This is a genomic window from Methylobacterium sp. A49B (assembly GCF_053346215.1).
In genome coordinates this window covers 1-56,953 of sequence record NZ_JBKFBO010000098.1, presented here as the reverse complement: position 1 = coordinate 56,953, position 56,953 = coordinate 1, and the positions used below count along the sequence as shown (strand labels likewise).

The following is a 56,953-nucleotide window of genomic DNA, read 5'->3' as shown; positions in this document are numbered from 1 at the left end:
GGTTGGTGCTGTTCCGCTTCGCCGTCGCTGCCACGTTGACCGGTGCGTTCAGCCTCGGCGCGGCGGTCAGTAGCTTCGCGGTGCTGGTCGGTGGCGGCCTCCTCGTCGGCGGTGCGATCGGCGCGGTCTGGGTTCTGCTGCTGCGCCGTCTCGGCGACGACCACCTGATGATCGCCGCGTCTGTGCTGGTCTGCTGGGCGAGCTACCTCGCGGGCGAGGCGTTGCACGTGTCCGGCGTCATCGCGACGGTGACGGCGGGCCTCGTGTGCGGCTGGTACCAGCACGTCATCTTCACCGCGAGCGTTCGCCTCCGCGGCGTCGGGTTCTGGCAGGTGCTGATCTTCCTGCTCGAGGCCGCGGTGTTCCTGCTGATCGGCTTGTCGCTACGGGGTGTGCTAGATCGCGTCGGCGGGATCGGGGTGATCATGACCGACATGGCGCTGCCGGTCGTGGCGGTGATCCTTGCGATGACGCTCGCGCGCTTTGCCTGGGTATTCGGCGCGGACGCGATCCTCGGAGCATTCAGGCGCCGGGGTTGGGGTCGAGCCGAGCCGCTAGGCGCGCCAGCGGCCACGGTCATGAGTTGGGCGGGCATGCGCGGCGTTGTCACGCTCGCGGTGGCGCTGAGCCTACCGGACACGATGCCGGGGCGCGACCTGATGCTGGTGACGGCCTTCGCCGCGATCCTCGCGACGGTGCTCGTCCAGGGCACGACGCTCGGCCTAGTGATCCGCTGGGCGGGCTTGCGAGAGGACGAGCATGCGAAGCCGCCGCTCGATCTCTTCGCCGCCGAGGCGGCGATGTTGCGGGCGCAGCTTGCCGCCGTCGAGCGCCAAGCCTACGCATCGAACGGCGCGCTGCTGCACCCGCGCCTGCTCGACACCTATCAGCGCCGGGCGACAATCTCGACGGCTTTCACGGGCAGCGACGAGGAACGTGACCGGGACATTGCCGCACACTTCGATGTCGTGCTCGCCGCCGTCGCGGCAGGCCGGACCGAACTCGTTCGCCTGCACCGTGCCCATCAGATCGACGACGAGACGCTTCACGACCTCGAACGCGACCTCGACCTGGAGGAACTCGGCGCTATCGCTGCGAAGGGCTGAAGCGGCGGGCGTTCGGTCTCACGACACAGCAGAAGAGGGTGGCCTATTCGGACGGTCGCATAGCGAGGCACGACGTCCGCTTTTCCAGCCGGCATACTCCGAAACAGTCATTCCGCTTTCGGCCATTTCCAGTCCCGTCCACCCGGATCAATAAACGGCCGAGTTGGGTGGATAGCTGAATTTGAGTTGTCACCGGAAAGCCGATATTAGCTGCGCGCCGTAGCGGCTTACGACTGCGATTCGATGATGAATATCTGCTTGCTTGCGTCGATTTACCGAAGTAAAACTCAGAGAAATACATTGTATGTGCTGGGAATGCCTTGCCGAGAGTTTCGCAAGCTGATGTAGACTGGCTGAGGCCCAGCCCATCAAATTGTCACCGATAGCCTTGCGATCTCATTGGAGCCATTCTAATGAGCTGAGAGCATCGCAGATGGCCTGCTTCGTATGGTCGATCAGGAAGGCTTGTTCTGGCTCAGCGACGCGCAGTGGGCTGTCATCGCGCCCTATATGCCTGACTCGGTCGCCGACCATCTCGACGACCGTCGCATCGTGTCGGGCATCATCCATGTATCGCTGACAGGGTGCCGGTGGCCGGATTGCCACGCGGCGTACGGTCCACGCGGCTCCGTCTATCGGCGCTTCAGTCAATGGCGCCATCGACCGTTCTGGTCGGCCATGTTGAAGAAGCTGTCCGATGCCGGGTGGACCGAGGAAGCCCGCGCCCTCGATCCCGTGGCGATGGCGCGATCACGTCCGCGTCGACGTGGCCTGAGGATCGACCGCAAATGGCGGCCGCCGGGCCGACCATCCGACAACCGACGCACCACCGATTGAGCGGTGCGCCTCAGGCTCGACGCGCTGCAGGCGAACTGCAGGCGTGACTCCTCACCACTTATAGCTGATGCTGGCCAACACTTGTCTCGCCTGACCGTAGAAGCAGGCGTTGACCGTCTGACAGGACGAGACGAAGCGCCGATCAGCGATGTTGGTCGCGTTCACTTGGAAGCGCCAGCGATCCCAGTTGTAGTGAACCTGCGCGTCGAACAGCACGTATTCAGGCACGTGAAAAAGATTGGCTTGATCCGCGAAGGACCGACCGATGTAACGCGCACCGCCGCCGAACCCGAAGCCGCGCAGCTCGCCTGTCGGGAAGGTGTAGTCGAAGAACACGTTGGCGAAGTTCTCCGGGGTGTTCACCGGAACCTTGCCGATAAGGGTGGGATCACCGTTCTTCTCGTTGGTCAGCCCGTAAATCGTGTACGAGGCGGACACGTTGAGGCCGCTGAACACGGTGGCGGTGAGCTGGGCCTCGAAGCCGGTCGAGCGCACCTCGCCGAGCTGCGACTGGAACTGCGGGTTGGTCGGGTTCGCCGTCAGCACGTTCTGGCGGTGGATGTCGAAGCCGGCCACGGTGACGAAGTAGCCTTGGCCCGGCGGCTCGAACTTGACGCCGCCCTCGATCTGATCGCCCGTCTCTGGCCTGAAGGTCCGGTTGTTGATGTCGGTGCCGATCAGCGGCTGGAACGAGGTCGAGTAGCTGACGTACGGCGCGAGCCCGAAGTCGAAGTTGTAGATCAGCGCCGTGCGGTAGGTGGTAGCGGTATCATTGCGACCGTCGTTCCGAGCGCCATTGGTGAGCTTGTCGTTGATCCGGTTTTCGGCGAAGTCCTGCCGGACACCGACCAGCAGGGTCAATTGATCGGTGAGCTTGATCTGATCCTGCCCGTAGAGGCCGAGCTGCTTGAAGGTATCGAAGTTGACTTGGTAGGGACCCGGCGTACCGGCGGGGCCACCGTACGCAGGGGCTAGGATGTTGAGGTCCGGCGCGGAGTAGAACGGGTTCGCGCCGAAGTTCGTGCCCTGATTGTCGCTCAGGCGGTAGTCCTTGTAGTCCAGGCCCATGAGCAGATCGTGGCGGAAGTAGCCGTCGAAGAAGCGCGCCTCCGCCTGGTTGTCGACCTGGAAGATGTTGACCCGGTCCTTCACGAGGAACTGGTAGCGGGCGAGCTGGGTCTGCGTCGCGTCGCCGAAGGCGTAGCCGTTGCCGATGTACGAGTTCTGGTAGCTGTCGCCGAACGAGTAGCGCAGGTTCTGACGGAACGACCACGTGTCGTTGAAGACGTGCTCGAACTGGTAGCCGAGGAACGCCTGATCGCGCTGGAAGGTGTTGAAGTCGCGATCTCCGACGTTGGTCGAGCGCAGGATGCGCAGGCCGAGCGCCTGGGGGCGCACGGTGCCGGCGTAGGGCAGGAAGTTCGCCGACACGCCCGTGTTGTCGTGCTGGAACGCGGTCAGGACGGTGAAGGTCGTCGCCCCATCCGGCTTGTAGGTGAAGGCGGGCGCGATGAAGTAGCTGTCGTCCGGGAGGCCGTCGATCTGCGTGCCGCCGTTGCGGCCGTAGCCGGTCAGGCGATAGAAGTAGTGCCCCTCCTTGTCGACTGGGCCGCCGAAGTCGAAGGCGGCGTACTTCTGGCCATACGAGCCGCCGCCGACCTCGACGTAGCCGAACGGATCCTCGGTCGGACGCTTGCTCACCTGGTTGATGATGCCGCCGATCGGGCCGGCGCCGAACAGCACCGCTGCGGGCCCGCGCAGCACCTCGACCCGCTCCAGTCCGAAGGTGTCGTAGCGGAAGTAGCCGAAACCGTAGTTCAGCGTCTGCAGGCCGTTCAAGTAGAGGCCGTAATCACTCGCCACGAAGCCGCGTAGGAGGAAGTAGTCCAAGCGCGTGTCGTAGCCGAACGGACTGGCGTAGGTGCCGGCCACGTACTGCGTCGCCTGGGATAGGTTCTGCGCGTTCTGGGCGTCGAGCTGCTGGCGTCCCACGACGGTGATCGACTGCGGCGTCTCGATCAGCGGAGTGTTGGTCTTCAGGGCGGTCACGGAGCGCTTGGCCACGAAGCCGTCGATCGGCCCGTTCGGGTTCTCAGGTCGACCGGGACCTGGCTGACCGGATGGGACCGGGCCATAGCGCTCACCGGCGCCGCGGCTCTCGACGCTCAATTCGTCAAGTTGCACGCTGCCTGCGTTCGCTGAGACGCCCCGTCGGGGCGTGTTCGCCTCCTGCGCGGAGGCTTGGTCCATCGCGACGCCGAGAACCGCGAGCGAAACGCCAGCGAGGGCGATTGCGCGCACCATGGTGCGGTGAAAGCTGATGATCTTCATAGCCCCGAGCCCATTCAGGCAGCCGCCCGCGCTCGCCGCGGAGACCTGCGACGTGGCTGCCGTGTTGTTTAAAACTGTTATAAACTGCTGTTTTGCTTTGCTTTTCTGCTCGATGGATACGGTTGAGATGCAGGATGGACAAGGCGGCTGGAGCGCGACTTCGGTGGATATGGCGGACCAGTGGCAGCGAGGTCACAGCCGCAGACTAGCCACCGCACGCCTTGCATCGGCAGACTCAACGCACCAGCGTGCGAGCCTCGGTTGTGGACTGCAAGCATCGCGGGTTGAAGCCTCCGGCAATCCTATGCGGAGACTGTAGGATCGTCGGAAGCCTGCACGTTCATTGTAAATACAAGGTGCAATCTTCGACTGCGTTTGATCACGCAGGGCTACTCAGACCGGCGACGAGCGGACCTATCCAAGGCCGGCAAAGGGTCGGTAGGAGACTGTCTGCTTTTGCGGCAGAGCTACTCCGAAGCGGACCTGCCGCTTTCGGCCAAGGGCAGCCACCCGGGCCGAGGAAAAATCGCAACGAATATGTCGAGCTAGTCGCTACTAATAAACCGAAGTTCGCGACCAGTGACCCCCTTCGTTAGCGATCAGAGGAACTCGCTCGATCGGCTGCGGTTGGCATGCCATGTTCATAGGCGCCCCGCAAACCAGTCGTCGGGTCAGCGGAGACTTCGACATCAGCCAAGCTCACGTCCGGTGCTGCTATACGGACTCTAGGCACGTCCGCGTCGAGGGACGTGAGGCCCTCTTCTACGATCCCGTCCGCGCCGCGTCTCAAGCCGAAATCGAGCGTGCTCGCGTCGCGTGCACGGTTCTGGCAATCCGGGTCGAGAGCTACAGCTGTGAGGGCATCCGCGATGGGATCTAACTCGCCCGTACGTGCCATCGTGGTGGTCGGAGCAGGCCTCGCGGCCCTGCGTGGGGCCGAGGCTATGCGCCAAGCCGGCTACACGGGTTCGCTCACGATCGTCGGGGACGAGCCCTACCGCCCTTACGATCGACCGCCGCTCTCCAAGCACGTCCTGACCGGTGAAATCTCCGCAGATGCGACGACCCTGCCGAGCAGTCTTGATGGTGATGTCGACTGGCGCCTCGGGAGTCCGGCTGCGCGCCTCGATCGTGCGGCTCAGGTGGTTCACCTCGCCGACGGATCAGCGCTGCCCTACGACCGCCTGCTGATCGCCACTGGCACCCGCGCCCGGCCTTGGCCGAACCCGCACGAGGGCAAGCTCGCCGGTGTCCATTCCCTGCGGGGCCGGGACGATGCGGTCGCCTTGCGCGCAGCGCTCGTCGCCAGGCCGAAGCGCGTGCTGGTGATCGGCGGTGGCCTGATCGGCTGTGAGGTCGCGAGCGCCTGCCGGCAACTCGGATTGCCGGTGACCCTGGTTCAACCCGGCCCGGCACCGCTCGGGCGCGCGCTCGGCCGGTATATCGGCGAGATCATCGGCGCCATGCACAAGGTTCGTGGTGTCGACCTGCGACTCGGCGCCGAGGTCGAATGGTTGGAGGATGCGGACGGCCGGCTCGTGCGCGCGCACCTCGCCGACGGCACCGCGATCGAGGCCGACGTCGCGGTGACGGCGCTCGGCGCGGTGCGCAACACTGGGTGGCTGGCTGGATCCGGCCTGTCGTTCGACGCGGGGGGCGTCGACTGTGACGCGGACGGTCATGCGCTGAACGTGGATGGACGGCCCGATCTCGCGATCGCAGCGGCGGGCGACGTCGCCCGCTTCCCGCACCTGCTCTACGGCGGGCGCCGCATCGCCGTGGAGCATTGGGGGCACGCGGTCGCGCAGGGCATGCATGCCGGACGTGTGCTCGCCGGGGACAAGCCCGAACGGGGCTACGCCGCATTGCCCGCCTTCTGGTCCGGGCAAGCGAGCGTGACGATCAAGTCGGTCGGACTGACCGACGGTGCCGACGCCATTACGATAGCGCACGGCGATCCGGCTGCAGGACGCTTCCTCGCCCTCTACGGCCGGGCGGGACGGTGCATCGCCGCCGTGTCGGTGGATTGTGGGCGCTGGCTGCCGGCCTACGCCGCACTCATCGCCGAGAACGCGCCGTTTCCACCAAAGGGGGCCGCGACCGATCGGGCCGGCCCACTCAAGATCCTCGCGTCGGGCCTGACCTGACGCCCGTTCGCGGACACAACATGGCCGACGCCAACCTCCTCGGGCAGATCAAAGACTACGCCAACCGCGCCAACCCATACCCACTCTACGCTCGCCTGCGTCAGAGCCCGGTCTCGAGGCAGGATGACGTGAGCGAGGGGAGCCCGGCTTCGAGCGAGGTGGCGCGCAGCGTTTGGGTGGCGGCAAGCCACGCCGCCATCACGCGACTGCAGAACGATCCCCGCCTGAGCGTCGAGACCCAGCCGCCGACCAAGCGCCCGTCCACCGGCAACCCGGTGACCGACTACTTCGTCAACCCGATCAAGGACCGGATCACCGACCGACACCAGCCATTCCTGTTCCGCGACCCGCCCGCGCACGATCTCCTGCGCGCCGCCACCGTGCGCCAGTTCACCCCTGAGCGGATCCACGCGATGCGAGCCCGCTCGGAGCGGCTCGTCGGCGAGATGCTCGACAGCAAAGTCGGTGCGCGCGCGATCGACGTCGTCCACGACGTCGCCTACCCGCTGCCGGTCGCGGTGATCTGCGAACTGTTCGGGGTGCCGGACGGGGACGAGGCCCGGTTTAGCGATTGGTCGAGCCAGCTCGCCACGGCGGTCGAACCCGGTGTCGTGGTCAGCGACGAGGCCCGCATGGACAACGCCCGGGCCTTCGATGGCATCTCGGACTACTTCTCCGATCTCATCGCCGAGAAACGCAAGCGACCGCGCGATGACCTGCTCTCGGGGTTGGCCAACCAGGTCACTCAGGATGGCTATCGGATGGGCGACTTCGATCTGATCTCCACGGCGATCCTGATCCTGGTCGCCGGCCACGAAACCGCGGTGAACCTGATCGCCAACGCTTGGCTCACGCTGCTGCGCCACCCGGACGAGCTGGCGCGCCTGCGCGCCGATCCGAGTCGCGCCCCGCGCGTGGTCGAGGAGGTGATGCGCTACGATCCTCCGGTGCAACTCGTCACCCGCAAGACGCTCAGCGCCATCGACATCGCCGGTATCACGATCCCCGCCGATGAGACGCTCATCCTGATGATGGCCGCCGGCAACCGTGATCCGGCCTCGTTCCCTGACCCGGATCGGTTCGATCCCGATCGCACCGGCACGCGCCATCTCGGTTTCGGCGGCGGCCTGCACTACTGCGTCGGCGCGCCCCTCGGCCGGTTCGAGGCGGAGGCCGCGCTGACTGCGCTGGCGCGCCGGCTGAAGGCCCCGCACCTGATCGAGGATCCGCCGCCCTATCGTCGCCCGGCGACCCTGCGCGGACCGGAGCGTCTGCGGGTGGCTGTCGAGGGGATCCTCTAGCCTGCTTCAGCGCCTGACAGCACGAGTCTCAACCGGGTGCCTCGCACCCACGCCGACCATGGGTCTAGATGCGACGAGGTCTTGCAGGCTCTCTTGCGGGATCATCGAAGTAGAGGCTTTGGCTCGAAACCAGGGCTCGCGCTTCAGGTGTGAACCCGGCTACGAGTTGCTCAAGCTCGATCGTGGCGGGCGTAGGTAGCTGGCATGCCCGACACCCATCCCCTGATCCAGCGTCCAGGTCTGCGGGGCGCGCGTCCGCTCGCCGGGCTGCCCAGTTCGCCGCTCGCTTACGCCCTGCTCGCCGTAGCCTTGACGGCGGTCGGGTGGAACTTCGTGGCCGGCGACGCCGCACGTCGCGAAGGGCTGCACCGCAGGGAGTTGATCAGCCACAGCGAGCGCTTGCTCTCGACGATGAAGGATCTGGAGACCGGCATGCGCGGCTACGCGCTCACCGGCAAGCCCGAGTACCTCGAGCCCTATGCCGATGCGCTGGGTCGCATCCCCAGTGAGGGCGCCTTCCTCGACACCCTCGACGGTGGCTCTTCCGATCCTGCGATCGCAGCACTCGCCCCCGTGCGCAAGCTGATCGGCGATGAGACGGTGTTCTCCGACAGGGTCGTCACTGCACGGCGTGACCAGGGGTTCGACAGCGCAGAAGCCCTGATCGAGACTGGCGCGGGCAAGCGCCTGATGGACGCGATCCGTGCCGCCACCGCGACGGCCAACCGATCCGCCGGAGAGGCGTTGGCGGAGAACGACCGTCGCGACAGCCTGCGCTACACCGCCCTGACGGCGTTCAGCTTGCTGTGCGCGACCCTCGCGATCGTGCTTCTGGGCCGCCTCGCGATGGTTCGGCGCCGCGAAAGCCAGCGCAGCAGCGGACTGTTCGAGGGCGTGCTCGCCAATGCCCCGGTCGGGCTCGGCTTCCTCGACGGCGGGTTCAACATCCGCCACATGAACCGCGCGCTGGCGACGATGAGCGAGCGCGGCTTCGGCGCAGATCTCGGCGCACCGATCTGGACGCTTCTCCCGAGGCTGGAAGACCAGCTCACCCCGCTACTGGAGGCGGCGCGCGACCACGGCCTCGTCAGCGCCGACGTGCCGGTGAGTGTACCGAGCGAGAGCGCGCCGGGCGGGACGCGCCATTTCCGCATGAGCTTCTATCCGCTGAGCCAGGATGAAGGGTCGGCGGTGGCCACCGGCGTCGGCCTCGTGGTGGCGGACGTGACCATGGCCGTCCAGTCCGAAGCCCAAGTCCGCGCGGGCGAGGCGCTACTCCGGACTGTTCTCGACACACTGCCGGTGGGCGTGCTCATCGCCGAGGCACGATCCGGACGGATCACCGGCCACAACGCCCGCGCCGAGACGATCCTCGGGCACGGGGTACTGCCCGCGCAACCCGGCGACGAGCCTGAGCGTTGGGTCGGCTTCCACGAGGATGGCCGGCCGGTCGAGCCGAGCGAGTGGCCGCTGATCCAAGTGGTGCGCGCCGGCGAGCCGCAGTCCGAGCTGGAAGTCGACTATCAGCGCGGCGATGGTGCCCGCGCCTGGATCGGCTTCGCCGGCGCGCCGATGCGGGCGGCCGACGGCGCGCTCGTCGGTGCTGTCGTGGTGGTGTCCGACATCGACGCGCGCAAGCGCTCGGAGCACGTCCTCGCGGCGGCGAAGGACGCCGCCGAGGAGGCCAATCGCGCCAAGTCCGAGTTCCTGGCCAACATGAGCCATGAGCTCCGCACCCCGCTGTCGGCGGTGATCGGCTACTCGGAGATGCTGCAGGAGGAGATGGAGGACGCCGGCCAGGCGGACCTGCTGCCCGACATGAAGAAGATCGAGGCGAACGCGCGCCACCTGCTCGGGTTAATCAATGACGTGCTCGATCTGTCGAAGATCGAGGCCGAGCGCATGGAGGTGTACCCGGAGAGCCTCGACGTCGCCGCGACCGTGCGCGACGTCGCCGCCACGGTGGAAGCCTTGGTGGAGAAGAAGGGCAACGCCCTGGTCCTCGACATCGCGGACGGGCTCGGCAGCGCGTACACGGACGCGACCAAGCTGCGCCAGTGCCTGATCAACCTGCTGAGCAACGCGGCAAAGTTCACGGACGGCGGGCAAATTACGCTGACGGCACGCCGGCAGACCGACGCCGAGGGCGATCGGCTGGTGTTCGCGGTAACCGACACCGGCATCGGCATGAGCGAAGAGCAGGCGTCACGCTTGTTTCAGCGCTTCAGCCAGGCCGACGCCTCGACCACACGGCGCTTCGGCGGCACGGGGCTGGGCTTGGCGATCACCCGGGCGTTCGCGCACATGCTCGGCGGCGACATTGCGGTCGAGAGCCGCGAGGGCGCCGGCACGACCTTCACCCTGACGCTGCTGGCGAGCGTGGCCGAGGGCGAGGAGAGACAGGCGCAGGCGAGATCCCCGCGGGCGCCGCAACCCTCGGCCGAGTCGATAGCGGGCAGTGAGGTCTTGGTCATCGACGACGATCAGGCCACCCGCGACCTGCTCGCGCGTTTCCTGGCTAGGGAAGGCTTCCACGTCGCGACGGCGGGTGACGGACTGGCCGGGCTCGAACAGGCGCGCACGCGGCGTCCGCGCGCGATCCTGCTCGACGTGACCATGCCGCGCATGGACGGATGGACCGTGCTGCGCATCCTGCGCGCCGACCCGGAGCTGGGCGATCTGCCGGTGATCATGGTCACAGTGCTCGACGAGCAGAACCTGGCGTTCTCGCTCGGGGCGACCGACTACCTGCAAAAGCCGGTCGACTGGACGCAGTTGAAGGAAGCGATGGAACGGTTCCGGCCAAAACCCCACGCCGGGCCGGTGCTGATCGTGGACGACGACGCCGACCTGCGCGCATTGATGGCCTCGCAGCTGACCCGGGACGGCTGGCAGGTGGCCGCGGCGGCGGACGGTCGGGCCGGCCTGACGGCGGTCGGCGAGCACCGGCCGCGGTTGATCCTGCTCGATCTGATGATGCCGGAACTGGATGGCTTCGGCTTCCTGCGCCTGCTGCGTACCCGCCCGGAGTGGTACGACATCCCCGTCGTCGTGCTGACGGCCAAGGACGTCACGGCGGACGACTTCCGCCAGTTGGCCGGGCAGGCCGACCGCGTGGTCCAGAAGGCCGGATTGTCCTTCTCCGACCTCTCGGCGCTGCTGAAAACGCTCTACGGAGCCGATCCCACCGAGCATCAGCTCGGTGGGCCGGGGTCGGATCAGGCCGATGGGACCGAAATGACCACGACGTCCGAGTGATCGGCTTGTCGGCGCATCCACCGGATCAAAGATGCGGATCGTCGGCCGCCCGGAGCTTGCCCGCGGCGATGGCCGTCCGGAACGCCTTATAGTCCGCCTCGTTCCGATCACCGTAGGCCATCGCCCAATCGGCCAGGGCCACCCGCAGGTCGGCGCGGCCGTCATGACCGAAATAGCCTGCGATCGCCGCCGCATCCCCGGTCCGCGCGTGGGCCTTGGCCAGCAGCGCGCCGTAGGCGTGCGAGAAGTACAACAGCGACCGGCCCGTCATGCGCGCGACCGGGATCTCGCCCTTCATGTTCTTCATCTGCCGCACGTAGAACGGCCGACCCTCGATCTTCGTCCAGCCCAGCAACGGATCGCCTACCGCCTGTAGCAGGCGCTGGCCGTAGATCACGCGCTCGCCCTCGTGATCGGCATAGGGCTTGGGCATGCCACGCACGTACGGCGCGTGGGCCGGTCGCACGGCTTCCTTGACCTGGAGGAAGAGCGCGTCCTGATCCGAGTTGCCGCACAACAGCGCGACGTAGGCGCGGGTGCCGACGCTGCCGACGCCGACGACGCGGTGCGCGACGTCGACCACGTGATAGCGGCTGAGCATGAACCGCCGCTCGCGCGGCAGCGTCTCGGCGTAACGCTCCAGGCCGGTGGTAACGGCCTCGCGCGTGGCCTCGTCGACGCGGACGAGGATCGGCGATTCCTCGCGGAAGCGCCAGCCGCCGTCCGTGCGCCGCTCGCCCACCCGATCGAGCAAGCTGGTGTTGTTCTTCCGCCGCGCCTTCTCGACGGCCTTGCGCACCACGGCTCGCGAACGCGCGTCGATCTCGATGCCGGCGAACGCGAGGTCCTCGGCGCGCGCCGCGCGCTGCCAGACGTCGAGCGAACCGCGCGGGGCGAGGTCGTCCATCGTGTGCTGATAACCCGCCACCGCGCTCAGCGCGGCCTGGCGCCGTTCGGCCAGCGGGACATCGGCATCCCGCGCGGCGACCTCGATGCTCGCGCACAGGCGCTTCAGGTCCCACTCCCACGGCCCGACCGTAACCTCGTCGAAGTCGTTGAGGTCGAGCACCACCTCGCCCTGGGGTGAGCCAAACAGGCCGAAGTTCGAGATATGGGCATCGCCGTTCATCACCACGTCGATGGCGCCGCGCGGTCCCTGTGCGAGATCCCAGGCCATGACCTGTGCGGCCCCACGCAGGAAGGCGAACGGCGAGGATGCCATGCGGGCGACCCGCAGCGGGATCAGGTGCGACTGCCGCCCCTGGTGGGCCGCCTCGATGAGCGCGACCGGGTCGGGACGGTCGCGGGCGAGATCAAACGCGGCATGAGTTGAGTGCGGCAGTTCCAAGCGCAGGATCTTACCGCTGGCGCGGCGCTTCTCCCACGGTTCCACGCCCGAGCGCAGGTCGATGTGTGGGAAGTCCGCCAGGGGTTCGAGGACCGCCTCTTCGGCAGCTTCGATCACCGCCTCATGCTCATCGACCGCCGCCGAGGTATCCGTGGGATGCGCTGACCGTTCCATCGACCTCGTCCGACCGCCTCAGACCACACCAACGGTTCGACCAGGGAATAAACCCTTCGGCTCAACGTGGACTTAACCGCACACCCCGGCCGAGCGGCGATCCGGCCGTGACAAGGCCCACTGCCTGCTCCAAGCCTCCTCGCGCGACCGTTCGAGGTAGCCGATTTGGTGTCGAAGCGATCATTCTCGACCGCAGCCACTAAGACTATCGCCCGAGGGAGATCAGCTTATCGGTCGACCTCTCACCACAAACCTGGAGCGCTTACATAGTCGCCGTATGTGCGCGTCAGCTCAGGTTCCCTCGTAAGCAGGTGTATCGCCATGGAGAAGACGTTCACCGCCCAACGAGAGGACCGCCCCGGCACAACATGGCTCGAACGCTTCCGGGCGGGGCGGGACGAAGCCGAGCGATGGTATCTCGGAGATGGGAACGCCGAACGCCCATCGGCTTCCGAGTGCCGTGCCGCCCTGCTGCGCCACATGCCGGAACTTGTTCCGCAGTACGATCACGTGTGCGGGCTGGTCGGAGACGACGACCTGGCTCACCGCATGCTCAGCCACTATCGCCCAGCACCTCACCCCCAGGGTTGCAGCCAAGCCGTGTGGCTGGGCGACGATGGCCCAGCTCTGGTTCGCAACTACGATTATCCCCTCCCCATCATCACCGGGCGCATCGAACTCACCGCGTGGTCCCAGCGGCGCGTGATCGCGATGGCGCAACGACCCTGGGGCGGCTGCCTGGATGGGATGAACGACGATGGACTGGTCGCCAGCTGTACGCTCGGCGGTATGGCCAGGCGCGGGCTGGGCTTCGCCATCATCCTGATGCTTCGCTACGTGCTGGAGACGTGCGGGTCGGTCGGCGAGGCCGTCGCCGCCTTGTGCCGCATCCCGGTCACCCAACTCCACAACGTCACGCTACTCGACTGGACGGGCGAGCATGCCACGCTCTTCCTCGGACCCCGGCGTGAGCCCACTGTGACGCGGCTGAGGACATGCACGAACCATCAAGAGCGGGCGTCACCTGCGTCAGGGTCGTTCCTACGCCAGAGCGTGCTTGACGATGCTCTGGGTGATCCTTCCAGCACGTTAACGGGGCTGACGGCACTCTTCTTCGAGCCGCCGCTGTACTCGCGGAAAGCCGCGTTCACCACAGCCTACACAGCCGTGTACCGACCTGCAGAAAAGCGCGTCGATTATCTCTGGCCCGGGCAGCGTTGGAGCCAGACATTCGAGTGTTTCGTGCCTGGGGCGTACAAGCACGACTATGGCGATCTCGAGCGGTGACCGCGGGTGAGGCGTACGTAGTTGCTCGCTTCTTGCAGGTAGTCGCATTGAAACGGATCGCGGCTTCTCCTCGATCCAGGCGGCGAGCTTCACGTGCAAGGCCGTTAGTCCGCTTCGTCAGCCGTTCTGCCCGGAAGCAGACTTGCTGCTTTCGGCCAGGTTCGGTCATTCAGCGCCGCTCAAACAGCCGGTAAGCGGACCTTCCGACCTTCAGCAACAAGTGCCCAGGCTCTCGTGGCCGGCGATCCAACGCTCAGCGCGTATGTCGCTGCGTCGATCTCGCGGCGCGGTTTCCATTGGCTGCCACGGTGCGTCGATCACGGAAGCCTCACCGGTCTGCTCCGCCATCGCTGGCCTCCGCGCTCGTCAGATCGGCCAGCCAGCGCTCGGCCTCCCGCCGGATCTCAAGAGCCTTGACGACATGGCGCTGCCGATCGCGGTAGCGCGCCAGCGTCTCACGGCAGGTGGCCAGGACTTCGCTGATCTCCGGTAGGAACACGCTATCACGACGGATCCGCTGGCAGGCAGCGGCCACAACGGCAGGCGGAAAGCCCTCGTCCTTGAGGTCGTAGATCAGTGCTTCGAGGTAGACCGATAGATTGTGAGGCAGCTTCACCCGGGTATCAATTAGGGCAGCCAAGCAAGCCTCGATCACACCCTCATCGGGCTCGGCGGCAAGTGCGTCGTCCACCGCCTCGATGGTCTCTCGCAAAGTTGGTACAGACGCGGCGCCAGCGAGCATGTCGGTGAGTGCTTCGCGGCAAGCCTGGTCGCACAAGGCTCGCATCTCTGGCGAAGCATCTGCCGGCGTAGCCCTTAAACAGGGCATGTACGTGCGGGCGATTGCCAACCCGTTCTGACGCAGTACACGCTCGACCTTCAGCAGGTCCGGCAGGCTCGAACGATCTATGGCGCGCCTTTCCAAAGGCACGATATCGCTGGTCTGGCGCTTGCGGTCACCCATGGCCCAATCTCCGAGCTCGGCGCGCCATGAGGTAGGCTGTGGCGCTTGGCCGGTCGTTTGCTGGTGGAGGAGTGCGGCCTGGCTGGTATCCGCTTGGCATTGCCGGCTCGTCGGCCCAATGGCCGCCGTTGAGCCAGGTCGTCGGGACCTTCGTGAACTTCGGATCCTGGCCAGCCCGGGCCGCGGCGTAGCGGCGAGCTCCGGCGATCAACTCCTCGACCGTTGCAGCCCGCTTCTTCAGCGCTCGATCGAAGGCTTTCCGGGCGGCGATCTTTCCATCGCGCCGGGGGTACGCCTCCCACCACACGTCGAAGGCTGAGGGGGTAGGGGGAGACTCTTCCCTGTTTCCTTTCCCTGTATTTTTCCCTGAGTTGGGTGTCTCACCGGACACTGGGGGGAGTGCCTCGCCAGACACTCCAGGGGTGCCTTGCGGGACACTGGGGGGAGTTTCTGGTGAGACACCGGGGGGAGTGTCTTCCGGTGCACCGGGGGGGAGTGTCTCGCCGTGCACCAGGAGTGACTCGTCCAAACGGTCGAAATTGATCTGAAATCCGTTGGTCACGAACCCCTGAGCCGCCGCCGGATCTCCACCCTTAACACGGCTTACAATCAGCCAACCGCGAGCCTCTAAATCCTGCACAGCCCTAATTACGGCCCTGCGTTGTAGCGCGATGCCATCGGCGACGGTTTGATACGAGGGCGAGCAGCGGCCGGTCTGCGAGCTGTGATGGTAGAGCAGCCGTGCGGCTACCAGCTTCGCCGTCGCCGGCAACTCAGCGTCGACGAGGATCGCCTGCAATAGCTGCCATTTCTGCAGGAGCGTGACGGCTGCCATGGATCAGATCCCGCGCGTCATGCAGTCAAAGGCATGCAGCTCGTCGGCGAACTCGATGGCCCGCAGAGCTTCCTCTACCGAGCACCCTGGCCATGTGCACTGGACCCACAGCACGGTGCCGCTGGTGCTCATCATCGCTGGCGGATGTTCAACCAAGACGCGGGCAACGATGGGCGCGAGGTCGCGCGTTGCCGCTTGGCGCCGGCTGTGCCTATGCTCTCTTCTGGCTGGTTCTCCCGTGCCAACCTTATGCGCGCCGTTCCGGGCTCCGACCCCCGGGACGGCGTTCGTCTTTCCAGACCGCTTCGGAGGTGGTTTCGCGGTCGGATTTCTACTCGTAACCCTTTGATACTTCACTAGCGCCTTTTCCCACGGTCGGAGAAAAAGCTGAGCATTCACAATGCGGCAGGCTGGACTCTGACTCCTCTAGTCCTGGTTCGAATCCAGGTCCCCCAGCCACCGGACATGGCCCGCTCAGTCTCTGACTCGGCGGGTTTTTCATTGCCTGTGCCGTTTAGACACGGCGGCTGCCGATCCGGGCCGGCACGGCGTACTCATCTCGCGATGTAGGTCCGCGCGTTCGTCAGACCATCACTCGGCGTTTTCGAGGCCTCTCACGGCGAGGGTCGCGGCTCGGCGACACCATCGCCCGCGAACGCCCCCTCCCCGCCGCATGAAAATGGCCTAAGCTCGACATTGACGGGCGTAGCGCCCGAGCCGAACCGGCATGAAGACCGGTCGCCAGCAGAATTGATCACTTGAGGAATGCGCCATGATCGGCCTGATGCAGGACTGGCCGCTGCTCATCCACCGCATCATCGACTATGCCCGGGTCCAGCACCCGAACCGGGCGGTGATCTCCCGCTCCGTCGAGGGGCCGATGCATCGCACGACCTACGCGCAGATCCACGCCCGGGCGCGGCAACTCGCGAAGCGGCTGGACCGCGACGGCATCCGGCCGGGTGACAGGGTCGCGACGCTGGCCTGGAACACGTGGCGCCACCTGGAGGCGTGGTACGGGATCACCGGCATCGGCGCGATCTACCACACGGTCAATCCGCGCCTGAGCGAACAGCAGATCACCTACATCATCAACCACGCGGAAGATCGGATACTCCTCCTCGACCTCACCTTCCTGCCACTGATCGAGCGGATGGCGCCGGCCCTGCCGAGCATCGAGCGCTTCGTCATCCTGACCGACGCCGCGCATATGCCCGCGACGCCCCTGCGCAACGCCGTGCCGTACGAGGAGTGGATCGCCGAGGCGGATGCGGACTTCACCTGGGCACGCCTCGACGAGAATGCTGCCGCGGGCCTCTGCTACACGTCGGGCACGACCGGCAATCCGAAGGGCGTGCTCTACTCGCACCGCTCGAACGTGCTCCACGCCCTGGTGAACAACGGCGCGGATTATCTGGGGCTCAAGAGCAGCGACGTCGCGATGCCGGTCGTGCCGCTGTTTCACGCCAACAGCTGGTCGCTGGCCTTCCTGGCCCCGATGGCGGGTGCCGGGCTGGTGCTGCCCGGTCCCCGTCTCGACGGCGCATCGCTGCATGCACTCTTGGAGGAGACCGGCGTCACCATGACGGCGGCGGTGCCGACCGTCTGGCTGGGACTGCTCCAGCACCTCGACGCCACGGGGGCGAAACTGACCCGCCTGCGGCGCGTGCTTATCGGCGGCTCAGCCTGCCCGCGCGCCATGATCGAGCGCTTCGAGCGCGACTACGGCGTCACGGTGGTTCATGCCTGGGGGATGACAGAGATGAGCCCGATCGGCTCATACTGCGCATTGAAGCCCGAAGTCTCGGATCTGGAGGGCTCGGAACGCATCGACCTCAAGGTGAAGCAGGGCTTCCCGCCCTTCGGCGTGGAGTTCCGCCTCACCGACGATGCGGGCCGGGATGTGCCGTGGGATGGCACGACATTCGGTCGCCTCAAGGTGGCCGGCCCAGCGGTGGCCAATGCCTACTTCCGCGACGCGAACCCGATCCTCGACGAGAGCGGCTTCTTCGACACCGGCGACATCGCCACCATCGATTCGAACGGCTACATGACGGTCACCGACCGGGCCAAGGACGTGATCAAGTCGGGCGGCGAATGGATTTCCTCGATCGAGCTTGAAAATCTCGCGGTCGGGCATCCCGATGTGGCGGAGGCGGCGGTGATCGGCATCGCGCACGCCAAGTGGGATGAGCGCCCGCTGCTCGTCATCGTGCCGAAGGATGGCCGGACGCCGGACAAGGCCGATCTCCTCGACTACATGCGTCCGCGCATCGCCAAATGGTGGCTGCCCGACGACATCGTCGTCGTGCAGGAGATCCCCCACACGGCGACGGGCAAGATCCAGAAGACGGCGTTGCGGGAGCAGTTCCGCGACTACCGGTGGCCGGCCGCGGGATCGAGCTGACACCCCGCCATAACCGCCGCCCAGGCTCGGCGTGGTGGAAAGGCCGAGCCTGCGGTAAGCTCGTCGCAGAACGCGCCCGGTCGAGCCGAGTGGCCGCGCCGCACCGCGCAGCCAGGGCCGATCGCGGCGGGACGGGCTCGGAACGGATGAGGCGTCGCACCGTAATCGCTGGGCTGCCCTGGATGCTCGCGGCCCGGCCTATGGCCGCGCACGCCCAGGCGCCGAGCCATGTCGCGGCGCTCTGGCCCTTCGCCGCGGCGGACGCCGAGGGGCAGGCCCTCGCGGCGGCATTTCGCTCTGCGCTGCGCGAGCACGGGCAGGCCGATCTGCGAATCGACGACCGCTGGGGCGAGGCCGATCGCGCACGCACGCGTGCCCTCGCGGCGGAACTCGTCGCCGCGAAGCCGCGGGCGATCCTGACCTATCTCAGCGCCCAGCTCGCGGCCGTTTCGGAGCTGACGCGCGAGATCCCCGTCGTGTTCGTGGGCGCGTCCGACCCTGTCGGCTTCGGCGTCGTGGCGAGCCTGCAGCGCCCGGGCGGCAACATCACCGGGTTCACCCTCTACGAGCCGCCCCTGGGCGGGAAGTGGCTGGCGGCCCTCAAGGAGGCCGTGCCGTCGATCCGGCACGTCACCCTCCTGGCGAACCCGAGCAGCGGCGGACCGGGCGCCAATTTCTACGCGGCGTCCTTCACCGGCGCCGCGACCGCCCTCGGGGTTCGCTCCGCGATCGTCACGGTCGACACCGCCGCCGCCATCGATCCGGTCGTCAGGGATCTGGCCAGCCTGAACGATGCGGGGCTCATCGTGGCGCCAGGCACCTTCAGCGAGGCCAACGGCGACCGGATCGTCGCGCTCACCGCAAGCCACCGGATCCCGACGGTCTTTGCCATCCGGCGTTTTGCCCATCGCGGCGGCCTGATGTCGTACGGCCCCGATCCGGCCGAGGCGGTCCGCCGCGCGGGCGGATACGTCGATCGGATCGTCCGCGGCGACAATCCCGCGACCCTGCCCGTGCAGGCGCCGACCAAGTTCGACTTCATCGTCAATCTCAAGACCGCGCGGAGCCTGGGCATCGCGATCACGTCGGCGCTCCTCGCGCAGGCGGACGAGGTCGTGGAATGACCGCGGCCCGCACTTTGGCCGCGCCTCCGGAGGCGAACAGGACGTCGCGATGGCTGCGACTGCGGCTGTCGGGGAAGTTCGCCGTGGCCTTCGTCGGGCTGGTGACCCTCGTCCTGCTCATCAACGGCGCCGTCGACCTCACCCTCAATTTCGAGGAGGCGCGCCGGAACGCCATCGAGGTGCAGCGTGAGAAGGCGCGGGCCGCCGCCGAGCGCGTCGAGGCGTTCCTCTCCGAGATCGAGAACCAGATCGGCTGGACCACGCGGGCCGAATGGCGCCGCGTCTCGCCGGAGCAGCAGCGCTACGATTTCATCCGGCTCCTGCGCCAGGCCCCGGCGATCACCGAGGTCGCCTATATCGATCCGCAGGGCAAGGAACAGCTGCGCGTGTCGCGGCTCGAGCCCGATGTGGTCGCGAGCGGCAAGGATTTCGCGACGGCGCCGCGCTTCACCGAGGCGATCAAGGACAAGACGTGGTTCGGCCCGGTCTATTTCCGGCGCGGCTCGGAGCCGTACATGACCGTCTCGGTGGCGCATGCCGGGCGGGATCCGGGCGTGACCGTCGCGGAGGTCAACCTGAAACTGATCTGGGACGTGGTCAGTGCGATCCGGAACGGCGCGGACGGCTACGCCTTCGTGACCACGGCGACCGGTCGGCTGATCGCCCATCCCGATCTCAGCTTGGTCCTGCGCGACACTGACCTGTCCAGCCTCCCCGAGGTCGCCGCCGCCCTGCCGGGCAGTGCCCGGAATCAGGATTACGGGATCACCCGGGGGATCGACGGCGGGCTGATACTGGCCGCGCACGCCACTATCCCGCGGGTCGACTGGATCGTCTTCGTGCAGCTGTCGCTGCGGGAGGCGATGGAGCCGCTGATCGACTCCATCATCCAGACCGTCTCCCTGATGGGCCTCGGCGTGCTCATGGCGGCGATTGCCGGCACCTTCCTGGCGCGGCGCATGGTCGTGCCGATCCGCCAGTTGCAGGACGGCGCGGAGCGCTTCGGCGCCGGCGACCTGTCGGAGCGGATCGAGATCCGGACCGGTGACGAGATCGAGACCCTGGCGCGCCGGTTCAACCTCATGGCCAGCCGGGTGCAGGAATCTTACGAGACCCTGGAAGCGAAGGTCGAGGAGCGCACCCGCGACCTCAACAGATCGCTCGACGATCTCCAGAGAGCGCAGAGCCGCCTCGTCCAATCCGAGAAGCTCGCCTCGCTCGGCCAGCTCACCGCGGGCATCGCCCACGAGATCAAGAACCCCCTGAACTTCGTGAATAACTTCGCGTCCCTCTCGAGCGAGCTGGTGGACGAGCTGCAGGACGTGCTCAAGCCCACAGCGCTCGACCCTGGGACCCGCGAGGAGGTCGACGAGCTGGCCGGCCTCCTGAAGAGCAACCTCGACAAGGTGGTCCAGCACGGGAAGCGCGCCGACTCGATCGTCAAGAACATGCTGCTGCACTCGCGAACCGGATCGGGGGAACACAGGCCCGTCGAGATCAATGCCCTGGTCGAGGAGAGCCTCAACCTGGCCTATCACGGGGCCCGGGCGGCCAAGCCCGGCTTCAACGTGACCCTGGTCCGCGACTATGATCCCGCCGCCGGGATCGCCGACATCTATCCGCAGGAGGTCACGCGGGTGCTTCTGAACCTGATGTCGAACGGGTTCTACGCGACCGAGAAGCGGGTTGCCGGCGCCGAGCCGGGCTACGCGCCGACCCTGTCGGTCGCCACGCTGGACCGCGGCGACAGCGTCGAGATCCGCGTGCGCGACAACGGGACCGGCATCCCCGAGGGCGTCAAGGCCAGGATGTTCGACCCGTTCTTCACCACCAAGCCGGCCGGCGAAGGCACGGGTCTCGGCCTCTCCCTGAGCCACGACATCCTGGTGAAGCAGCACGGCGGGACGATCGACGTCACCACCGAGCCGAACGCGTTCACCGAATTCACGATGACGCTGCCGCGTCGGGGCGCCAAGGTACTCGAGCCGGAGCAGGGCACCCCGACCGAGTCCGGGAGCCCGCCATGACCGTGCTGATCCTCGTCGTCGACGACGAACCCGACGTGACCGACCTGTTCCGACAGCAGTTCCGCCGCGAGCTGCGTGCCGGCCGCTTCGAGATGGCCTTCGCCCACTCGGCGCCGGAGGCGCTCGCCTGCGTCAATGCCTCGGACGGCGCGAGCCTCATCCTGATGTTCTCGGACATCAACATGCCGGGCATGACCGGGTTGGAACTCCCGCTCGTCCGCGCCGCCCGGCCCGATGTGCCGGTCATCATGATCACGGCCTACGGCGACGCCGAGACGCGCGAGAAGGTCCGGGCCGCCGGGGCGGCCAACCTGATCACCAAGCCCATCGACTTCGCCCTGCTCAAGGCCGAGATCGACCGGCGGCTGGCAACGATCGCGAAGTCCGCATGATCCCCGGACTGCCGAGTGCCAAGATCCTGGTGGTCGATGATGAGCCCGACCTCGAAGCCCTCATCACACAGAAGTTCCGCCGTCAGATCCGCCAGAACCTCGTGACGTTCGTCTTCGCGCATGACGGGCACGAGGCGCTGGAGCGCCTCGCCGAGCATCGTGACGTCGATCTGGTGGTGTCCGACATCAACATGCCGCGCATGGATGGGCTGACGCTGCTCGCCAAGCTCCAGGACCTTGCGGACAGGCCCTCGACCATCATCGTCTCGGCCTACGGCGACATGGCCAATATCCGCACGGCGATGAACCGCGGCGCCTTCGACTTCCTGACGAAGCCCATCGACTTCGCCGATCTGGAGACCACCATCGAGCGGACCCTCCGGCACGTGGAGGCGCTGCGCGAGGGGCGGCGGCGGCAGACGCTCGCGGAGCGCGCGCACGCATCCCTCGCGCGCTACTTCTCGCCGAACCTCGCCGAGCAGCTGGCCGGCGACGCGTCGGGCCTCGAACTCGGCGGCCACCGGCGCGACGTGGCCTCCCTTTTCACCGACATCGCGGGCTTCACCAGCTTGGTCGAGAGTCTCGATCCGGCACTCCTGGCCGAGATCCTGAACGGCTATTTCGCCGAGATGACCGACCTGGTCTTCCTCCACGAGGGCACGGTCGCCAAGATCGTCGGCGACGCCATCCACGTCCTGTTCGGGGCGCCGGGTGACCAGCCGGACCATGCCGCCCGGGCCGTGGCCTGCGCCCTGGCCCTGGATCAGACCGCCGAGGCCTTTCGGGCGCGGTGGCGCGAGCGCGGGATCGAGATCGGCGCCACTCGGATCGGCGTCCATGCCGGGCCGGCGATCGTGGGGAATTTCGGCGGCGGCCGCTACTTCGACTACACGGCCTACGGCGACACCATCAACACCGCGGCCCGCCTGGAGAACGCCAACAAGGCCTTCGGCACCCGCATCTGCGTGAGCGAGAGCGTGGTGATCCGTGCGGGAGAATTCCGCGGCCGTCCCCTCGGCGATCTCCTCCTGCGCGGCAAGCAGGAGGCGCTGCGCGCGTTCGAGCCGCTGGCCGAGGCCTCTTACGACGACGACGCGCTGGGCCGCTACCGAGAGGCCTTCAACCGGCTCGAAGCGGGCGAAGCCGGTGCCCTTCCGGCCTTCGCCGGCCTCGTGGGCCTGCGTCCCGACGACGGCGTCGCGGCCTTCCACCTGAAGCGCCTCCTCAACGGATCGAGCGGGACGCGAATCGAAGTCCGCTGAGACCGGCTCGACCGCCTCGACCCGCAGGCCTCGATGATCGAAAGATGGGAACCTCGGTTGGCGATCCCGGGCGGGGGCCCCGGCCGTCTTGCGGGCAGGAGACGAAGGCATGAGGCGGCGCGACGTCATCGCCGGCCTGGGCGGCGCCGCCGCGTGGCCTGCCGCCGGCCGGGCGCAGGCCGGCGGGCAGCGTCGGCTCGGAATCCTGCTGGTCTACGGCGCGACGCACCCCGACACGCCGGTCATCGTCGAAACCTTGAAGGAGAGCCTGCGCCGGACCGGCTGGATCTGGGGCGAGAACCTCGCGGTCGACCTGCGCTTCGGCGACGGCGACGCGGACCGGATGCGCCGCGGGACGGACGCCATCCTCGCGGGAAAGCCGGACGTCGTCCTGGCACAAGGCGTCGTCGGCGCCACCGCGCTCCAGCAGGCGACGAAAACCACGCCGATCGTGTTCATGATGCTGCAGGATCCGGTGGGTGCCGGCTTCGTCTCCAGCCTGGCACACCCGGGCGGCAACCTCACCGGCGTGACAAACTTCGACTTCACGCTGGTCGGGAAGTGGCTGCAGCTCCTGAAGGAACTCAGCCCGAGTGTCACCCGGGCGCTGGCCCTGATCAATCCGGACTATCCCGCGCGCCTGGCGGGCTACGCGGTCGAACTCGCCCGGATCGCCCCCGAGCTGGGCCTGGTCGCGCAAATTGCGGGCGTGCACGACGCCGCCGAGATCGAGCAGGCTGTGACGGCCTTCGCGCGGGAGCCCCATGGGGGGCTGATCGTGCTGCCCGACGCCGTCACGGGCGTCTACGGCGCCCAGATCATCGCCCTGGCGGCTTCCTGTCAGCTGCCGGCGGTCTACGCCTACGCGGCGCAGGTGCGCATGGGCGGGCTCGCCGCCTATACGACCAGCGTCGTGCAGGACGTCCAGCGGGCGGCCGGCTATCTCGACCGGATCCTGCGGGGCGCCGCGGCCGGCAATCTGCCCGTTCAGGCCAGCGACCGCTTCCTCACCGTGATCAACCTGCACACGGCCGCCGCACTGAAGCTCACGATCTCGCCCTCGCTGCTGGCCAAGGCTGACGAGCTGGTCGATTAGCGCGCACCGTGGAGGCGGAGATCGGCGTGGCGTGAGGAAGGCATCACAGCAACGGTTTCAGGCCACGCCCCTCAGCAACGACCACAATTCAGGCCACCCGCGTGCCGTCGTGGGGATGTCATGCATCTCGGTCGGGGAACGCTGATCCTTCGACCCCCGCCCAGTCTTCCCGGGGCCGCGCAGCGGAACCCGGGATCCAGAGCCGCTAGGCGCCAAAGCTGTGAACCGTCAGCGGTTCCGGTTCCCGGGCTTGCCGTCGGCACGCCGGAATGACGAAGCGGGCGCGGGGAGAGCAGCGCAACCCGGCGAACGGTGTAAGCCCGTCTCATCCCGTGGAAGGCTGAGGCGCTGTCGCGTACTGTGACCGGGGCGTCGCGGCGAACGACGTCGCCGCGACCGGGGGTGACGTCAGCCGAGGGCCGGGAGACGGCCATCCGGCGAGTAGCGGTCGATGGCCGAGGGAAGATCGCGCGAGAGCCGCGTCAGCAGTTCCGTGCGGCTCAGGCCGGTCCGCTGCTCGAGGACGGCCAGGGTTTCGGGACCGATGGCGCGCTCCAGGTCGGTGGTGGGCATGTCTCGGTTCGGCCCGTGATCGATCCAGGATTGCGCCGTCTCGGCGTGGCCGCCCTTCGTGAAGTGCTCGATCAGCTCGCCGAGACCGCCCGCGATCAGGCCTCCCACTCCGGCGCCGCCGGCACCGCCGAGCAGCCGCTCGAGGTTGGCCGGGATTGCCGGACCGGCACCCGGAGAGCCTGCCGGGACCTGCGGCACGGGAGAGCGGCCGGGCTCCTTGCCGTGGGAGCCGAGCCATTCGGCAATCTTGTCGCGGTTCTGGTAACCGGCCACGGCCAGCAGACCCAGCAGCGCGGTCATCGAGGGGTATCCCTTGCTCATCGTATGCCCTTCCCTGAACGGGCTCTCCGGCCCGAGGTGACGCAGCGGTCGACCGACCGCCGCTCCATTACTCCGCCGCCGCGGAGATCTTTGCCGCCACCGCCTCGGCCGATGACGACGCGTCGTCGTGCCGACCGGTCGCGATGGCGCGCTTGACCGTCGAGCGGGACGCGTCGATGGCGATGGACGCGGCCGACATGGTCCGGGCCTCGGTCGGGCGCTCCAGGGCGTGCTTGGCGATATCCCCGGCCAGGTCGTCGATCTCCCGCGCCAGGGCGTGCAGCCGGTCGCGGTCCTCCGTGTTCTGGGCCTCGTGCCGGATCGCCAGCAGGCGGTCGGTCGCCTCCTCGACGCGCTCGCGGCGCAGGCGGGACAGGCGCTGGCCGATCCACGCCAGGGCCGAGCCGATGCCGCCGCCCAGGAAGGCGAGCAGGTAGATCCAGGTCTCGTAGCGCTCGATGAAGCTCTGCTGCTCGCGCTCGAAATAGTCGACCGCCCCCGGATGGATCGGAAGCCGGGCGCTCGTCGCGCCGACCGTGCTGTCGTAGGCGGGCGCCACGACGTAGTCGGCCGCCGGCGTCACGTTCGCCATGCCGCTGCGCAGCTCGAACAGGTGCTGGGTTACGTCGGCCGCCCCCGACCGCGGCAGGTTCGCGCGCGCCATCAGCCGGTAGGACGCTCCGACCGTCCGGACATCGGATTCCGGAACCTTGGGACTGCCGCCGAAGGTCTCGGCCGGCATGGTCACGGCCTGGAGCCGCGGCATGCGGGCGACGAACGCGTCGGCGTTCTCCATGTCGACGAACGACACCTTCCGGTTCCGGCTCGCCGCCTGGACAGTCTCGATGATGCGCTGCGCCGTCGGCGCGGTCGGCGCGATCACTGAGATCACGGCGTCGACGCGCTTGCGGGCGAAGGCGGCGGCGAGGTCGGCCTCGGCCATCTCCACCAGGGCGACCTGGCGGGGCCCCAGCGGGGCCTCGGGATCGATGGTGACCAGCGTCAAACCGTAATGGCCGAGAAGCGCGCGGATCAGCGCCTCGTCGGCGTCCCGGTGCGCCAGAATCGCCAGACGCTTCCGGTCGAGATCGGGAAACCGATCGATCCCCGAGACTTCCGGCGCCGCGATGATCATCGCCTGATCACGGAGGATGGCCAGCGTCAGCCCGTTGTCGGGTAAGTCCACGTCCGGCCGCACCACCGCGAGGTCGGCGCGGCCGTCGCGCAGGGCCTCGGCACTGTCGCGCACGTCGTCGAAGGGCAGGATCCGCAGGCGGATTTCCTTGTGGCGCTTGGCCAGGGCATCCGCGTAGGCCTGGATCAGGGCGGGCTCGGTCCCGTCGCGCGGCGCGACCGCGACCGTGAGCACCGTGGCGCGCGAGGCCCAGTAGGCCACCGCGGCGCCCGCGCCGAGCAGGATGGCGAGCGCCAGGAAGATGAACTCCCAGCGCAGGAGGAGCCCGGCGAAGGGCTTCACCGCGGCGATCTCGGAGCGCCGACGAGGCGGCGCTTACGGCCGGCCGGGCCCGCGCCCGCGGCCGTAGCGGCGGCCGACATAGGCGATGAGCTTCGGCACGATGTAGGCCGCAAGAATTTTGCGCAGCATGATTGTTTCTCCTCTCAGCGGGTGCGGCGGACCAGCCAACCTGTCGCGAAGGCTAACGCGGCGAGGCCCATCAGGCTGCGCGTGCGGTTGCCATCGACCGAACGCATGGCCCGCCGGCCATAATCCGCGCCGCGACGCCCGACGCCGCGGACCAAGTGACGTCCGTCGTCGATCAGGTGGTCGGCGCGGGTCCGCGCCTCGTGAGCGAGATGGCGCCCGTCGTCGGCGAAGGTCTCGGCGCGGCCGCGGGCGCGGCCGTAGGCGTACTGCGCGCCACCGGCCACTTGATTCACCGCCCCGCGGACCTGGCGGGCCGGATCGCCGGTCAGGCCGCCCAGCGCGGTCTGCGCGCGACCCTTCAGGTGGCGGGACGCGCCGCGGATCTGGTCGCGGTTCATATGGATCTCCTGCGTGATGATGCTCGGTTGAGAGGAAAGAGACGGCGCCCGCGGCGGCGCGTGGATCGACGCCGCGGGCACACTTCAGCGCTTGCCGGTGATTTTGTCGGCGAGGTTTTTGGCGCCGTCCTTGACGTCGCCGACCGTCTTCTGCGCCTCGCCCTTCAGTTCCTGCGCCTTGCCCTCGGCCACGAGCTTGTCGTTGCCGGTCGCCTTGCCGGCCGCCTGCTTCACGTTGCCAACCGCCTCGTTGGCCAGACCCTTGAGCTTGTCGGTGGTGCTGCTCATCGTGTGCACTCCTGCTTCGCGTGAGACCGGATGCCCCGGCCGGTGGTGACCCCCGCCACCCGGCGGGGGTCGATGAACGGGTGTTGGAACGGTGAGGGCGCTCAGGCGCGCCGGGCCTCGTAGGCGCCGAGCAGGGTCGCGGGCTTCGGAGCGCCGAGGCGGCCGCCGAGGAAGGCGGCCAGGGCGCCCAGGACCAGCGCGAGCGCGGCATAGAACGCGCCCTGGGTGGCGGCCGACTTGGCCGTCACGGCCGCGGCCTCGGCCTTCTGCTTGGCAGTAGCGACTGCCTGCTCGTACTGCTTCTGGTAGTCGTCGATCTGCGCCTTGGCTTGGTCGGGCGCGATGCCCTGGGCCTTGGCCAGCGCGTCGGCGGCGCGGGTCTTGGCCTGCTCCTTCTGGGCCGGGTCACCGGTGAGCACGGCGCGCACGGCCGCTACGGCCGCGTCGCGCGCCGCCTGCGGATCCTGGCCGGCGGCCTGCTCCCGCACCTTCTGCTCGATGCCGTCGAGCGGGTTCGAGATCTTCGAGAGCGACGGCGCCGCCGCCTGGGCCGCCGTCTGCACGGTGCCGCCCACGAGGTTGCCGGCCCCGCCCAGGGCGCCGGAGACGGTGCTCAAGGTCCCGCCGACCAGCCCGCTGGTGGCAGACGTCAGCAGGTACAGCACCACGAGGGTGGTCACCGCCCAGGACACCAGACCGTGCAGGGCGGCCGCGCCAGGCAGCGGCTTGCCCGAGAGCCGTCCGGCGATCAGGCCGCCGGCCAGCGAGGCGAGGATGCCCGAGGCCACGAACCAGATACCCGCGCCCATCGAGACGGCGGAGGCGGACGGGTTGTCGGCGGCGGTGATGCCGACCGAGGCGAGGCCGACCCCGACGCCGACGAGGTTGACGATGACCTGGGTCACGAGGGCTGTGACGGCGCCGGCGAAGATGGCGCCCCAGGACACCTCGTTGAGCAGCACGGCCCGCGTGTCGGCCTGGGCCGTTCCGGTCGCCAGGGGTGTGGTCGTCGTCTGGATGGTCACGCTGTCACTCCGGTTGGTAAATCGTTCGTGGTCGTGGATCTGTGGCGGCTCAGCCGCGGCTCAGTCGCGGTTGGCGCTGACGAGCAGGCCGAGGCCGAACCCGGCCAGGCCGGCGATGAGCAGAGAGGCGAGCGGGTACTCGGCAACCTGATGGCTGACCTCGCGGGTGCCGCGGCGCAGGTAGTGCCCACCCCGCTCGTAGGCGTCCTCGGCGTAGTCGTAGGCTTCATCCGCGGCTCGGCGGACGGAACGCTCGGCACGCACGTATCGGTCCTCGATATCGCCAGATCCGATGACGTCGCCCGCGGCGTCGCGGATTCTGTCGCCGGTGTCGCGCACGGTGTCCTTGGCCCGCCCGTAGAGGTTCTCGGCCTGTCCGGCGGCCTCGCGGGCACGGCCTTCCAGCGAATCCCGCTTCGAGCCGGTCAGGTCACCGACCGCACCCTGCACCTTGCCGCCGAGTTCCCGGGCCGCGCCCGTGATCCGATCGGTGTCCACCATGTCGTACTCCTCTGATGTGTTGTGGGACGTGTGAGGCGCCGCGCCGCGAGGCGCCGCAGGTTTCGGTCAGCCGCGCTTGCGGCCGCCGGGCTCGGTCTCAGCGGGTTGCGACGGACCGGAAGCGCGTTTCTGGCGCTTGCCCTCGGCCTCCGCCCGGACATCGCCGGTAAGCTTCCCGATGGCTTCCTTGATCGACCCCTTGCGGCGATCGACGGAAGTTGAAGATTTGTCGTCGGTCACGGGCGCCTCGTCGTTTCTGAGAAAACCCTCAATGACCGGAAGATGTGCGCTGAGCATGCGCTATCAATGGTTCATATATACCGGTACGTTGATCTTTATGCGTCTGTGAGGTTGAGCGGAAATCCGTTCTCGCGGCCCCAGACCACAGCCTCGCTGCGCTTGTGGATACCGAGCTTGCGGTAGAGCGCGGCGCCGTGATTGCGCACCGTGTTGCGCGACAGGCCGAGCTTGCGCGCGATGGCGTCGTCGTCGAGGCCGGAACAGATCAGGTTCAGGATCTGCCGCTCGCGCACCGTGAGGTTCGGCACCGAACCGTCCGCGTGCTCCCGCCCGGGACGGCGCAGATTGGCCAGCTTCTCGATGAGGCCACGGCTGAACCAGGATGTGTCAGCCATGACCGCCTCGATGGCGTCGAACAGCTCGCGCTCGGTGTGCTTGCGGGCGGTGATGTCCTGCAGCACCAGCAGGACGAAGTCGGAGTCGTTGATGCTGACCCGCTCGGCCGAGACCAAACAGTCGAGGTTTCCGCCCCCGTCATGGCGCAGGCAGACCTCCACGCCGAAGACGTAGCCGTGCCGCTCCAGCGCCGCCTCGAATTGCAGGCGCTGCGTATCCGAGACCCACAAGCCGGCCTCCGTGAGGCTGCGCCCGACGATCCGATCCTCGCCGAGTCCGAAAATCCGGCTGAACGCCTCGTTGACGCCGGTGACGTGGAAATCCTCGGCGCGCGCCAGCACGGTCGGCACCGGCGTCATCCGGAACGCCTTCGCGAAGCGCTCCTCGCTCTGGCGCAAGGCCGTCTCCGCCTTCCGGCGCAGATCCAGGTCGGCGAAGGTGAAGAGCATGCAGGGCTCGTCGCCCATCTCGATGGGCTGTCCGGCCACGATGACGAAGCGTGAGCCGCCATCGGGGAGTTCGAGACAGGCCTCCATCTGCGGGATCGTGCCGCCCTCGTTGAGGCGCGAGACGGCGAGGTCGCGGTTCCGGGCCGCGGCCAGGACATCGACCTCGTAGACGCTGCGGCCGATGACGGCATCGCGCGTGTGTCCGGTCATCTCCAGGAAGCCGTGGTTGACCTTGACGTGGCGCAGATCGGAGAGTCGCGTGATCACCGCCGGCGCGGGGTTGGCGTTGAACGTCGCCTCGAAGCGCTCCTCGGCCTCGAATTGGTCGGTGACGTCCTTGAGGATCAGCGCCAGGCAGCTCGGATTGCCCTCGCGATCCGTGGCCACGAGGCTGCGCAGGGAGTGCACGAAGTCCTGATCGGGCTTGTCGGCGCGGCGGACCTCGACCACGACGTCGTGGAACCGTTCGCCCGCCACGACGCGCTCGATCGGATAGTGGTTGGGCGTGACGTTGTTGCGGTAGCGCAGGGCGAAACGTTCCCGATAGGCGTCGACGGTCTGACCGAGTTCGTCGAGACTTTCGGCGCCGTGCATCGCGAGCGCGGCCTCGTTGGCATAGGCGATGGTCTGGTCGGGCTCGACCAGGATCACGCCCTCGCTCAACCCGGCGATGATCTGCCGAAGTTCATGCCTGTCGACGCCCGCCGTCACGCCTGCCTCGTCCTTTTGCACCGCCGCCGTTCATTCGGCAGCGCGGCACAAACGGATCGTGCGCAAGCGAGTTCCGTGAGAAATAGAATTTTCGTTGGTATACCTGCACCAGCGCCGCCATCGAAAACGACCAACCACAAGTCGCTGCCCGGGCGCCGATGGGCTTCGGGCGTGTCCGGCTCCGACTTCTCAGTCGATGGGAACGGGCTACCCATGCGGTTCTCTGGGCGAGCCGAAGCTGCCCGGCGCGGTCACTGGGCGAGCGCACGCGTGGGACGTCAACGCACCAGCGTCAACACTACTCAGAAGTAGTGTTGGACTGTGCCCCATGCACCCAAGGATTTGATGTCGGATCGCTGCATGCCGGTCTGCAGGATCGGCTGCTGAGCACGGCGAAGCGCAGATGCGTGTCGCGGGAAGCCGCGCCGTCGGAATGTGCGGACCGGGCGCCGCTTGCCGTGCGCTCTCGCCTGGTGTGCTGGTCGACGTCGCCGGTCCGGAAATACGGGATCAGCCACTGCTTTGCCCCTCCCCTCGCGGGTAATGCCCGGCTGCCGTTCGGAAGCTGATGGAGGCGAATTATCAACGCGTTGGCTGTGCCAAGAACCTGCACCGGTCGCGACGGACCCGTGGCTGAGGAGGCTTTGGGACCCCTAAGGTCCGGGCAATCAGTCAGCTGTTTGCCTCTGAGGTCGCACCGGTCCCCCGTCCCCTACCCTCTCGCGGTCGGATCTCCATGGCTATCCACTCCACCGCCTCCAGGCCGCGCACGGCCGTCTTAAACACGTACCTTGTGGTTCCTGACGGCAGGCGGGCGCGAGCTCCTGGCCGAGATCGGGTCGAACGGGGGTCGGTCGGGCTGAGCAGAAGCCGAAATCGTGTTCCGAGATCAGTGTTGCCGGATAACCGCACGAGAGGGCTGAACAGCGAGGACTGCTTAGGGCCTCTGTACGCCCGCCGGTTGTAGGAGCAAAAACGACCACGGTTGCGGAAGGAAGCCGATGGCGTCTCGGCGCAAGATTGCGGGTTGGTCGACGTGCAGCTTGGTCCTGCTCGCGACGTGCTGCGCAACCCTCGGGAACGAGATGCCCACGGCATCCGCGAACCCGCCGGCGTCCGAGGCGCATATGGCCCAGGCTCCAGTCGAGCACACGGGCTCCGTGACGCTTAAAGCACTGAGCGTGAAGCCGCTCGGCGTCGATCTACCGTGGGATCCGCGCGTCTGCATCGGCTGCGACCGCAACAACGGTCCTTCGTCATTTCGCGATCATCGGCGCCATCGCTGAAGAGCATTGGCCGGGCACGCGCGAAGGCCGGACCCGGCTTCGTTCCAAGGGGACGCGCTTCCTGAAAGCGAAGCTTACCCGTGTCGAGCGGCGTTGCGCTGGGTGCCCGCGGAGGAAGCTCGGCTTCTCGATCACCCCCCGGGGCGCAGCCCCGCATGTAACCGGTGGACCAGAGCGTCGCTTTCGGGGTAAGGTGGCCGCGAGGTTGATGACCGGTTCATAATAACGCTTCAGGACCCGGGGGCGGTACCCGGCGCCTCCACCAGAAGCATCCTGCCCCGGATACCGCACGGGGACAGGGCGAGCGTCCGGCGTTGCGGACAGCTCGCTGCCAGGGTGCTTCTGCTGGGGGCGAAACAGGTTCGACTGGGCGGTAAAGGGATCGCGAGTTCTGTCCTGCTCCGGCAGGGTAAGATGCGGCTTTCGGTAAGGACTCGACCGGTTCGGCGCGGGCAACCCCCGTTCCGAGCACCTGACCAAAACTCTAAATGCCAACGACAACGTCGGCATGGAGATGCGCCTCGCGGCGTAATCTTCCGGGGCGTGGGCACGCCTAGCAACAGAACCCGAGGCTTCGGCCTCGGGGCCCGCCTATCGGCGCACGCGGCCGAGCCTGCGGGTGATGGTCAGCGTCCCCGAGCCGCGAAGGCCCACACCGGCACGTCGGCGTCTGGCGCGCGGTGGCGTGATAGCCGGCCATCTAGCCGAAGCCGATTCGATCGGCGGTAACCGTCTTGGTCGCGCCGGGTCCCAGGATCAACACGCCGTCGGAATCGCCGCGCAGTGCCCCGCTCGACGGGTTCACGCCGAACAGCTCGGGCGCGGTCCAGCCGAGTCGGTGCGCCTCAGCGCCGTGCCGTTCGATGAAGGTCAGGGCGTTCGTCCGGATCGCCGCCCAGTCGGTCGGCGCGTGATACCGGCACGGCAGGGCGTGCTCGGACAGGCGCTCGATTGGATCGCGCCCCCAGGCGACGGCCGGCGGGGGGTCTGACATGGCGGGCGGGGTGCGGCCGATTGTTTGCGGAAACGCACATCAGCCGCTCGGCCCCGCCCCGATCTGTTCACGGGGCGGGGGAGCGTCCGATCTCACCAGCGTGTGAGCCGAGCCGATACGCAACGCGGCTCAGAGACAGGATGACCGCGGCGGGTTAGCGGCCGGTGGCGGCGTCCCGGCCGTGATCGTCCCGGGTCGGGACCGGTCACGACAAAGCCCGTCGCGGCGAGCGGGCGCTCTTGGATGCGATTGCGAGGGCGGACCCGCACCAGGACCGACCCTGTTCTTGGCCGGCGTTGCTCTGTCGAAGAGCGGGCGTTCCATACCGCCGCATGGACCGCCTTGCGCGGCGTGTTCGCGGATCATCAATCCTATTCACTCTGCATGCTATCTTCCGCTCTCGTACCGGAGGAAGCCCGATGATCCGATCCGCCCTCGTGATGGCGCTCCTAGTCACCCCGGCTGTCGCCGCTCCCGCGCACCGGCAGCCCACACCTGCGACTGTCGATCAGTCGAAAGCCGATCCAGCCCGTCCCGCCAGCACGGAGTCCCAGGAAGAAGGATCTCCGGCCGAGCGAGCCCGGATCCGGGAGCGGAAAGCGTTCATGCAGCGCCAAGGCGCTTCGGAGGCTAGGATGAAAAAGACGATCGGCGGGATTTGCAGCGGCTGCTGAAGATATTGCCGAAGCCATGGCCCGCGATCAGCGGCGCTTCTACTGGAAGGACCCGACTACACCGCGCCTGCCGCTGCCGCCGGTCACGTCGCGCGCCGTCACGCGGGTCCCTGCTTGTCCGGCCGCGTGGGCGACAGCAGTCTCGATGATCCCGTCAACGCTTCGGGCAGGGCCAAGTATTGCTGAAGGAGTTCGCCACAACAGTTCCGGCAGAGTGCTGCCAAGTATTTTGGCTGAGAGCGACGAACTTGCAGGCGACGTCTGCCATCTGCTGCATGTTCACAGTTGTCGGAATGCAGAAATTATTTTGTTTTGCCAGCGCCGCGCCCTGGGCCAAACCTGCCGCATAGTAGGCGACGTATAGGCTGAGGTCAGGAGACGCGCACATCTCGTGCAGCCTCTCGCCATCCAAATTTTTGGCGTCGACTGGGGTCGTGAGGAGAGCGAGAGCGAGAACGGCGGCCAGTGGCTTCATAGCTCTGCTGTAGCACGCCCCCATCTGCGGGGCAGCTGATGGCGTGCGACGCGCAACTGTTGCGGTAACTGTTCCGTGACCGGCGCGCCCGAAAAAGCCCGCCGCGGCGGACCGGGCGGGCTTTCCCAGATCGGTGCCCTGAGGGGGGATTGGGCGCCAGATCCAATGCAGAATTACCGCGACCGAGGACTACAAAAAAGCCCCGCGCAGCTGCGCCGGCGGGGCTAAGATGTGCGTCCAAAATTCGAAGGCGCGCCGCGGCGGCTTAAGCCGGCCGGCACCGGAAACGAATGGCGCCCCGGCCGAAGCCGCGGCGCCGAGGTGGTGCGGCGTACGAGAGAGCCGGCCTTACCTGCGCGGTCCCGTCTCCCCGCAGCGAGCCGGCGCTGCTGGCGTCCGCTGGGCCTGCCGTTCGGCGCAATCGGCGACGCAGCCAGGAGGATCGCGGCGCTTGATCGGGACGGTGCTCGCGCGCGGGACGCCGCATCGTAGGGCGCCGCGACGAGCGCCAACGCACACAGCCCGTCCAGGCTTCGGAGCGTCGCCGCCGCGTCCCCCGTTTGCGTGTGTGTAGCGACACGTCCGCGCGCCCTAAAAGCAGATCTGATCCGGCTCGCAACTTGCGCAGAACTGGTCTGCGGGTCGGAGGCGGGCACGATGATTGGTCAGATTGAGACGATGCGGATCCAGGAGCGGGACACCCGACCCGGCCGAGATCATCTGGTGATCTCATGCTTGGCCATCGGCGGCCTCGCGACGATAGGCTGGATCGGGTTCATGCTGTGGGTCACTTGGCAGATCGCGATAGCGATCGCGGGCATGGCAGCGGCGTAATGGGTGCCTCAGCCATCTCCAGCGCGCTCTTCGCCGCCTACGCCGTCGCGATTATGGCCGGCTTGGCCCTCGCGCTCCTCGCCAACCAGCGGACGAGGGCCATGCGCACGGTGACGGTCCCCGTACGCGTGGCGCCTCTCCGTAGCCGCGGCTCAGTCCTCACCCGGGCTCACATGCTCACGGACACAGCATCGGGAGCCGCAGCATCGACGCGCCGCGCTAAGGGTTGAGTCCTGCATCGAGCTTTCGCACCGCGCGGACCGGGCTTTCGCGCTCGGCCTGCGACCGCGCCTCGATCCGGTGGGACATCCGGCCGACGCCCATCATGGATCGCAGCTTCGCGGTGACGCCGATCGTCACCAGCAGCCCGATCACCAGCGCGAAGACAGTCAGCGTATGCCGGATCGCGTCATCGTACTGGCGCCCGGCATGGATGATCAGCCATCCCACGCCGACGAACGCAGCAGCCGAGATCAACGGGACCATCGGATCAGACATCGCATCATCAACGGCATGAGCGCCGATCGGCTTCAGCGGCCGCTCGCCGCGCTCGTCCCGGAGAGCGGCGATGGGAGCCGACGCAATAACGATCCTAATCGATGCTGCCGCGTGCGAAGACCAGCGGCGGTTGATCAGCGGTCTTCTGAAAGCCGCGGGCTTCCTGTGCGCTTCTCGGCGGGATCTGTGCGAGCCCACCCAGGAGAACCAACGAGGCGCAGATACATAAGACGGTCCAAAGAACTTGATTGATCGCATCCGCGTGCTTGCGATTGGCGTCCACGACAGCATAGCCGCCAAGCGTGAAGACTGCGGCCGCGCAGGCTGGGCCGATGAGATCATTCGGGCTCATGACTCGATCCTCGCTGAGGATCCGATGCTCTCAACGGCCCGAAGCCGCGTCTTTGACCGGCGTCAAATCTCACGCCGCTCCGCCACGGGCCGTGCCCGCAGGTCCCTCACCACAGAACCAGCGCTGGACACGACGGTAGGAGCATGCCCGCCTTGAACCTGGGCGGATCGAAGCGGCTCGACTCGTTCGCGCTGACCGCAGCGCGCTTGGCCTACGACGACGCCGTCGAGACGCCCCTGATGTCGCTTGCCGAAAATGGCCCAGCGCAAGAGCACCGGGCCATGGCCTCGTCCGGCGGCGAGAAGCCGGCCGTGACGCCGCCGCTGACCGACCATCTGATCGACGCCGGCCGGCTCGCGCTGCCGATGCCGCGATCGTCCCTTTTGCCGACACCCGTCGGGAGCTGGCGCCGCTCGCGATCGCCGCGGCCGACGTCAGGGCACGGCTCGCCCACGTCCCATGGATCCGGCCGCAGAAGGCGACCGGCGACGAACAGGCAGCGGACGGACCGCTCGATGCGGTGATCTCGAGCGGTCCCCTCCAGCCTCTCCGTATCAAGCCGAGGAGCGCCATGGCCGACCCGAACCATCACGCGTGGGAAAGGGCGCGCAGCGAAGCACGACCGGCGCGTGCTCACCTTCTTCGCCAAGACGGAGGGGGCGCGGACGGATGGGCGGACGCTCGGCTTGACCTGGCCTGCGCTCGACACGCCTGTGGCCGTCGTCGGCGGCCTCATGCGGCCGACGGCGGAGCAAGCCTTCCGCGGCGAAGCCCGGACGACCCGATGCGTGACCGCTGCGCCATGGTCGCCGAAACCGGGCAAGCCGCCCTCGCAAACGGAAGCGTCCGCGTCTGACCGACCAGACCGGTGGTTCTGTGGTGACGTCAGCTCGCGAGCGCAGTGTCTGGAGCAAAAACCAATCCGATTTGATTCGGTCGCCTCCAGACGACGCGCGCCGATAGTATTTCGTCGGTCGTCATGAACCTGATCTGGAAAACATCAGGGATGCCGAGGACGCTGTTCACATGCAGCCGCGCTCCGTTCGCGGATAGATCCGCCAACTTGCATGGTATCGGCGGCCCGCATGTCGGCACTATCTCGACCATCGCACTAGTCGCGACGCGCCACTGCCTCCTCAGATCGACCACCAATACCTCCACGGCGACTGCCTGTGGGTTCTAAAATATAAAAACACCGTCTAATGATTCCATAAATCGATCATCGACGTCTTGCAGTAACCAGGATTTTTTTGGGAGCTGAAGAAACGAAATCCACCAGAGCAGGCGCACAGCGTCTTCAAGAATGGCAGGTTTTCACTCCGACGGAGGGAAGCAATTTTGATCACCCACGGCTGCAGTTCCCGCTCGGCCGTCCCGATCCTCAAGGACACCACGGCGCCGACGATCCGGGCTGACCGGAAGAGTCACGCCCGGACGGGCAAGCTCTTGCTGCTCATCACCGGCATGCGAACAAGACACCGACGCCGGCCGTGTGAGCGCGGCGTGAAAAGGTCGCGCATAACCAGAGCGACATCCCGCTAAGGGCCGTTCGTCGGGGCAGCGCCTGCAGTCCAAGAATCTGCGACGTGGATGCGTCCACGCGAGACGATGGCTTCCGCGACTGGTTCGAGATGGTTGCCTTCGGGCGAGCCGGGCATCCGGGCACGGAGCTGTTCCAGGGCCGTCCCGATCCGCTGGCAGCCGCCGGCGCCGGCGTTAGAACGACGTCGCGAGGGCGATATGAGCACGGCACGCGTCAGCCTGTGGCTCGCCTGGGGCCAGGGACGATCCGCATCTTCGCCGGCGTCCCGCCGCAGACTGACGACGGTGAGGACTGGTTGCGGGTTCGGTTGCCCTCGCAAGCGTCCCGTCGCCGCCGCCGAGGCTATCGTCTGCGGATCGTCTAACGCCAGACGCCGCGGCGCGAGTACCTCCAGGGAGGCGCAGAACGCCTTTTTCATGCACCTGGCCTTGCTGGCCAGGATCCGGGCCGCCCCGGAGAGAAGCGCCGCGGGCTGCGCCGCAACGGAGCGGCTGGCCATGTCGGCGTCAGCCCGTCCAAGCTCGACGAGATGGTGCGCGACGGTCGGATGCCGAAGCGGATCGGCACGGCAGCGTCCGCGCTTCGTTTGGCCGGTGATCCGAGAGCGCAGCGACTGATGCGCTCAGACCGGGTCGTCGGATCGATCGGCGCAGCGACTGCGCAAAGCAACTGCTGCGCGCCTCGCGGAACGAGGCTGCCTGCCGCATGAGCTCATGGATGTCACCGGCCGCCAGACGCTGGAGGAGGTAAAGCCGTGTACCTGGGAAGCGCAGCGCGGAGGGTTCGTCGACAAGGCCGTGAGGCGCTTCGTTAAGCGGCACGGCGGACCCACCGCAAAGGGGGTCCGGGTCTCACTTGCGCCTGGACAGTGTCAAAGCTTGAAAAAAATGCGCCGGTGGCGCTCCCAAGGGGAATCGAACCCCTGTTTTCGCCGTGAGAGGGCGACGTCCTAGACCGCTAGACGATGGGAGCTTTCCGGCGGCGCGGGGGTGCTATAGCCACGACCCGCCGGAGGAGCAAGGGCCTTCGCGGGGAAATCCGCTTCGCCGGGTCAGATCGCGTGCGTGCAGAGGTCAGGGTGGACAGGGACGCCGAAGAACGCTTCGGGATCGTGGAAGAGGGGGGCGCGCGGCTCGACCGCGCCCTGGTCGCGCTGTTCCCGGATCTCTCCCGTGCGCGATTGCAGAGCCTCGTCCGCGAGGGACGGGTCCAGCGCGACGGCATTCCGGTTCGCGATCCGGCCCTGAAGATCGGGGCGGGAGCCCGGATCGCGCTGAGCGTGCCGCCGCCAGCGCCCGCCGCTCCGGCCGCCGAGCCTGCGGAACTGCCGATCGTCTATGAGGATGACGACCTCATCGTCATCGACAAGCCGGCCGGCTTGGTCGTTCATCCGGCGCCCGGCCACGAGAGCGGCACCCTGGTCAACGCGCTCATCGCCCATTGCGGGGCCAGCCTGTCGGGGATCGGCGGTGTTCGGCGACCCGGCATTGTCCACCGCCTCGACAAGGACACGAGCGGCCTCATCGTCGTCGCGAAGAACGATACGGCACACCAGGGATTGACCGCCCAGTTCGCCGACCATGGCCGCACTGGTCCCCTGGAACGGGCCTACGCGGCGCTCGTCTGGGGGCTGCCGCAACCTCGGTCCGGCAGCATACGTGCCAACTTGGCGCGCTCCCGCTATCAACGCGAGAAGATTGCGGTCGTCTCCGATGAGGCCGGTCGCCACGCGGTCACCCATTACAGCGTGACGGAGGCTTACCCGGAAGCCAGCTTGGTGCGGTGCCGATTGGAGACCGGCCGGACGCACCAGATCCGCGTTCATCTCGCCCATCGCGGCCATCCGTTGCTCGGCGATGCCGTCTACGGCGGCGCCTTCCGCACCAAGGCCGCGCGGCTCACACCGACGGCGCGGGCCGCGCTGGCGACGCTAGGCCGGCAGGCCCTCCACGCGGAACTGCTCGGGTTCAGCCATCCTCGCACCGGTGAAACGCTCCGCTTCGAGAGCTCCATCCCCGCCGACATGGCCGCGCTGATCGCAGCTTTGCAGGCGGGCTGAATGGTCGGCCGCCGGCTGTAACCGAGGCCTGAACGCGTGCGAAAGGTCACCGCGGACCGCGTCACTTCGTGACATGGTACGACCTATTCGGCCGGTGGCGCGTTTAAGACGACGTGAGTGTCCTCGATCGCTACCGGCTCAACTGGCTTACCTGTATGACATGGGTGGCCGGCAGGGTCGGCTCAAGAGCGGCCCGAGTGGACGGCACTGTTGCCCGTCGCGTCCGCCCGTCAGGGGGACCTAGGTCCAGGAGAATGCCATGGCCGGTACGCTTCCCGTGCTCGCCAACGAAGGTGGCCTCTCGCGCTACCTCGATGAGATCCGCAAGTTTCCGATGCTGGAACCCACGGAGGAGTTCACCCTCGCGAAGAGCTGGCGCGACGCCGGCGACCGCGAGGCGGCGCATCGCCTCGTGACGTCGCATCTGCGCCTCGTCGCCAAGATCGCCATGGGCTACCGCGGTTACGGACTGCCGATCGGCGAGGTCGTTTCCGAGGGCAACGTCGGACTCATGCAGGCGGTCAAGCGCTTCGATCCCGACAAGGGCTTCCGGCTGGCCACCTATGCCATGTGGTGGATCAAGGCCGCGATCCAGGAGTATATCCTGCGCTCGTGGTCCCTCGTGAAGATGGGCACCACAGCGAATCAGAAGAAGCTGTTCTTCAACCTGCGCAAAGCCAAGGGTCGGATCTCGGCACTCGACGAGGGCGACCTCAAGCCCGATCAGGTGAAGCAGATCGCCACGCGGCTCGGCGTGCCGGAGCAGGACGTCATCGACATGAACCGGCGCCTGTCCGGCGACACGTCGCTCAACGCACCCCTGCGCGAAGAGGGCGAGGGCGAGTGGCAGGACTGGCTCGTCGACAACGCGCCGAGCCAGGAGACCGTGCTGGCGCGCGAGCAGGAGGGCCAGAATCGCCTCTCCGCCTTGCGGGACGCGTTGAGCGTGCTGAACCCGCGGGAACGCCGCATCTTCGAGGCTCGCCGCCTGGCGGAAGATCCGATCACCCTCGAAGACCTCTCCGGTGAGTTCGGGGTATCCCGCGAACGCGTCCGGCAGATCGAGGTGCGGGCCTTCGAGAAGGTTCAGGAAGCGGTCAAGCGCAACATCGCCAGCCGCGAGCTGCCGCGGGCCGGAATCGAGGCCCGCTGAACGCGGGACCGGCGCGCATTCGCGCGTCGGCCTGCGGGCGGTCGGTCTTGGGGGCGGTCTCTGCTTCGGTTACTGCCACGCGTCGAAGGCGCTCTGCATCACCTGGGCGCCTGCGGAGCCCTTCTCGAAGGTCAAGACCGCCCGGCGGCCGTTCGTGTAGCGCAGGGCCAAGTCGAACCAGTTCCTGTGGAGCAGGAGGTCCGTGTTGCGCTCCACGTCGTTCTGCAGGGACGACAAGCCGATCAGGAACAGGTTGTCGCGGACGCGGACCGGGAGTCCCGAGACCGGCGATCCGCGAGCGTTCTGCTCATCCTTCGCCTGCAGCAACCCGACATCCTGAACGGTGCGGACCGGATCCGTGCCGCCGGTCTGGCTGAAGGCCAGGCTGACCGTATGCGAGGCCGGAAGCGTCGCATCGAGATTGCGCTGGATTGTCATGACCAGCGTGAGCCCCGCATCAGGAATGGTCACCGTCGCCACCACGGCGTTCTGGAGCGGCTGTCCCTGCTCGCCGTTCACCGTGTCCAGGCGCCACGTCACCCGCCCCGGGCTGCTCGTCGGCTGCCCGCCATCGGCCCCGGCCGTCTCCTCGATCAGCTCGGCGCGCTGGGCGACCGCTATGCTCGGATCGGACGGCGCAGCGGCGGCTCTCGGGGGCGCACTGCCCTCTGGGCGCGGTGCGGCTTTCGGAGCCGGCGCCGCATCGCCGCCGACGCGGTCTCCGAACTTGGTCTCCCCCTCGGGCTGCTGCGTGTCGGCGGTCTCGGTTCCGGTCGACGGCAGGATCTGCGGCCGGTCACGGAGGAGGAACGCCGCCACCGCGATCAGGCCGATCACCACCGCCAGCATGCTGCCGACAAAGACGTTGCGCAGCATGCGCGAACGGCCGGTGCGCGGCGGCACTACCTCGATGCGCGGCCGCTGCCGCCCGTTGCCGGCCTCCGTCGAACCGGCGAGGTCGGTATCGTCGGGAGCCGGCATGGCGCCGGGCGCCTCCGGCTCAACGGGTGGCGCGGCCGGAACAGGGCCGGGACGGCGGGGCGCGATGGGTATCGTCGCCTCGCGGGGTTCCGGCTCCGGCCCCGGGCGCGCATCGACGGCTGGCTCGGACTTCGGGTCAGGCGTGCGCGGCGGCTCGAAAGGCGATTTGGCCGCCGGCAGGACCGGCTCGGGCGGTGGGAGCTCCTCGGGCGGTGACGGCTCGGGGATTTCGGCGGCCGGGCTGACTGGCGGCTTGGGCGGCTCAGCGCCGTTCGCGGCGTCGTTGGCGGGTGCGGGCAGGCCACCGTAATCCACCTCGAGGCGCTCGATGGCCGCATCGAGGGCACGCCGCTCAAGGTCGATATCGGCTTCCGAAAGCGGCGGATCGAGCGAGCGGAGCTGGCCGATCAGGGCATTGCGCGCGCGGTCGTAAACCGCCTTGCGCAAGGCAGGCGTGCGATCGGGCAGCGCATCGAGCGCGCGTGCCAGAAGAGGGTAGTAATCGGCCATCGTGCCCTGGTCCGCCCCTTCGACCGCCGTCCGGCCTGACCGGTCGGCGGCCGGAGACCGAGGGCTGCGTTCGCCCGGTCGGGTCGGTCACAGCCATCGGCCGATGATGTCATTGGTCCACCGTCCGGAGCCGTAGCCTTCCGGTGATCGTCCTGATGACGGCGCATGGGCGAGCCCGGCCGCATCCCCCTTCTAGATCAAGCTTGTGCGGGCTGGATATGGGCGGATGGGTCAAGACGATGTGTCGTCAACGGGATAGCGCGCGCGGCGTCAATCCTCGAAGGGGTTGTGCATGAGGATGGTGTCGTCGCGCTCCGGTGAGGTCGACAACAGTGCCACCGGTGCGCCGATCAACTCCTCGATCCGGCGGACGTACTTTATCGCCTGCGCCGGCAGATCGGCCCAGGAGCGCGCGCCCGCGGTCGTCTCGGACCAACCGGGGATCACCTCGTAGATCGGCTCGACCCGAGCCTGGGCGGCCTGGCTCGCCGGCAGGTGATCGATGGTCTCGCCGTCCAGCTTGTAGCCGGTGCAGACGCGGATCTCTTCGAAGCCGTCGAGGATGTCGAGCTTGGTGAGCGCGATGCCGTGGATGCCGGAGGTTCGCACCGTCTGGCGCACAAGCACGGCGTCGAACCAGCCGCAGCGGCGCTTGCGGCCGGTATTGACGCCGAATTCGCGTCCGCGGCTGCCGATGGTCTCGCCGATCTCGTCGAACAGCTCCGTAGGGAACGGCCCCTCACCCACCCGGGTGGTGTAGGCCTTGGCGATGCCCAGCACGTAGCCGATCGCCCCCGGGCCGAGGCCGGATCCCGTCGCGGCCTGCGCCGCCACGATGTTGGAGGAGGTGACGAAGGGATAGGTGCCGTGATCGACGTCGAGGAGCGCGCCCTGCGCGCCCTCGAACAGGATCCGCTTTCCGGCCCTGCGCTCCTCGTCGAGCAGCGCCCAGACGGTGTCGGCGAAGGGCAGGATCTTCGGGGCGATGGCCTTGAGTTCGGCGAGCAGCGCCTCGGCGTTCACCTCGTCGATCCCGAGGCCGCGCCGCAGGGCGTTGTGGTGGGTGAGCACCCGCTCGATCTTGGCGGGCAGCGCGTCAGGGTCGGCGAGGTCGACGACGCGGATCGCCCGGCGACCGACCTTATCCTCGTAAGCCGGGCCGATGCCCCGCTTGGTGGTGCCGATCTTGAGGCCCGCATTGGCGGTCTCGCGGAAATGATCGAGCTCGCGGTGGAGCGGCAGGATCAGCGTGGCGTTATCGGCGATCCGCAGGGATTCGGGCGAGACGTCGACGCCCTGCGCCTTGATGCGCTCGATCTCGTCGACGAGGTGCCACGGGTCGACCACGACGCCGTTGCCGATCACCGAAAGCTTGCCGCCGCGCACGACGCCCGAGGGCAGCAGCGCGAGCTTGTAGGTCTTCCCATCGATGACGAGCGTGTGACCGGCATTGTGTCCGCCCTGGAAGCGGACGACGATGTCGGCCTGCTCGGAGAGCCAGTCGACGATCTTGCCCTTGCCCTCGTCGCCCCACTGGGCGCCCACAACGACGACGTTGGCCATGCCTGCCTGCTTACCCGCGACGGAAACCGGGACGCCGACGCCCACGGGTGCAGGCGGCGTACGTCGTGAGCCGTTTCCGCGATCCGGGCAGCGAAATCAAGCAATCCGCCCGCAATGCCGCCCTTCGGCCGGCGCGAGGCGGCTATTTCGCTTCGGTGCCGGGCGCCCGGCCGGGTAGTTCCTGCGGCTTGATCACCGGCATGGAGCCGGACTGATCCGGTTTCACCACGGTGCCGGTCGTGCCGGAGTCCGGCGGCTTGATGACCCCGTCGTTCTGCTGGAGCTTGTCGCTCAGCGACTGGTCCTTCGGCGAAGCCTGCGTCAAAGGCGGCGTCTTGTCGGAGGTCTGGGCACAGGCGGGCACCGCCAGCGCGGTTGCCGCGAGCGCGGCGAGCAGGAGTTTAGTCGGCACGACGGGCCTCCCCCGGTTCGGAACACGAATTCGGGAGGGAACAGCCGGCGATCGGATCCGTTCCTGCGCCGGTCCGGTTCGAAAGCGCGGGCAAAGGTTGCAAAGGCTGCCGCTCTCGCGGCGAATCGTGCGCTGGATCCCCGGTCGCCGTCCGCTGACGCTGCACGCGTCCGGGAAAAGGTTGAGCTTCCTTTTGCACCGCCCTTTTCCCGCACAGCAGCAGTGAAGCGGCACGGATCTCCCGCAAGCCGGAAACCGCTCAGACGCCTGCAGGATTCCTCAACCCCGGCGCGCCGCCTCGACATACAATTCGCGCATGCGCCGGGTGATCGGACCCGGTCGGCCCTCGCCGATCCTGCGCCCGTCGATCTCCACCACCGGCATCACGAAGGCCGAGGCGCTCGAGTAGAACGCCTCCTGCGCCGCGTAGGCTTCATCGACCGGTATCAGGCGCTCCTCGATTCGCAGGTCCGATTCCTGGGCGAGGCGCAGCACCGAGGCCCGGGTGATGCCCGGCAGCAATGCGGTCGAGAGCGGCCGGGTCACCAGCACGCGGTCGCGGCTGACGATGAACGCCGTGGAGGACGAGCCCTCCGTCACCGCCCCGTCCTCGACCATCCAGGCCTCGGCGACGCCGGCCTCGGCCGCCTGCTGCTTGGCGAGCACCTGGGCGAGGAGCGCCACCGACTTGATGTCCCGGCGCTTCCAGCGCAGGTCCTCGACGGTGATCACGCGGGCGCCGGTCTCGGCCAGAGGATTGGCCAACACGGTCTTGGCCTGCGTGAACATCATGACCGTGGGAGCGACGTCGCCTTTCGGGAAGGCGAAGTCGCGCTCGGCGACGCCGCGGGTCACCTGCATGTAGACGAGCCCCTCGGTCACGCCATTGCGGGCAACGAGTTCGGTCTGGAGGCGCTCCCAGCCAACCGCATCGTGCGGATTGCGGATGCCGATCTCGCCGAGCGACCGGTCGAGGCGCGCGAGGTGGGCGGCGTTGTCGACGAGCTTGCCGTCGAGGATCGCCGAGACCTCGTAGATCCCATCCGCGAACAGGAATCCGCGGTCCATGATCGGCACGCGCGCCTCCTCGTAGGGGAGGAATTCGCCGTTGAGGTAGACGATGCGGGAAGCGGTCACGGATTGCCTTCCTGTGTTCATCGCGGGCCCAAGCAGGAATCGTGCGGCGAGGGTTCAGGCCGCGCCGAAGACCCGCGCGAAGATCGTATCCACGTGCTTGAAGTGGTAGCCGAGATCGAAGCACTCCTCGATCTGCTCCGGTGACAGCGCTGCGGTCACCTCGGGGTCGGCCTTGAGCAGCGCCAGGAAGTCCCCCTCCCCGCGCCAAACCGGCATCGCGTTGCGCTGGACCAGACGGTACGAATCCTCGCGCGAGACGCCCGCCTGGGTCAGTGCCAGGAGCACCCGCTGCGAGTGGACGAGGCCGCCGAGCCGGTCGAGATTCTTCTGCATGTTGGCCGGGTAGACCAGCAGCTTCTCGATGACGCCGGTCATGCGGGCCAGCGCGAAATCGAGGGTCACGGTGGCGTCGGGCCCGATCATCCGTTCCACGGACGAGTGCGAGATGTCGCGCTCGTGCCAGAGTGCGACGTTCTCAAGCGCCGGCGTGACGTAGCCGCGGACCATGCGGGCGAGGCCCGTGATGTTCTCGGTAAGCACCGGGTTGCGCTTGTGCGGCATGGCCGAAGAGCCCTTCTGGCCCTCGGAGAAGAACTCCTCCGCCTCCAGCACCTCGGTGCGCTGAAGGTGCCGGATCTCGATGGCCAGCCGCTCCAGGGATGAGGCGACGACGCCCAGGGTCGCGAAGAACATCGCGTGCCGGTCGCGCGGGATGACCTGCGTGGAGACCGGCTCGGGCGTCAGGCCCATCTGCTCGGCGACGTACTGCTCGACGCGCGGGTCGATGTTGGCGAAGGTGCCGACAGCCCCCGAGATCGCGCAGGTGGCGATCTCTTCCCGCGCGGCGACCAGGCGGCCGCGGTTGCGCTCGAACTCGGCGTAGGCCTGGGCGAGCTTCAGCCCGAAGGTCACCGGCTCGGCATGGATCCCGTGCGAGCGCCCGATCATGGGCGTGAGCTTGTGCTCGAAGGCCCGATTCTTCAGGGCGCCGAGCAGCGCGTCGACGTCTGCGATCAGGATGTCGGCGGCACGGACGAGCTGCACGTTGAGGCAGGTGTCGAGGACGTCCGACGAGGTCATGCCCTGGTGGACGAAGCGCGCCTCGGGGCCGACGATCTCGCTGAGGTGCGTGAGGAAGGCGATGACGTCGTGCTTGGTCACCGCCTCGATCGCGTCGATGCGGGCGACATCGAAGACCGCATCCTTGCCCTTGGCCCAGACCGTCTCGGCGGCCGCTTTCGGCACCACGCCGATCTCGGCCAGCGCCGTGGTGGCGTGCGCCTCGATCTCGAACCAGATCCGGAACCGGCTCTCGGGCGACCAGATCGCCGTCATCGCGGGGCGGCTGTAGCGGGGGATCATCGGGGCCTCGGCACGGGCTGAACTGCGTGCGAGGCCGGTAGCATGCGTCGACCCGGCGGCTCAATGCGCAACGGCCATGCCCGTGCGACAGGGTGTACCCCGCCTCAGTCGGCCCGCACCCAGCCCTGGCCCATGAGCCGTTCCTGCGGCCGGAAGCGGGACTTGTAATCCATCTTGCGCGAGCCCTCGACCCAGTAGCCGAGATACAGGTACGGCAGCCCGAGCTGCCGGGCCCGGCGGATGTGGTCGAGGATCATGAAGGTCCCCGGGGAGCGGCCGGCTTCGCCCGGATCGTAGAACGAGTAGACCATCGACAGACCGTCCGCGAGGACATCCGTCAGGCAGAAGGCCAGCGGCGGACCGGCGCCGCGCCCGGTGATCGCCGAGTCCGGCCCGTGCCGCCGATAGGACACGAGGTGCGTATCTACGTGGCTGTCCTCGACCATCATGGCGTAGTCGAGCACCGTCATGTCGACCATGCCACCATCGCCGTGACGGGCGTCCAGGTAGCGGCGGAAGAGCGCGTACTGCTCGGAGGCTGGCCGGTTCGGCTCCGGCGTCCCGATCCAGTCCTCGTTGCGCGCCAGGATGCGGCGCTGACTGGCGCTCGGCACGAACTCGTCCACGACGACGCGCACGGAGACGCAGGCGCGGCACGTCTCGCAGGCGGGGCGATACGCGATGGTCTGCGAGCGGCGGAAGCCGCCCTGCGTGAGGATCTCGTTGAGGTCGCGGGCCCGGCGCCCGACCAGATGGGTGAAGACCTTCCGCTCCTCCTGGCCCGGAAGGTAGGGGCACGGCGAGGGCGCGGTGAGGTAGAATTGCGGCGTATCGCGGGGATGGCTGGTCACGCGTTTGTTTGACCCTGGGCCGGCTCAATCCTTTCGGCCGCGGCATGCCAGTGTACAGGCGGCGCGCCCGCGCTCAATGCCCCGGCGTCACCCCGCGCGCGATTTTCAACGCGTGACTGAACGCCTCAGCGGGCGTGCACGACCGCGAGGCCGAGCAGCAGGTCGTGTCCGAGCCGCCGGTCCGACCGCATGATGCCGAAGGCGATGTCGACGCACCAGAGCAGGAAGGTCGAGATCGCGACGTAGAACAGCAGCGCGTGGACGGCCGCCGTGATGATGTCAACCCGCGCGCCACTCTCGGGCGCGACGGTGCGCAGGCCCATCAGCCGCTGGCCGATCGTGCTCTGCCGCGGGCCGCCCACCGTGATGGCGCTGTAGATGATGCCGCTCGCGGGCAGGATCGCGAACAAGGTCCAGCCGAGACCGAACGTCACGACGCCCACCACCGTGATCATCAGCGTCAGCAGCACGGTGAAGCCGAAGATGAACAGGATGTCGAGGAGGTAGGCGACCGTACGGCCGCCGAGGCTCGCGCGCACGAACGGGACCGGCAGCGCGGACGCGTAGCCGGGCATGTCGAAGCGCTGCTGCGCGTAACCGGGTTGGGTGTTCTGCATGGTGTCGCGTCCTGCAAGCGAGGCTGCGGTCGCAGAGGTGGGGGCCTCTGGCGGCGCCCGCAAGGGGATGCCGGCCCGCCGGGGTCTTCAGCGCCGGGCGGGATCGGCGGCGGCGGCGTCCGGCGTGTCGAGGTAGAAGCGCTTGAGCATGTACAGCGAGGGCCCAGACAGGTTGGAACCCTCGGCGGCGAGGGCGACGAGCGTCGCCCCGGCATCGAAGCGACAGGTCAGCCAGCGCTGCCTATCGCCATCGGCGTAGTCGACCCGCACCGTGTTGGCCGCCGGACCTGGCGCCGCCCGCAGGAGGCGGACATCCGCCTGCGGCGCCACGGCCGGGAGGGCGCGACGGCAGGTGGCGACCCGCTCCCGCCGCAGCGTGTCCTGGCAAGCGCCGAGACCTCCCAGGAACCCCGCCGTCACCGCCGCCGCCAGGAGCCAGCGGTGGATTGGCCTCACGGCTGTCTGCGCAGACGCTCGGCGACCCGGGGAGCATGGTAGGTCAGGACGCCGTCGGCCCCGGCGCGCTTGAAGGCGAGCAGGGCCTCGACCATGGCGCGGTCGCCGTCGAGCCAGCCGTTGCGGGCGGCGGCCTCGATCATCGCGTACTCGCCAGAGACCTGATAGGCGAAGGTCGGCACTTGGAACTCGTCCCGCACGCGGCGGATGATGTCGAGATAGGGCAGTCCCGGCTTCACCATCACCGAGTCGGCGCCCTCGTCGAGGTCGAGGCGGACCTCGCGCAGCGCCTCGGCCGAGTTGCCCGGATCCATCTGGTAGGTCCGCTTGTCGCCGACGAGGGCCGCCTTGGTGCCGATCGCGTCCCGGAAAGGTCCGTAGAACGCGCTGGCGTACTTCGCCGCGTAGGCCATGATCTGCACGTCGAGGAAACCGGCCTTGTCGAGGCCGGCACGGATCGCACCGACGCGTCCGTCCATCATGTCGGAGGGCGCGATGATGTCGGTCCCGGCCTCCGCCTGGATCAGGCTCTGCTCGACGAGGACCGCCACCGTCTCGTCGTTGAGGATCGCGCCGTCCCTCATCAGGCCGTCGTGGCCGTGGCTGGTGTAGGGGTCCAGCGCCACGTCGGTCATGATCCCGACCTCGGGCACCGCCCGCTTCACGGCGCGCACCGCGCGGCAGACGAGGTTGTTGGCGTTGAGCGCCTCCGACCCGGTCGGATCGCGCAGGGCGACCTCGGTGAAGGGGAAGAACGCCACGGCCGGGATGCCCAGCCGCGCCGCGCGCTCCGCATCGCGCACGATCTCGTCCACCGAGAGCCGCTCGACGCCCGGCATGGAGGTGATCGGCTCCCTGCGGCCCTCGCCCTCGATCACGAACATCGGCCAGATCAGGTCGTCCACCGTGAGCGTGTGCTCGCGGACCAGCCGGCGCGACCACTCGGCCTTGCGGTTGCGGCGCGGGCGCTGAGTGATCTTCAGGCCCTCGACGCGGGCGCCCTCGCGGGCGGCCTCCCGGGCGATGGGGCGCGGCTCTGGCAAGGTGTCTGACATGCGGGTTCGCTACCGTTCGCGCGGCGGTCGCCGCGGATCGCGCGGCGCCGGGCGCCGGAGCTCTCCAACTAGCACACCGGGCGGGCGCGGCGAAACCCGACCGTTGACGTGACGGGGCGGAACCGCTTCAAACCGGCGCGACCCTGGGGCCCGGATCGGGATCCCGGCTTCTGCCTGTGACCTGGATCGTCCTTCCCATGAGCGCGACTTAGTGCCCGGCTACCTTCCGATGCGGCGCAAGGGCCCGCGGCCCGGCGAGATCCCATCCGACCGGATCGAGCGCGTCCAGGGCCCGGCTCCCGGCACCTGGGACACGGTGCTCATCTGGTTCATGCGGCTCACCGCCCTGGTGTGGCTGCTGAAGAGCGTCTTGGCCTGGGCGACCATCCTCGACGTGCTGCCGGGATCCCGGCCGTTCGAGGTCGAACCGTTCGGCCGGCAAGCGGCGATCGTGTACTTCGCCGTCATCGACGCGGCGGCCGCCATCGGGCTGTGGCTGACCAGCGCGTGGGGCGGCGTGATCTGGCTGCTGGCCGTGACTTCCGCGCTGACGCTCGCGGTCCTCACACCACAACTCCTGCCGATGCCGGTACCGCTCCTCGTATTCGGGATCTGCGTCGTCGCGCTGTACTTCCTGCTGTCCTGGTTGGCAGCGCAGGAAGCACGGTGAACGAACTCTTCTCATCTTCGCTTCAGTTTGTCTTTACCGCGAAGAGTAAATCGCGAATTCATCCTGTCGCTTAAATCGCCTTTCATTCCCGAGCCGTAGCTTCACCAACATCAGCCGCCCCGCATTGTACGGAGACGGCAGCATCGGATGGCGAGGCAGAGATGAAGACCCAGAGCGCCCGAACCGCGAACGTCGAGACCCTCGAAGAGGCCTCAGCCGCAAAAGGCTCCTACCTCGAAGCGCTCCACTTGGTGGAGCGTCTGCACCGCAGGCTCCTCGACGTGATCAAGGACGAGTTCGAGCGGCGCGGCCGCGAGGACGTCAACAGCGTGCAGGCGCTCCTGCTCTACAACATCGGCGACAAGGAGCTCACCGCGAGCGAGCTGCGGACCAAGGGCTACTACCTCGGCTCGAACGTCTCCTACAACGTCAAGAAACTCGTCGAGGCCGGGTACCTGCATCACGCCCGCTCGAAGACGGACCGCCGCTCGGTGCGAATCAGCCTGACCGACAAGGGCCGCCAGGTGCACGAGATCATCCAGGGCCTCTACGACAAGCATGCCCGGACGATCGCGCCGATCGGCGGCATCTCGGACGACGATTTCGGTCGGCTCAATCAGGCCCTGGGCCGCCTCGAGCGCTTCTGGACCGACCAGATCCGCTACCGCCTCTGAACGCCGCTCAGAGGTTCAAGAGCCCCGCGATCCCGGCGATCACCGCATAGGCGAAGCCGGCATTGATGGCGACGCCGAACAGGCCGATCACGAGTCCGCCGATCACCACGAGCCCGTCCCGCTCGACGAGTCCGAGACCCACGAGACAGACCGCAAGCCCGAGCGGAATCTGGCCCACGATCGGCGCGGCCACGATCAGCGCCAGAGAGAGAGCCAGGAGGGCGATTCCCATCCCGCGCATGCCGAGCGCGGTTTCGAACACGCTGACACGGGGGCGCGACCAGCGCTCCAGCCGCCGCAGGATCGGCACCGCGCGGGTCACGGCCCGGCGGACATCCGTCAGGGCGATGGAACGGCCGAGCAGCATCCGCGGCAGCCACGGCGCCGACATCCCGGCCGCAATCTGGATCGCGACGAGCAGCAGCAGCAGGCCGCAGATGAGCGGGATCGGGGGCGGCATCGGCAGGCAGTTCGGCAAGCCGAGCAGCACGACGAGCAGCGCGAAGGCACGATCCCGCAGGACCGCGACGATGTCCCCCACGGTGAGGCGATCACCCTCCTGGCTCGCCAGCACCGTGAGGACGTCCGACGTTCGTGCACCGGAGGTCAAGGATCCGCCAACCTTCGCTGTCCTGCCGGGGGCTCTAAACGAGAACATCTGGCACGCCAAGCACGGCAGGCTTGCGACAGCGCGCTGCGGCCACCGCGAGACCGTCGAAGCACCTGAGGTTACGATCAAAATCCAAAGATAATCTCAAGTAAAAACGCCTCGCGATCCGATCAGGTACGCCACGACACGCCACGATCCATGAAACCGGAAGATTTTTTTGGTTAGCAATGAATTAAAACGCGCTGATTGCCCGGAGAAAATCTGCGATCCTGCCTTCCACGTAGAAGCGGAGTCGCGCATCTCTTGGCAATCCGTTACCAAATCTGGAGACTTGCGACCTTCATCGCGATCGAGGCTATCGCCGGCGCATCCGTCAACGAAGCCGTCTCTGCTGGGGAGGTCGATGCCCTGCTGTTCGGCAGCCTCGACGCCGGCGCGGCCCAGTTCCTGACCCTGGGGGCCAAACTGGGCCTCGACTCGCTGGATCGCGACGGCTTCGTCGCCCTGGCGAGTGTCGGCGGCGGGCGACGCGTCGAGCGTGTCACCGAAGCTTCGCGCCAACGCTATACGGCGGGCTCGGCCGCCGTCTTCGGGTATCAATGGTTCTTCGACTGGGGCGTGATCGCCGCCTATGCGGGTCCCGAGGTCACAGCCGACATGCTGGTCGGCGTGAAAGGCTTCATACCTTCATCGCCCCACCCCGGCCTGCGCCTGCAGGGCGAGATCTGGGCGCGTCCCAGTGAGGCGACGCTTGTCCAGGGGAGCGCCGTCGCGGGGTCGGCGCGCGACAGCCTATGGGTTCGGGTGGCCTGGGGTTACCGGCTCTGGGGGGCCTATCTCGGTCCCGAGGCGGGCGCTTATGGCGACGCCACCGGCTACCGGAAGTGGGCCCTCGGACTCCACGGCACCGACTTCGACATCTGCCGCTTCAGCGCCCGCATATCCGTCGGTTTGCAGACGGAGAGCGGCCGGCGCACGGCCGCCCCCTACGTGTCGCTCTCCGCTTGGACGCCCTGGTGAGTCCGCTGTCCCGCGAGCGAGTCCAGGAACGTGGCGGCGTCGCTGCGGATCTCCGCCCGCCGCGTGTCACCCATGCCGCGCAGGGTCCGGTAAGGCATGGCCATCCGCTGGTTGCCCACGAGCCGATCCTCGTTCTCAATGAGGAAGTTCCAGTAGAGATAGTTGAACGGGCAGGCGTCGGGCCCCGACTTGAGCTTCACGTCATAGGCACACCCGGCGCAGTAATCGGACATCCGGTCGATGTAGGCCCCCGACGCCGCGTAGGGCTTCGAGCCCATCACGCCGCCGTCGGCCCACAGCACCATGCCGTGCACGTTGGGCAATTCCACCCACTCGTAGGCGTCGGCGAAAACGATCAGGTACCATTCCTCGACCTGGGCCGGATCCAGTCCCGCGATCAGCGCAAAATTTCCGGTCACCATCAGACGCTGGATGTGGTGCGCGTAGGCATGGGCGCGGGTATCCGCCACGACCTGCGCGATGCAGTTGAGCGCGGTCTCGCCCGACCAGTAGAACCACGGCAGGTCGCGCCCGGCCTTGAGGGCATTGGTCTCCCGATAGTCCGGCATCCGCGCCCAGTAGACGCCACGGACGTATTCCCGCCAGCCGAGGATCTGCCGGATGAACCCTTCGGCGCAGTTGAGCGGCGCCGCGCCCTCGCGATAGGCACGCTCGGCGGCCTGGCAGACCTCCTCCGCCGTGAGGAGCCCCGCATTGAGCGCCGGCGACAGGAGCGCGTGATACAGGAACGGCGCGCCGGTCTTCATCGCGTCCTGGAAGTCGCCGAATGTCGGGAGGCAGTGGTCGATGAAGTGCCGGAGGGCCGCGAGGGCATCGGCCCGGGTGACCGGCCAGGAGAATCCGGCGAGATCGCCGAAATGCCCGTCGAACTCCTCATTCACCAGGGCGATGACCTCCCGGGTCAGGGCGTCCGGCTGGAAGCCGATCCGATCGGGCGGCCGGTGCCCCTTGGGCAGGCGCTTCCGGTTCTCGGCATCGAAGTTCCAGCGGCCGCCCTCGGGCTCGCCGGCCTCCATCAGGAAGCCCGTGCGGCGGCGCATGCCGCGGTAGAAGGTTTCCATCCGGAGATGATGGCGGTCTGCCGCCCAGCGTGAGAATTCCTCCCGGGGGCAGAGGAAGCGGTTGTCCGAGCGAATCTCCACGGTCGCCGACAAGGTCTCGCGCCAGTCCTGCATCATCTGCCAGACCCGCCACTCGCCGGGTTCCGTGACTACCACCCGGTCGGGTCGATACCGCGCGACCGCCCGCTCCAGCTCGCCGGTGAAGCTATGCGTGTTGTCCGGATCCGTCAGACGGACATACGCGACCGTGATCCCCTCGCCGTCCAGTTCGGCCGCGAAGTGCCGCATGGCAGCGAACAGGAATGCGATCTTCTGCTTGTGGTGACGGACGTAGGTCGCCTCGTTCCGGACCTCGACCATCAGCACGATGTCGTGCTCGGGATCGATATCGCCCAGGCTGGAGATCCGCCGGGTGAGCTGGTCACCGAGGATGAAGCGCAGCACCCGCGGTTTGGCCGGCATCGCGTCAGCCCTTCGTGCGCAGGGATGAACGGCCGCCATCAACGCCGATCACCTGGCCGGTGATCCAGGCCGCCTCGTCGGAGATCAGGAAGGCCGCGAGCGCGCCGACATCCTCCGGCCGTCCGAGCCTCTGGAGGGCGTGCATGGCGGCGATGCCCTGAACCAGCGTCTCGTTGCCGGTGATCGCGGCGGCGAGCGGCGTGCGGGTCAGCGAGGGCGCCGCCACGTTGACCCGAACATGCGGGGCGAGTTCGGCGGCAAGCGACAGGGCGAGACCCTCGATGGCCCCCTTGGCCATCGCCACCGAGGCGTGGGCGGCGAAGCCCTGCGCCACCGCGACGGTGGAGAACAGCACGACGCCGGCGCCGGCCGCGCCGGCACCGGCCTTGAGCGCGCTCGCGGCGGCCTGCACGGCCATGAAGGCCCCCAGCGCGTTGATCCGGAAGTCGCTCTCGACGTCCCCCGGAGTCAGGCGGCCCAGCGGGCGCAGGTTGATCGTGCCGACCGCGTAGACGAGCCCGGCGAGTTCCGAACCCGCTGCCTCGGTCGCCATCGGGAAAAGATCGGCCTCCGTGACGTCGCCGGCGGTGAACGTGGTCTCGCCCAGCTCTTCGGCAGCCCGGGCCAGACGCCCGGCATCTCTCGCGACGAGGTGCAGGGCATAGCCCCGGCTCCGCAGCGCCCGCGCGGTCGCGAGGCCGATGCCGCCGGTCCCACCGTAGATGATCACCCGTCGCACGTGGAACGTCCCCCGCCGCTACCCTTTCGCACCCGATCAAGGTAAGGCCGGTGGCGCCGGCGGGCAGGCGGCAGGCCCCTGCCCTCCACGTCCACAAGGTCGCAGGCGGCAAGCATGAAGTTCGCGTTCGCCGGAATCGATTTCCTGGGCGGCGTCTTCGAGGGACTGCTGGATGCCGGCTGGACGCCGGTGAAGCTGTTCACCCGGCCCTGCGACGGGATCTACGACCACAACGAGGTCATCGTCGCCCGGGCACGCGCACTCCGGTTGCCGATCCAGCTGTCGCGGATGCGCGAGCGCGACATCGAGGCGCTTCAGGCGGAGCACGGCAAGGACTGGGCCTTGGTGGTGGCAGGCTACCCCTGGCTGATCCGGGGCTGGCGCGGACGGGCTGCCTACGGCCTCAACATCCACCCCTCGCCGCTCCCGATCGGGCGCGGCCCCTACCCACTGTTCCGTGCCGTGCTCGACCGCTACGAGACCTGGGGGGTCAGCGCCCATGTCCTCGCTGACGGATTCGATACGGGGCACCTTCTGGCCCAGGACATGTTCGCGCTGAGCCCGCAGGAGGACCACGAGACGCTCCTGGCGAAGTGCCAGATGGCGGCGAGACGCCTCGCTGCGGGGCCGCTCGGGCGGGATCTGCCCAGCCGATGGCGGCGGGCCGAGCCGCAGGGCGACGGGTCATACTGGCCGCGCGCCAGCGATGCCGATCGGACCCTGGACTTCCGGCAGGAGGTCGACACCATCCTGAGGCGTGTGCGGGCCTTCGGGACCGTCGAGACCATCGCACGACTCGGCGACGCCCGGGTGTTCGTGTCGGAGGCCAATGGTTGGCGGGAGCGTCACCAGCACAGTCCCGGCGCCGTCGTGCATCGCCATCGCCGGCACGTCGTGATCGCCGCCCTGGACGGATATGTTCAGATCACGCGCTGGTCGCCCGTCGCTCTGACGGAGGTGGGGCAGATCGGGCGCTGATCGAAGCGGATCCGGGAACCGATCCGGGCGCGGCGGTGTTTCCGGCGGCCTTGGACGTCCTGGAGCCCGACATGTCGAAACGCGCAAGTCTCGCCGCAGCCCTCGGGTTCGCCGCGCTGTTCACCGGCTCCGCCCTGGCGCAAGCCGTCATCGTGGAACCCGACGATTTCGGTCCCGACGACGACGTCGTGGTGCGCGACTATATCGTACGCCGTCCGGTCGGACCCGGGCCGATCGTCGGATCGATTCCACTGCGCCCCGGCAGCATCGTGCCGGCCGACGTGGCGCTGGCCCCCTTCACAGAAGCGCCCAACCCGCGCCTGCGCCGCTTTGGCTACTTCGTGGCACCCGGCGACAAGATCGTGGTTGTCGACCCTGCGACGAGAGCTGTCGTGCGAATCCTGGATCGGTAGTGCCCTGAAGTGCGTCGGTTGTGGTCCCGAGACGCGGCCGCGCCTCGACGCTGACGGCGTTGCGGGCTCAGACCCGGTGATGGCGTGATCATGTCTGGCGGTGCGCGTGTGTTCCGTCAGTTCCGCTGCTGCCGCCCGGCGAGCGAGCGGACGTAATCGACGCAAGCGCGTCGATCCTGACGGTCAGTGACGCGGTCGAAGGCTGCCAGCAGGTCGAGCGTCTCGTGCAGGGGACTGTCGCCTGCGCGCCGGTCTGAGAGGGTCGCCACGTCTGTTCCGAGGGCGTCGGCGATGCGTTGCAGGATTTTACGGGCCCCATCTCGATTTTCGGTCATCCGCGCGCTCCGGACCGTATAGGTTCGGACATAGGCACGCGACCGCTCAAAGGGCACGAAACGAACTTCCGGACCTGCAAGAGGTATGTGAACGGACACCACCCGGTGTCCCACCATCCGGCACTCACAACTTTTGCGAGCACCTGTGCGAGAATGTTTCACTAGGCGTTCGGTTGCAGCGCGGTGTCAACCCATCATTTGATAAACTGCGGTCGCCTGCGCATTCCGACCGACTGCCCGCGAATGCGGCCTGCCCGAAGCCGATCCTTATGATGCGGCACGGGAGACGCGTTCCGATGATAGGGGGACGACCCGCCACCGACCTACGGCGCGTCGCGGTTCAAGCCAGGGAACGGTTCGCGGGCGCCGGATCGGGGCTTCCGTTCCGAAGCGTCGCTGCCATCTTGACGATGGACAGGACGCTGGCCCGAGTGGTCTCGTCGGCGATGCTGGTGAACGCCATGACGAGTTCCATGACCTGCGGGTCCTCGAAGAACGTCCGCGTCCCCGTCTCCTCGGAGTCCGACCCCGCCTGCCCGACGAAGAACGTCTCCACCGGCACGTGGAGCACGTCGGCGATCGCCTGCAGCCGGCCGACCCCGATCCGGTTGCGGCCTTTCTCGTACTTCTGGACCTGCTGGAAGCTGACGCCCAGCGCCTGACCCAGCGCGGACTGGCTGAGACCCTGAGCCTTGCGCAGCGCGGCGACCAGGCCGCCGATCGTGCGGTCGGCCTCGGTGGTGAGCTTCGGGCT

Annotated in this window: 50 protein-coding genes, 1 tRNA gene and 1 other RNA gene (1 of these 52 cut by a window edge); 20 read left to right on the top strand and 32 right to left on the bottom strand. The window is 67.8% G+C overall.

Features of this window, described 5'->3' with window-relative positions; all coding sequences use genetic code 11:
- Together ACLBX9_RS16455 and ACLBX9_RS16450 are read left to right on the top strand one after the other, a co-directional pair.
- Window positions 1-1,106, top strand: the 3' portion of a protein-coding gene (locus ACLBX9_RS16455; protein ID WP_447719698.1) for a Na+/H+ antiporter. Its footprint begins 478 nt before the window's first position; the window shows 1,106 of its 1,584 coding nt (coding positions 479-1,584); its start codon lies off the left edge, out of view; its stop codon occupies window positions 1,104-1,106.
- A gap of 447 nt (window positions 1,107-1,553) precedes the next feature.
- A complete protein-coding gene (locus ACLBX9_RS16450; RefSeq protein ID WP_447719697.1) occupies window positions 1,554-1,943 on the top strand; it encodes a transposase in 390 nt (129 codons plus the stop codon).
- A gap of 51 nt (window positions 1,944-1,994) precedes the next feature.
- On the opposite strand, the gene ACLBX9_RS16445 is transcribed toward ACLBX9_RS16450, so the two are convergent.
- Window positions 1,995-4,274 (bottom strand): TonB-dependent siderophore receptor, encoded by a 2,280-nt coding sequence (locus tag ACLBX9_RS16445; RefSeq protein ID WP_447719696.1) that lies wholly within the window; start codon window positions 4,272-4,274, stop codon window positions 1,995-1,997.
- An 869-nt stretch (window positions 4,275-5,143) separates the two neighbouring features.
- Between ACLBX9_RS16445 and ACLBX9_RS16440 the strand changes: the two genes are divergently transcribed.
- From ACLBX9_RS16440 to ACLBX9_RS16430, 3 genes are all read left to right on the top strand, one after another.
- The gene (locus ACLBX9_RS16440; RefSeq protein WP_447719695.1) at window positions 5,144-6,421 is read left to right on the top strand and encodes an NAD(P)/FAD-dependent oxidoreductase; all 1,278 of its coding nucleotides are present in this window, start codon (window positions 5,144-5,146) and stop codon (window positions 6,419-6,421) included.
- 20 nt (window positions 6,422-6,441) lie between these two features.
- Complete coding sequence (locus tag ACLBX9_RS16435; protein WP_447719694.1) at window positions 6,442-7,722, top strand: cytochrome P450; 1,281 nt, start codon at window positions 6,442-6,444, stop codon at window positions 7,720-7,722.
- A gap of 204 nt (window positions 7,723-7,926) precedes the next feature.
- A complete protein-coding gene (locus ACLBX9_RS16430) occupies window positions 7,927-10,980 on the top strand; it encodes a response regulator (protein ID WP_447719693.1) in 3,054 nt (1,017 codons plus the stop codon).
- Between the two features lie 25 nt (window positions 10,981-11,005).
- Here the strand turns inward: ACLBX9_RS16430 and ACLBX9_RS16425 are convergent, their stop codons facing one another.
- Window positions 11,006-12,502 (bottom strand): DUF2252 domain-containing protein, encoded by a 1,497-nt coding sequence (locus ACLBX9_RS16425; RefSeq protein WP_447719692.1) that lies wholly within the window; start codon window positions 12,500-12,502, stop codon window positions 11,006-11,008.
- Window positions 12,503-12,823: 321 nt separating this feature from the next.
- Between ACLBX9_RS16425 and ACLBX9_RS16420 the strand changes: the two genes are divergently transcribed.
- Window positions 12,824-13,789, top strand: a complete 966-nt coding sequence (locus ACLBX9_RS16420) for a C45 family autoproteolytic acyltransferase/hydolase (RefSeq protein WP_447719691.1) — start codon at window positions 12,824-12,826, stop codon at window positions 13,787-13,789.
- A 328-nt stretch (window positions 13,790-14,117) separates the two neighbouring features.
- Here the strand turns inward: ACLBX9_RS16420 and ACLBX9_RS16415 are convergent, their stop codons facing one another.
- Both ACLBX9_RS16415 and ACLBX9_RS16410 read right to left on the bottom strand, forming a co-directional pair.
- A complete protein-coding gene (locus tag ACLBX9_RS16415; RefSeq protein ID WP_447719690.1) occupies window positions 14,118-14,753 on the bottom strand; it encodes a hypothetical protein in 636 nt (211 codons plus the stop codon).
- The gene (locus tag ACLBX9_RS16410) at window positions 14,746-15,588 is read right to left on the bottom strand and encodes a helix-turn-helix domain-containing protein (protein ID WP_447719689.1); all 843 of its coding nucleotides are present in this window, start codon (window positions 15,586-15,588) and stop codon (window positions 14,746-14,748) included. Before ACLBX9_RS16410 ends, ACLBX9_RS16415 begins: the two co-directional genes overlap by 8 nt.
- Window positions 15,589-16,360: 772 nt before the next feature.
- On the opposite strand from ACLBX9_RS16410, the gene ACLBX9_RS16405 reads away from it, so the two are divergent.
- The 6 genes from ACLBX9_RS16405 (at window position 16,361) to ACLBX9_RS16380 (ending at window position 23,896) form a co-directional block, all read left to right on the top strand.
- Window positions 16,361-17,995, top strand: a complete 1,635-nt coding sequence (locus ACLBX9_RS16405) for a long-chain-fatty-acid--CoA ligase (RefSeq protein ID WP_447719688.1) — start codon at window positions 16,361-16,363, stop codon at window positions 17,993-17,995.
- 146 nt (window positions 17,996-18,141) lie between these two features.
- A complete protein-coding gene (locus ACLBX9_RS16400) occupies window positions 18,142-19,119 on the top strand; it encodes an ABC transporter substrate-binding protein (protein WP_447719687.1) in 978 nt (325 codons plus the stop codon).
- Window positions 19,116-21,146: a sensor histidine kinase gene (locus ACLBX9_RS16395; RefSeq protein WP_447719686.1), complete on the top strand. Its 2,031-nt coding sequence runs from the start codon at window positions 19,116-19,118 to the stop codon at window positions 21,144-21,146. Before ACLBX9_RS16400 ends, ACLBX9_RS16395 begins: the two co-directional genes overlap by 4 nt.
- Entirely contained in the window at window positions 21,143-21,538 is a 396-nt protein-coding gene (locus ACLBX9_RS16390; protein WP_447719685.1) for a response regulator, read from the top strand. The genes ACLBX9_RS16395 and ACLBX9_RS16390 overlap by 4 nt, the downstream gene beginning before the upstream one ends.
- Window positions 21,535-22,800 carry an adenylate/guanylate cyclase domain-containing protein gene (locus ACLBX9_RS16385; RefSeq protein ID WP_447719684.1) on the top strand — a complete coding sequence of 422 codons (1,266 nt, stop codon included), beginning with the start codon at window positions 21,535-21,537 and terminating at the stop codon, window positions 22,798-22,800. Before ACLBX9_RS16390 ends, ACLBX9_RS16385 begins: the two co-directional genes overlap by 4 nt.
- A 109-nt stretch (window positions 22,801-22,909) precedes the next feature.
- The gene (locus ACLBX9_RS16380; protein WP_447719683.1) at window positions 22,910-23,896 is read left to right on the top strand and encodes an ABC transporter substrate-binding protein; all 987 of its coding nucleotides are present in this window, start codon (window positions 22,910-22,912) and stop codon (window positions 23,894-23,896) included.
- Between the two features lie 408 nt (window positions 23,897-24,304).
- Here the strand turns inward: ACLBX9_RS16380 and ACLBX9_RS16375 are convergent, their stop codons facing one another.
- From ACLBX9_RS16375 to ACLBX9_RS16340, 8 genes are all read right to left on the bottom strand, one after another.
- The gene (locus ACLBX9_RS16375) at window positions 24,305-24,790 is read right to left on the bottom strand and encodes a YidB family protein (protein WP_447719682.1); all 486 of its coding nucleotides are present in this window, start codon (window positions 24,788-24,790) and stop codon (window positions 24,305-24,307) included.
- Between the two features lie 67 nt (window positions 24,791-24,857).
- Window positions 24,858-26,267 (bottom strand): TAXI family TRAP transporter solute-binding subunit, encoded by a 1,410-nt coding sequence (locus ACLBX9_RS16370; protein ID WP_447719681.1) that lies wholly within the window; start codon window positions 26,265-26,267, stop codon window positions 24,858-24,860.
- A 143-nt stretch (window positions 26,268-26,410) separates the two neighbouring features.
- Entirely contained in the window at window positions 26,411-26,794 is a 384-nt protein-coding gene (locus ACLBX9_RS16365) for a CsbD family protein (RefSeq protein WP_447719680.1), read from the bottom strand.
- An 84-nt stretch (window positions 26,795-26,878) separates the two neighbouring features.
- Window positions 26,879-27,082 carry a CsbD family protein gene (locus ACLBX9_RS16360; protein ID WP_447719679.1) on the bottom strand — a complete coding sequence of 68 codons (204 nt, stop codon included), beginning with the start codon at window positions 27,080-27,082 and terminating at the stop codon, window positions 26,879-26,881.
- Window positions 27,083-27,183: 101 nt separating this feature from the next.
- Window positions 27,184-28,107, bottom strand: coding sequence for a PhnA-like protein (locus ACLBX9_RS16355; protein WP_447719678.1), 924 nt, complete (start codon window positions 28,105-28,107; stop codon window positions 27,184-27,186).
- A 60-nt stretch (window positions 28,108-28,167) separates the two neighbouring features.
- On the bottom strand, window positions 28,168-28,608 hold the full coding sequence (locus tag ACLBX9_RS16350; RefSeq protein WP_447719677.1) for a CsbD family protein: 441 nt from the start codon (window positions 28,606-28,608) through the stop codon (window positions 28,168-28,170).
- Between the two features lie 66 nt (window positions 28,609-28,674).
- Window positions 28,675-28,848: a CsbD family protein gene (locus tag ACLBX9_RS16345; RefSeq protein WP_085988021.1), complete on the bottom strand. Its 174-nt coding sequence runs from the start codon at window positions 28,846-28,848 to the stop codon at window positions 28,675-28,677.
- Window positions 28,849-28,943: 95 nt separating this feature from the next.
- Complete coding sequence (locus tag ACLBX9_RS16340) at window positions 28,944-30,404, bottom strand: PAS domain S-box protein (RefSeq protein WP_447719676.1); 1,461 nt, start codon at window positions 30,402-30,404, stop codon at window positions 28,944-28,946.
- A 1,499-nt stretch (window positions 30,405-31,903) separates the two neighbouring features.
- Here ACLBX9_RS16340 and ssrA point away from each other — a divergent pair.
- Window positions 31,904-32,075, top strand: a transfer-messenger RNA (tmRNA) gene (gene ssrA, locus ACLBX9_RS16335).
- A 315-nt stretch (window positions 32,076-32,390) separates the two neighbouring features.
- Here ssrA and ACLBX9_RS16330 read toward each other — a convergent pair.
- From ACLBX9_RS16330 to ACLBX9_RS16305, 6 genes are all read right to left on the bottom strand, one after another.
- Complete coding sequence (locus ACLBX9_RS16330) at window positions 32,391-32,684, bottom strand: hypothetical protein (protein WP_447719675.1); 294 nt, start codon at window positions 32,682-32,684, stop codon at window positions 32,391-32,393.
- A gap of 828 nt (window positions 32,685-33,512) precedes the next feature.
- Window positions 33,513-33,833 carry a Rap1a/Tai family immunity protein gene (locus ACLBX9_RS16325; RefSeq protein ID WP_447719674.1) on the bottom strand — a complete coding sequence of 107 codons (321 nt, stop codon included), beginning with the start codon at window positions 33,831-33,833 and terminating at the stop codon, window positions 33,513-33,515.
- Window positions 33,834-34,886: 1,053 nt separating this feature from the next.
- The gene (locus ACLBX9_RS16320) at window positions 34,887-35,153 is read right to left on the bottom strand and encodes a hypothetical protein (RefSeq protein WP_010683090.1); all 267 of its coding nucleotides are present in this window, start codon (window positions 35,151-35,153) and stop codon (window positions 34,887-34,889) included.
- A 106-nt stretch (window positions 35,154-35,259) separates the two neighbouring features.
- Window positions 35,260-35,517, bottom strand: coding sequence for a hypothetical protein (locus ACLBX9_RS16315; protein WP_447719673.1), 258 nt, complete (start codon window positions 35,515-35,517; stop codon window positions 35,260-35,262).
- 885 nt (window positions 35,518-36,402) lie between these two features.
- Window positions 36,403-36,666, bottom strand: a complete 264-nt coding sequence (locus ACLBX9_RS16310; protein ID WP_447719672.1) for a PilZ domain-containing protein — start codon at window positions 36,664-36,666, stop codon at window positions 36,403-36,405.
- 1,290 nt (window positions 36,667-37,956) lie between these two features.
- A tRNA-Glu gene (locus tag ACLBX9_RS16305) sits at window positions 37,957-38,032 on the bottom strand.
- Between ACLBX9_RS16305 and ACLBX9_RS16300 the strand changes: the two genes are divergently transcribed.
- Together ACLBX9_RS16300 and rpoH are read left to right on the top strand one after the other, a co-directional pair.
- Complete coding sequence (locus tag ACLBX9_RS16300; protein ID WP_447719671.1) at window positions 38,025-39,119, top strand: RluA family pseudouridine synthase; 1,095 nt, start codon at window positions 38,025-38,027, stop codon at window positions 39,117-39,119. The genes ACLBX9_RS16305 and ACLBX9_RS16300 overlap by 8 nt on opposite strands.
- A gap of 259 nt (window positions 39,120-39,378) precedes the next feature.
- Window positions 39,379-40,272 (top strand): RNA polymerase sigma factor RpoH, encoded by an 894-nt coding sequence (rpoH, locus tag ACLBX9_RS16295; RefSeq protein WP_447719670.1) that lies wholly within the window; start codon window positions 39,379-39,381, stop codon window positions 40,270-40,272.
- A gap of 69 nt (window positions 40,273-40,341) precedes the next feature.
- On the opposite strand, the gene ACLBX9_RS16290 is transcribed toward rpoH, so the two are convergent.
- The 9 genes from ACLBX9_RS16290 to hemB all read right to left on the bottom strand — a co-directional run bounded on the left by ACLBX9_RS16290 (window position 40,342) and on the right by hemB (window position 49,216).
- On the bottom strand, window positions 40,342-41,763 hold the full coding sequence (locus ACLBX9_RS16290; RefSeq protein WP_447719669.1) for a histidine kinase: 1,422 nt from the start codon (window positions 41,761-41,763) through the stop codon (window positions 40,342-40,344).
- Between the two features lie 270 nt (window positions 41,764-42,033).
- Window positions 42,034-43,326: an adenylosuccinate synthase gene (locus ACLBX9_RS16285; protein WP_039892720.1), complete on the bottom strand. Its 1,293-nt coding sequence runs from the start codon at window positions 43,324-43,326 to the stop codon at window positions 42,034-42,036.
- 142 nt (window positions 43,327-43,468) lie between these two features.
- Window positions 43,469-43,738: a hypothetical protein gene (locus tag ACLBX9_RS16280; RefSeq protein ID WP_447719668.1), complete on the bottom strand. Its 270-nt coding sequence runs from the start codon at window positions 43,736-43,738 to the stop codon at window positions 43,469-43,471.
- 279 nt (window positions 43,739-44,017) lie between these two features.
- The gene (locus ACLBX9_RS16275; protein WP_447719667.1) at window positions 44,018-44,896 is read right to left on the bottom strand and encodes a D-amino-acid transaminase; all 879 of its coding nucleotides are present in this window, start codon (window positions 44,894-44,896) and stop codon (window positions 44,018-44,020) included.
- A gap of 33 nt (window positions 44,897-44,929) precedes the next feature.
- The gene (purB, locus tag ACLBX9_RS16270; protein ID WP_447719666.1) at window positions 44,930-46,237 is read right to left on the bottom strand and encodes an adenylosuccinate lyase; all 1,308 of its coding nucleotides are present in this window, start codon (window positions 46,235-46,237) and stop codon (window positions 44,930-44,932) included.
- Window positions 46,238-46,341: 104 nt separating this feature from the next.
- On the bottom strand, window positions 46,342-47,088 hold the full coding sequence (locus ACLBX9_RS16265) for an arginyltransferase (RefSeq protein WP_447719665.1): 747 nt from the start codon (window positions 47,086-47,088) through the stop codon (window positions 46,342-46,344).
- Between the two features lie 125 nt (window positions 47,089-47,213).
- On the bottom strand, window positions 47,214-47,705 hold the full coding sequence (locus ACLBX9_RS16260; protein ID WP_010683078.1) for an RDD family protein: 492 nt from the start codon (window positions 47,703-47,705) through the stop codon (window positions 47,214-47,216).
- 87 nt (window positions 47,706-47,792) lie between these two features.
- Window positions 47,793-48,161: a hypothetical protein gene (locus ACLBX9_RS16255; RefSeq protein WP_447719664.1), complete on the bottom strand. Its 369-nt coding sequence runs from the start codon at window positions 48,159-48,161 to the stop codon at window positions 47,793-47,795.
- On the bottom strand, window positions 48,158-49,216 hold the full coding sequence (hemB, locus tag ACLBX9_RS16250; protein ID WP_010683076.1) for a porphobilinogen synthase: 1,059 nt from the start codon (window positions 49,214-49,216) through the stop codon (window positions 48,158-48,160). The genes ACLBX9_RS16255 and hemB overlap by 4 nt, the downstream gene beginning before the upstream one ends.
- A gap of 229 nt (window positions 49,217-49,445) precedes the next feature.
- Between hemB and ACLBX9_RS16245 the strand changes: the two genes are divergently transcribed.
- Together ACLBX9_RS16245 and ldtR are read left to right on the top strand one after the other, a co-directional pair.
- Window positions 49,446-49,886, top strand: a complete 441-nt coding sequence (locus ACLBX9_RS16245; protein WP_010683075.1) for a DUF6163 family protein — start codon at window positions 49,446-49,448, stop codon at window positions 49,884-49,886.
- A gap of 161 nt (window positions 49,887-50,047) precedes the next feature.
- Window positions 50,048-50,560 carry a transcriptional regulator LdtR gene (gene ldtR / locus ACLBX9_RS16240; RefSeq protein ID WP_010683074.1) on the top strand — a complete coding sequence of 171 codons (513 nt, stop codon included), beginning with the start codon at window positions 50,048-50,050 and terminating at the stop codon, window positions 50,558-50,560.
- 7 nt (window positions 50,561-50,567) lie between these two features.
- Here the strand turns inward: ldtR and ACLBX9_RS16235 are convergent, their stop codons facing one another.
- Window positions 50,568-51,170: an exopolysaccharide biosynthesis protein gene (locus tag ACLBX9_RS16235; RefSeq protein ID WP_432419893.1), complete on the bottom strand. Its 603-nt coding sequence runs from the start codon at window positions 51,168-51,170 to the stop codon at window positions 50,568-50,570.
- A 303-nt stretch (window positions 51,171-51,473) separates the two neighbouring features.
- Between ACLBX9_RS16235 and bcsS the strand changes: the two genes are divergently transcribed.
- A complete protein-coding gene (gene bcsS, locus ACLBX9_RS16230; protein ID WP_447719663.1) occupies window positions 51,474-52,190 on the top strand; it encodes a cellulose biosynthesis protein BcsS in 717 nt (238 codons plus the stop codon).
- Here bcsS and ACLBX9_RS16225 read toward each other — a convergent pair.
- The gene (locus tag ACLBX9_RS16225; RefSeq protein ID WP_447719662.1) at window positions 52,157-53,734 is read right to left on the bottom strand and encodes a cryptochrome/photolyase family protein; all 1,578 of its coding nucleotides are present in this window, start codon (window positions 53,732-53,734) and stop codon (window positions 52,157-52,159) included. The two genes, bcsS and ACLBX9_RS16225, sit on opposite strands and share 34 nt — an antisense overlap.
- Window positions 53,735-53,738: 4 nt before the next feature.
- Window positions 53,739-54,473, bottom strand: coding sequence for an SDR family NAD(P)-dependent oxidoreductase (locus tag ACLBX9_RS16220; protein WP_447719661.1), 735 nt, complete (start codon window positions 54,471-54,473; stop codon window positions 53,739-53,741).
- A gap of 114 nt (window positions 54,474-54,587) precedes the next feature.
- On the opposite strand from ACLBX9_RS16220, the gene ACLBX9_RS16215 reads away from it, so the two are divergent.
- Together ACLBX9_RS16215 and ACLBX9_RS16210 are read left to right on the top strand one after the other, a co-directional pair.
- Window positions 54,588-55,451: a formyltransferase family protein gene (locus tag ACLBX9_RS16215; RefSeq protein WP_447719660.1), complete on the top strand. Its 864-nt coding sequence runs from the start codon at window positions 54,588-54,590 to the stop codon at window positions 55,449-55,451.
- Window positions 55,452-55,501: 50 nt separating this feature from the next.
- A complete protein-coding gene (locus tag ACLBX9_RS16210) occupies window positions 55,502-55,864 on the top strand; it encodes a hypothetical protein (RefSeq protein ID WP_447719659.1) in 363 nt (120 codons plus the stop codon).
- 116 nt (window positions 55,865-55,980) lie between these two features.
- Here the strand turns inward: ACLBX9_RS16210 and ACLBX9_RS16205 are convergent, their stop codons facing one another.
- Window positions 55,981-56,133 (bottom strand): hypothetical protein, encoded by a 153-nt coding sequence (locus ACLBX9_RS16205; protein WP_447719658.1) that lies wholly within the window; start codon window positions 56,131-56,133, stop codon window positions 55,981-55,983.
- A 406-nt stretch (window positions 56,134-56,539) separates the two neighbouring features.
- Window positions 56,540-56,953, bottom strand: a 414-nt coding sequence (locus ACLBX9_RS16200) for a helix-turn-helix domain-containing protein (RefSeq protein WP_447719657.1), incomplete at its 5' end; no start/stop codon positions are given.

Excerpts from the sequence above, each read along its gene's own strand:
- ACLBX9_RS16440 (WP_447719695.1), top strand. The coding sequence starts at position 5,144 with ATGGGATCTAACTCGCCCGTACGTGCCATCGTGGTGGTCGGAGCAGGC.
- ACLBX9_RS16415 (WP_447719690.1), bottom strand. The coding sequence starts at position 14,753 with ATGGGTGACCGCAAGCGCCAGACCAGCGATATCGTGCCTTTGGAAAGG.
- ACLBX9_RS16445 (WP_447719696.1), bottom strand. The coding sequence starts at position 4,274 with ATGAAGATCATCAGCTTTCACCGCACCATGGTGCGCGCAATCGCCCTC.
- ACLBX9_RS16375 (WP_447719682.1), bottom strand. The coding sequence starts at position 24,790 with ATGAGCAAGGGATACCCCTCGATGACCGCGCTGCTGGGTCTGCTGGCC.
- ACLBX9_RS16390 (WP_447719685.1), top strand. The coding sequence starts at position 21,143 with ATGACCGTGCTGATCCTCGTCGTCGACGACGAACCCGACGTGACCGAC.
- ACLBX9_RS16400 (WP_447719687.1), top strand. The coding sequence starts at position 18,142 with ATGAGGCGTCGCACCGTAATCGCTGGGCTGCCCTGGATGCTCGCGGCC.
- ACLBX9_RS16320 (WP_010683090.1), bottom strand. The coding sequence starts at position 35,153 with ATGGTCCCGTTGATCTCGGCTGCTGCGTTCGTCGGCGTGGGATGGCTG.
- ldtR (WP_010683074.1), top strand. The coding sequence starts at position 50,048 with ATGAAGACCCAGAGCGCCCGAACCGCGAACGTCGAGACCCTCGAAGAG.
- ACLBX9_RS16430 (WP_447719693.1), top strand. The coding sequence starts at position 7,927 with ATGCCCGACACCCATCCCCTGATCCAGCGTCCAGGTCTGCGGGGCGCG.
- hemB (WP_010683076.1), bottom strand. The coding sequence starts at position 49,216 with ATGTCAGACACCTTGCCAGAGCCGCGCCCCATCGCCCGGGAGGCCGCC.
- ACLBX9_RS16285 (WP_039892720.1), bottom strand. The coding sequence starts at position 43,326 with ATGGCCAACGTCGTCGTTGTGGGCGCCCAGTGGGGCGACGAGGGCAAG.
- ACLBX9_RS16410 (WP_447719689.1), bottom strand. The coding sequence starts at position 15,588 with ATGGCAGCCGTCACGCTCCTGCAGAAATGGCAGCTATTGCAGGCGATC.
- ACLBX9_RS16380 (WP_447719683.1), top strand. The coding sequence starts at position 22,910 with ATGAGGCGGCGCGACGTCATCGCCGGCCTGGGCGGCGCCGCCGCGTGG.
- ACLBX9_RS16420 (WP_447719691.1), top strand. The coding sequence starts at position 12,824 with ATGGAGAAGACGTTCACCGCCCAACGAGAGGACCGCCCCGGCACAACA.
- ACLBX9_RS16245 (WP_010683075.1), top strand. The coding sequence starts at position 49,446 with ATGCGGCGCAAGGGCCCGCGGCCCGGCGAGATCCCATCCGACCGGATC.
- ACLBX9_RS16395 (WP_447719686.1), top strand. The coding sequence starts at position 19,116 with ATGACCGCGGCCCGCACTTTGGCCGCGCCTCCGGAGGCGAACAGGACG.
- ACLBX9_RS16275 (WP_447719667.1), bottom strand. The coding sequence starts at position 44,896 with ATGAACACAGGAAGGCAATCCGTGACCGCTTCCCGCATCGTCTACCTC.
- ACLBX9_RS16360 (WP_447719679.1), bottom strand. The coding sequence starts at position 27,082 with ATGAGCAGCACCACCGACAAGCTCAAGGGTCTGGCCAACGAGGCGGTT.
- ACLBX9_RS16300 (WP_447719671.1), top strand. The coding sequence starts at position 38,025 with ATGGGAGCTTTCCGGCGGCGCGGGGGTGCTATAGCCACGACCCGCCGG.
- ACLBX9_RS16450 (WP_447719697.1), top strand. The coding sequence starts at position 1,554 with ATGGTCGATCAGGAAGGCTTGTTCTGGCTCAGCGACGCGCAGTGGGCT.
- ACLBX9_RS16290 (WP_447719669.1), bottom strand. The coding sequence starts at position 41,763 with ATGGCCGATTACTACCCTCTTCTGGCACGCGCGCTCGATGCGCTGCCC.
- ACLBX9_RS16215 (WP_447719660.1), top strand. The coding sequence starts at position 54,588 with ATGAAGTTCGCGTTCGCCGGAATCGATTTCCTGGGCGGCGTCTTCGAG.
- ACLBX9_RS16425 (WP_447719692.1), bottom strand. The coding sequence starts at position 12,502 with ATGGAACGGTCAGCGCATCCCACGGATACCTCGGCGGCGGTCGATGAG.
- ACLBX9_RS16325 (WP_447719674.1), bottom strand. The coding sequence starts at position 33,833 with ATGAAGCCACTGGCCGCCGTTCTCGCTCTCGCTCTCCTCACGACCCCA.
- ACLBX9_RS16405 (WP_447719688.1), top strand. The coding sequence starts at position 16,361 with ATGATCGGCCTGATGCAGGACTGGCCGCTGCTCATCCACCGCATCATC.
- purB (WP_447719666.1), bottom strand. The coding sequence starts at position 46,237 with ATGATCCCCCGCTACAGCCGCCCCGCGATGACGGCGATCTGGTCGCCC.
- ACLBX9_RS16365 (WP_447719680.1), bottom strand. The coding sequence starts at position 26,794 with ATGAACCGCGACCAGATCCGCGGCGCGTCCCGCCACCTGAAGGGTCGC.
- rpoH (WP_447719670.1), top strand. The coding sequence starts at position 39,379 with ATGGCCGGTACGCTTCCCGTGCTCGCCAACGAAGGTGGCCTCTCGCGC.
- ACLBX9_RS16315 (WP_447719673.1), bottom strand. The coding sequence starts at position 35,517 with ATGAGCCCGAATGATCTCATCGGCCCAGCCTGCGCGGCCGCAGTCTTC.
- ACLBX9_RS16260 (WP_010683078.1), bottom strand. The coding sequence starts at position 47,705 with ATGCAGAACACCCAACCCGGTTACGCGCAGCAGCGCTTCGACATGCCC.
- ACLBX9_RS16350 (WP_447719677.1), bottom strand. The coding sequence starts at position 28,608 with ATGGTGGACACCGATCGGATCACGGGCGCGGCCCGGGAACTCGGCGGC.
- ACLBX9_RS16330 (WP_447719675.1), bottom strand. The coding sequence starts at position 32,684 with ATGTCAGACCCCCCGCCGGCCGTCGCCTGGGGGCGCGATCCAATCGAG.
- ACLBX9_RS16385 (WP_447719684.1), top strand. The coding sequence starts at position 21,535 with ATGATCCCCGGACTGCCGAGTGCCAAGATCCTGGTGGTCGATGATGAG.
- ACLBX9_RS16225 (WP_447719662.1), bottom strand. The coding sequence starts at position 53,734 with ATGCCGGCCAAACCGCGGGTGCTGCGCTTCATCCTCGGTGACCAGCTC.
- ACLBX9_RS16435 (WP_447719694.1), top strand. The coding sequence starts at position 6,442 with ATGGCCGACGCCAACCTCCTCGGGCAGATCAAAGACTACGCCAACCGC.